Source organism: Streptomyces canus 299MFChir4.1 (assembly GCF_000383615.1).
GTDB lineage: Bacteria > Actinomycetota > Actinomycetes > Streptomycetales > Streptomycetaceae > Streptomyces > Streptomyces canus_C.
Window position 1 is genome coordinate 78,309 of record NZ_KB911604.1, and the last position, 45,421, is coordinate 123,729.

Below are 45,421 nucleotides of genomic sequence, written 5' to 3' on the forward strand. Positions count from 1 at the left end.
GGCCTTCGAACACTTCGGCGCCCCGCACTGCGCGGCCCAGGCCCGAGCCGAACTCCGCGCCCTCGGCGCCCCGGCGGCACCGACCCACGCCGTGGAACCCACCGCACGCCTCACCGCCCAGCAGTTGCTGGTCGCCCGGATGGTCGCCGAAGGAGCCACCAACCGGGAGATCGCCGCCCGGCTGGCCCTCAGCCCGCGCACGATCGACCACCATCTGCGGGGCGTCTTCACCCGGCTGGGCATCCGCTCCCGCATCGAACTGGTGCGGCTCATCGCGGAGAGCGAGGGCCCCTGGGCGCGGTGAGCGGCTGTGCGTGGCGTCAGCGTGCGAACTTCTCGATGGCCTCCGGGGTGACGGGCGTGAAGAAGTTGACGAGGTTGCCGTCGGGGTCGCGGAACAGCAGCGACCGGTTGCCCCAGGGCATCGTGGTGGGCTTGGTGACGAAGTCGGTGACGAAGCCGGTCAGGTTGTTGTAAACGCTGTCCACGTCGTCGACGAGGAACTCGGTGATCACACTGTGGTTGTCCGCCGGGCGGGCGGAGCCCGGGGCGAACAGCGGGACGGTGCGGGTGCTGCCGATCGCGAGGGTGGCGCCCGCGGTCTTGAGTTCGGCGAAGTCTTCGTTGGCCCACGTCGCCTGCGCCCCTGTGGCTCGCTCGTAGAACTCGACGAGGCGCGTGACGTCGCTGGTGATGATGCGGATCGAGACGAAGTCCATGGGATTCTCCTTGGCTGTGCTGAACGCGTGCTCGTCGCAGGCTAGGAGAAATAGGGGACAGAATCGGTCCTGTATTCGCGTTAGGCTGCGAACATGCCCCGACCCACCGGCCGCGTGCTGACACTTCTGGAGCTGCTGCAGTCGGGCGGCACCCGGACCGTGGCCGAGCTGGCCGACCGTCTCGGTGTCGAAGGGCGCACCGTGCGGCGGTATGTGAACCAGCTGATCGACCTGGACGTGCCCGTGGAGTCGGTGCGCGGCCGCTACGGCGGGTACCGGCTGGGGCCCGGGTACCGCCTGCCTCCGCTCATGCTCAGCGACGACGAGGCGCTGGCCGTACTGCTCGGCCTGGTCGCAGGCCGCCGGGCGGGGCTGACGACGGCGGAGCGCACGGCGAACGAGACGGCGTCGGCGAAGATCCGGCGGGTGCTGCCCCAGCACATCGCCCGTCGGCTCGACGCGCTCCTGGAGGCTCTCGACTTCACGGACCAGCCCGGCGAGTTGGACCACCCGGACGCCGGGCTCCTGCTGACCGTCGCCGACGCGGTGCGCCACCGCCGGCCGGTCTCGATCCGCTACACCGACCGCGACGGACGGCGCAGCGAGCGCACACTGCACGCGTACGGGATCGTCGCCCATGCGGGCCGGTGGTACGTCACGGGCAAGGACGCCCAGGTCGGCGAGGACCGAACCTTCCGGCTCGATCGCATCGCGGACGCCAGGGCCCTGCCCGGCTCGTTCGAAGCGCCCGTGGGTCCCGCTCCGGCACAGCGTGTGCTGTCGGGATTCGCGACGGCCGAGTACCGGCATGAGGTGATCCTGCGAGTCGACGGGACCGTCGAGCAGATCCGCGCCCACCTCCCGGCCGCCGTCGCGACCCTGGAGGAGCACGAGTCCCCGGACGGCGAGGACCGGGCGACCGAGCGCTGGATGCGCGTCAAGCTGCGGGCGGAGCGGCTCGACTGGTTGCCCGGGGTCCTCGCCTCACTCGACCGGCCGTTCGTCATCGAGCGCCCCGCCGAACTGCGCGACCTCGTCATCGCGCTCGCCGACCGCCTCGCGTCCTGCGCCCGCCGAGCCTGACAACGAGGACGGACGTGATCGGACGGCACACCTGGAGGTTCCCCGAGGCCCGCTCAGGGAGCCTCGCGCACCCCGAACGCCGCCGCGTCCCACGTCCCGTCCAGCCGCGGTGCCAGCCAACTCGGCGCCACGGCGCGGAAGTCGGCCGGAGCGAGCCGTCCCGCACCGGCCGGCAGAGCGCCGAGCAGCGGAGCCCCGGACACATCCGGCAGATCCGCGAGGTTGCAACGCGACGCGAGGTCCGGGGAGTCGGGCCAGCTGCCGATCACCACACCCGCCAAGTCGAGCTTGCGGCGTCGCAGTTCACGGGCCGTCAGCTCCGTCGTGTTGAGCGTGCCCAGCCCCGCCGACGCCACGACCAGGACCGGCGCCCGCAGCAGCTCCGCCGCGTCGGCCAGCGTCCCGCCCCTGTCGTCGAAGCGGACGAGCAGCCCGCCCGCCCCCTCCACCAGCACCAGATCGTGCTCGACGGCCAGCTTGGCGGCGGCCTCGGCGACCTCCCGCGGCCGCACCGGCCGCAGAGCGGCCCGCCGCGCGGCCGTCGCCGGGGCCAACGGCTCGGGAAAGCGGGCGAGTTCGGCCCTCGTCACGGCACCCGCGAGCCGGGCCACCTCGTCGGCGTCCCCGGGCTCGTCCGGCCGCACACCGGTCTGCGCGGCCTTCAGGACGGCGACCGTCCGTCCGGCGGCGAGCGCGGCGGCGGCGACGGCGGCCGTGGTGACGGTCTTGCCGACCTCCGTGCCCGTCCCCGTGATCACCAGAACCGGCATGTCATCCCTCCTGAGCGGCGGCACACACCGCACGCGCGATCCGTGCCACGTCCTCGTCACCCGTGACGTACGGCGGCATCGTGTAGACGAGGTCGCGGAACGGCCGCAGCCACACGCCCTCGCGGACGGCGGCCTCCGTCGCGGCCCGCATGTCGACGTCGTGGTCCAGCTGTACGACCCCGATGGCGCCGAGCACCCGCACGTCCTTCACACCCGGGAGCCCACGGGCCGGCGCCAGCCCCTCGCGCAGCCCCGCCTCGATCCGCTTGACCTCGGAGAGCCAGTCCTGCCCGAGCAGCAGGTCGATCGACGCGCAGGCCACCGACGCGGCCAACGGGTTGCCCATGAAGGTGGGGCCGTGGGCGAGCACCGGCACCTCGCCCCGCGAGATGCCGTCCGCCACCCGGGACGTGCACAGGGTCGCCGCCATCGTCAGGTAGCCGCCGGTCAGCGCCTTGCCCACGCACATCACGTCCGGCGTCACCGCCGCGTGCTCCGCCGCGAAAAGGGCGCCCGTGCGGCCGAAACCGGTCGCGATCTCGTCGAACACCAGCAGCACGTCGTGCGCGTCGCACGCCTCGCGCAGCACCCGCAGATAGGCGGGGGAGTGGAACCGCATCCCGCCCGCACCCTGCACCACCGGCTCCACGATCACCGCGGCCAGTTCGTCGGCGTGCCGCTCGATCGCCGCGCGCAGCCGGTCGGCGTACGACTCCTCGTACTCGGCCGGGGGCGCGTCCACGAACACCTGGCGGGGCAGGACCCCGGACCACAGTTCGTGCATCCCGCCCTCGGGGTCGCACACCGACATCGGCTGCCAGGTGTCGCCGTGGTAGCCGCCGCGCCAGGTCAGCAGACGCTGCTTGCCCGTGCGGCCCAGCGAACGCCAGTACTGCAGGCACATCTTCACCGCGACCTCGACCGACACCGATCCCGAGTCGGCCAGGAAGACATGCTCCAGGCCCTCGGGAGACATGTCGACAAGGAGCTTTGCGAGCCGGACGGCGGGCTCATGGGTGAGCCCGCCGAACATCACATGGCTCATCCGCCCGAGCTGCTCCCGCGCGGCCTCGTTCAGCACCGGGTGGTTGTAGCCGTGGATCGCCGACCACCAGGAGGACATGCCGTCCACCAGCTCGGGGCCCCCGGCGAGCCGCAGCCGCACCCCGCTCGCCGACTCCACGACGAGCGGATCGACCCGGCCGGGCATCGGACCGTACGGATGCCACACGTGCCGCCGGTCGAGTGCCAGCAGCTCCGGCACGGGCAGGCCGGGCAGATCAGGCATTGGGCGCGAGATCCGTTCCGGCACCTCGACGGCGTACGGCGACGAGATCGGTCCGCGCCTCGTTGGCGGGAGCGGCGGCCGGGACCGTCGTACCGCAGACCCCGCCGCCCTGGTGGGACCCGCAGCCCGCGCCCTCGTGGGACCCGCAGCCCGCGGACTCGTGCGAGCCGCAGCCGCCACCGGCCGTCGTCCGGTGTTCGGGGAGGGTCACCTCGCCCGCGCCCTCCACCTCGAAGCCGGCGTCCGCGATCATCTCCAGGTCGGCCTTGCCGGCCTGGCCCTCGGTGGTGAGGTAGTCGCCGAGGAAGATCGAGTTGGCGAGGTTGAGGGCGAGGGGCTGCATGGTGCGCAGATGGACCTCGCGGCCGCCCGCGATGCGGACCTCGACGTCCGGGCAGACGAAGCGGACCATCGCCAGGATGCGCAGGCAGCGCTGCGGGGTGAGGTTCCACTCCTTGGCGAGCGGGGTGCCCTCGACCGGGATCAGGAAGTTGACCGGAACCGAGTCGGGGTCCAGCTCGCGCAGCGAGTAGACGACGTCGACCAGGTCCTCGTCGCTCTCGCCCATGCCGGCGATCAGACCCGAGCAGGCGGACAGACCGGCGGCGTGCGCCTTGGTCACGGTGTCGACGCGGTCGGCGTAGGTGTGGGTGGTCGTGATGTCGCCGTAGGTCGACTCGGACGTGTTGAGGTTGTGGTTGTAGGCGTCCGCGCCCGCCTCGCGCAGCCGCTCGGCCTGGCCGTCGGAGAGCAGACCGAGACAGGCGCACACCTCGACGCCCTCGTTCTCTTCCTTGATCGCCTTGATGGTGCCCGCGACCCGGTCCACGTCACGGTCGGTCGGACCGCGCCCGGACGCCACCAGGCAGACCCGCTTGGCGCCGCCCGCGAGGCCGGCGGCCGCGGCCTGGGAAGCCTGCTCGGGCTTGAGCCAGGTGTACTTCAGGATGCCCGTCGAGGAGCCCAGCCGCTGGGAGCAGTAGGAGCAGTCCTCGGGGCACAGCCCGGACTTCAGGTTGACGAGATAGTTGAGTTTCACCCGCCGTCCGAACCAGTGCCGGCGCACCTTTCCGGCCGCGGCCACCACGTCGAGCAGGTCGTCGTCGGAGGTGGCCAGCACGGCCAGCGCCTCCTCGCGGGTCGGCAGCTCGCGCCGAAGCCCCTTGTCCACCAGCGTGTTCAGCAGGTCCATGAGAGCCGATCCTGTCCTACGGACCCGCTCCGGGCCAAGGTAGGGATCGCACAACACACCCGCTTCGACGTGTGGGTATTGCCACACCGTAGGTAGCGTTTGCTGCCGCTAGGGTCTGTCCGTTGTCTACAAAAGCCCCGGAGGACCCATGGCGTTCGGCTGGATCGACGAGCAGGCGGCGGCGCGCCGGCGGGCCGGACTCGTGCGGACCCTGCGGCCACGCCCGGCCGACTCGCCGCTGCTCGATCTCGCGAGCAACGACTACTTGGGCCTCGCCCGCCATCCCGAGGTCGTGGCGGGCGCCGCGGCCGCCGCGCGGACCTGGGGCGCCGGTGCCACCGGCTCCCGGCTCGTCACCGGCACCACCGAGCTGCACACCCGGCTCGAAAGTGAACTGGCCGAGTTCTGCGGCTTCGAGGCGGCGCTCGTCTTCTCCTCGGGCTACGCGGCGAACCTGGCCGCCGTCACCGCGCTCGCGCCGCACGGCTCCCTGATCGTCTCCGACGCTGGCAACCACGCCTCCCTCATCGACGGCTGCAGGCTGGCCCGCGGTACGACCCAGGTCGTCGCGCATGCCGACCCGGACGCGGTGCGCAAGGCGCTCGGCACCCACGAGGGGCCCGCCGTCGCCGTGTCCGACACGGTCTTCTCGGTCGACGGCGACGCGGCACCCCTGGCCGGCCTCGCCGAGGCATGCCGGGAGCACGGCGCGGGCCTGGTCGTCGACGACGCCCACGGCCTGGGCGTGCTCGGCGCCGGCGGCCGCGGCGCCCCGCAGGCGGCGGGACTCGCGGGCGCCGACGACGTGGTCGTCACGGTCACGCTGTCCAAGTCGCTCGGCAGCCAGGGCGGCGCCGTCCTCGGCCCCGCACGGGTCGTCGAACATCTGGTCAACGCGGCACGGACGTTCATCTTCGACACCGGTCTGGCCCCCGCCTCGGCGGGAGCCGCCCTCGCGGCCCTGCGGCTGCTCGGCCGTGAGCCCGAGCGGGCCGCCCGCGCGCGCGAGGTGGCGACCGGACTGCACGCACGCCTGACCGCCGCGGGTCTGGAAGCGGTACGTCCGGACGCCGCGGTGGTCTCGGTGCGCGCGCCCTCCCCGGAGGAGGCCGTTCAGTGGGCGGCCGACTGCCGTGCCGCCGGGCTCTTCGTGGGCTGTTTCCGGCCCCCGTCCGTGCCCGACGGCATCTCACGGCTCAGGCTGACCGCCCGCGCGGACCTCTCCGAGGAGCAGATCGAACGCGCTGTTCAGGTGATCGGCGGGACACGACCATGAGTCGGCGTGACACGGCCGTGCGCCGAACGGACTGAAACGGTCAGAACGCGCGCACGAAGCCCGCCCAGCTCTCGGGGGAGAAGAGCAGCGCGGGTCCGTCCGGGTTCTTGGAGTCGCGTACGGCGAGCAGCCCGGCACACGGCCCGGCCGACGGCCTCGCTGTCTCGACGCAGTTGTTCGCTCCAGTGCTGTAGCTGCTGCGCAGCCAGCGCACTTCGGGCAATCGTGTACTGGAGATGACGTTCCGAGGCAATGCGGACATGGTGCCTCCTTACGCGCCGTCACCCATCTCGGCGAGGTAATCCAACGAGTCCTCGGGCGAAAGGGCGTGGATCCGAAGGGTGTTGAAGGCCTCGGTGTAGGCCTGGAGGTCTTCTTTCCGCTCGAGATAGAGGCTACTCGTCAAGTGGTCGAGAACAACCACATCCAGATCAGAAGTGCGCGAAAATGAGAAGATTACGAAAGGCCCGGTGATACCCACATGCGCCCCGGCAGTGAACGGCAGTACCTGCAGCCGCACTTGAGGCAGCCGGGCCGCCTCCAGGAGTCTCTTGCGCTGACGGGCCATCACCTCGGGGCCGCCGACCTCCCGTCGCAGCACCGCCTCGTCCAGGACCGCGCTCAACTCCAGGGGCGGCTGCGCACGGAGGATGTCCTGCCGGGCCAGCCGGACCTCGACCAGCGCGTCGAGACGTGCGTCGTCCAGGCCGTCCACGGCGGCCCGGGTCACCGCGCGGGCGTACTCGGGCGTCTGGAGCAGCCCGGGCACGACCGAGGTCTCCAGCGTGCGCATCGCGCTCGCCTGGGACTCCAGACTGATGAAGTCCCGGTATGTCGGCGGCAGGACACCCCGGTACGCGTGCCACCAGTGGTGCCGGCCGCCGCTCTCGTCGGAGCCCGCCAATACCAGCAGCAGCTCCCGCAGATTCGCGTCCCCCACGCGGTAGGCGTCGAGGAGTAACCGCACATCGGCCGGTTTCACCCCGCTGGCACCGGTCTCGATGCGGCTCACCTTCGACTGGTGCCAGCCCACGAGCCGGGCCGCCTCACCGCTGGTGAGCCCCGCACTCGCGCGCAACGCACGCAGTTCGGCGCCCAGTTTCCGCCGGCGCACCGCGGGGCCGTGCTGCATGCGCTCCTCCTTACTCCTGACGAGCCGCCCAAATACGGTCTCGCGTCGCAGAGTTCACCGCTTCGAGCGACAGATATATGCACATCTTGGTGGATCGGCACCCGTCACGGCCTCCGTGGTGGCACTCTGACGATGAACCACCAGTCCGGGACCGTACTCGAACCATCCGCACCGTGTCGGACTCCGGTCCCGTGGGAAAGGGACGACGTCGCCATGGCAGACCACCTGGAAGCATCCGTCACTCTGCCGAGCGAACCCGCCTCGGTCTCCGCGGCCCGCACCTATGTCCTGAGCACCCTGGCGGAGTGGGGGCTGCCGCCGACCACGGACGCCGCCGAGACCGTCCGGCTCATCGTCTCCGAACTCGCCACCAACGCCGTACAGCACACCTTCGGGCAGTCACCCACCTTCACGGTGGACATCGAGCTGGACCGTGACGAACAGCTGCGCATCGGGGTCACCGACAGCCACCCCCGCTTCCCCAAGCGGCTGCCCGCCGCGGTCCAGCAGGACAACGGTCGGGGGATGGTGATCATCCGCTGGCTCGCCGCCGAGAGCGGCGGCAGGCTGAGAGTCAGGCCCACCCGCGAAGGCGGCAAGACCGTCCAGATCGAACTCCCGTGGACGGTACCGGCGGAGCCGGTCACCGCCGCGGGGCAGCAGGAGCCGTAGAAGACATCAGTTCGGCAGGGCCATGTGTCCCGGGGTCATCGCAGACGCGGTGACGGCTCTCGCGGTGATGCTCCGGGCCGAACCGTCGCTCGCGGCCTGATCACCTCGCGCTCCGTCGGCCCGGGGGCCGGCTGCGACTGCGCCCGCGCCGCCGTGTGCTCCTCGGCGCGTCCCGCCCGCAGGACCAGGCGGGGGAGCAGGCCCCACAGGCCCAGACACACCAGCAGGGTCGCCGAGCCCGCGGCCAGTCCGCCGGCCCGGCCCGTCGTCACGTCCACCACGAGCAGCACCGAGCCGGTGAACGCGAGCACCAGAACGCCCATGCCGACCGTGGCGAGCCGGGAGGAGACTTGCACGATGCGGGCCTTGGCGCCGCGCTGGAAGAGCGAGCGGTGCAGGGCGGCCGGCGCGGTGAAGAGGGCCGCCGCGAGCACCGCGAACAGCAGTGTGGTGACGTACGTGGCGCGCTGGAAGGTGTCGAGGGACGGGAAGCGCTGGGTGAAGGCCAGGGTCAGCAGAAAGGCGAAGAGGATCTGCACCCCGGTCTGGGTGACGCGCAGTTCCTGGAGCAGCTCGCCGAAGTTGCGGTCGGCGCGCTCCAGCGGGGTCTCGTTGCGGGCGGTGCACGGGCGGTGGTCGGCCATGCGGGCACGAGTAACCGCCTGAAGCCGTGTCACGCGTCCCGGGAGACCCGAGGGGACGGCGGGAGGTCAGGTCGCCGCCGCCCCCTCGGGGGCGTCACTTGACCCGGCCGTACCAGACGCTCTTCGTCCAGATCTTCTGCAGCCTCACCACGTCCCCGGTCTTCGGGGCGTGCCAGATCTTTCCCTTCCCGGCGTAGATGCCGACGTGGTAGACGTTCGAACCCGAGTGGAAGAACACCAGGTCGCCGGCCTTGCGGCTGCCCGAGCCGATGTGGCGGGTCTTGTTGTACTGCTGGGCCGCCGTGCGCGGGAGCTTCTTGCCCGCCTTCTTGAACGAGTACAGCGTGAGCCCTGAGCAGTCGAAGCGGCGAGGCCCGGTGGCGCCGTACTTGTACGGCGAGCCCTTCTTGGAGGCCGCTACCTTGAGCGCCTTCGTCGCCGGTGTCGCGGCGGCGGCGTCGGCTGCGACGCCCGGAACCACGACGGAGCCGCCCACGGCGGCGATGGCGAAGGCCGAGGCCGTACCGGCCCGGACCATCAGCGACGGGACACGATTGAGCGCAGTCATGCGCAACCCTTCGTCAGCCGCCTGTGAAGGATGACCTGTCGGATTCGGGCTGGCGAAGTTGCCCGGCCGCTGACGCGGCTTCACCCCAAGGGCTGCTCGACCCGGTCATGGCGTGACCGTTCCGGCGACCCGTCGTTGCTTGGGTCCTCCACTCCTGCCGATCCACTCCTGTCGACCGGTCATCCGGGCGGCGGCAGGACTCGGCGTCCGCCCGGATCGCCCCGCCGCTGCGGCGGGGGCTTGTCGTCAGACAGGGATCTTGGCGCACGGATGTCCCAAAAACCCAATGGAACCGGGGGTTTGTGTTGTTACTCACCACTCACCCGTTCGGGTGGACACCTGAGCTAGCGAAGGCGCGTCGAGGGGTCCACGGGCCGCGCGACCAGCACAGAAACTCCTTATTCCCTCCCTGAACCACGCGCGTTGTGCAACCTCGGCGGTCCCGAAAAAGGAGCCACGTCTCCTGCAAATGGCGGTACGCCTTTTGGTCCGTTTCAACCGCGCCCCGGACGCTCCGTCAGACCATGGGGCGTACGCAATCGCTGCCGGTGCGTCAGTTGTCGGATTCGGGTGGCACGGTGACCCGGGCCGTACGCCGTTCGCCGTCCAGAACCCGCAGGGCCCGCGCCAGTGTCTCGGCGTGCAGTTCTCGCTCGCCCCGGCCGTGCATCAGTGCCAACGCGTCACGCAGCTCGGCCGCCCTGCTCACCAGCGCCTGGGCCGCGCGCAGTCCGCCGTAGGTGTCCTCCCGCCGGGCCGGGTTGATCCGGCCCAGCAGGTCGACCACGTCAAGATAACGGTCGATCAGCTCGCCCTCGGCGCGCGTGAGCGCGGGCAGCGGGGGAAGATCCGGCACCATCGAGGGCTCACCTCTCGCCCGGTGCGGTGGGCGAGGACTTACGGCTCGGGACGATCGCGTCCGCCAGGCCGTAGCCCAGAGCGCCCTGCGCGTCGAGGATCTTGTCCCGCTCGATGTCCGCGCTCACCTGCTCGCGGCTGCGCCCGGTGTGCCGGGCGAGCATCTCCTCAAGGCGGGCCCGCACCCGGAGCAATTCGTCTGCCTGGATGGCCAGATCACTGGCCTGCCCCTGCACGGGCTCGCTCAGCGCGGGCTGGTGGATCACCACCCGGGCGCCCGGCAGCACGGACCGTTTGCCCGGGGTGCCCGCCGCGAGCAGCACCGCCGCGGAGGAGCCGGCCTGGCCGAGGCAGGTCGTCTCCACGTCGCAACTGACGTACTGCATCGTGTCGTAGATCGCCGACATCGCGCTGAACGAGCCGCCGGGGGAGTTGATGTACAGGGCGATGTCCCGGTCCGGGGCCTGGTGTTCGAGGTACATGAACTGCGCCATCACATCGTTCGCCGAGATGTCGTCGATCTGCGTCCCGAGGAAGACGATCCGCTCCTCCAGCAGCTTCGAGTACGGATCCATCGACTTCTGCCCGAAGCTCGTGCGCTCATGGAACTCGGGCAGGACGTAACGGGCGGTCGGTCGGGCCATGGGTAACCCCTCCTTCGGCGTCTGTAAAAAATGTACAGGACGTACGTGACGTTATGATGGGTCCCGGTTCTAGTGATCAAGTAAAGTTCCCAGGTCAGAGGTGTTTTTCGGCACCTTGTGGGGGCTCCTGTCTCACGTTCCTGTCACCGTTTGCCGGGGGCGTCGTCGCCCTAACCTCCGGGACTTCGCCGGTTGTTCTCCCGATTGCTGGCCAGCTTGATCGGCGAGCGTGTCGCGGCTCGCCGCGGTCTGAGCGTCCGTCAACGGGTGCGGGAGGCTCGGCTCTTCACCGTCGTACGTCGGTTGACCGACTGGATCCTCAAGGAATGCCTCAGAAGGCCCATTGGAGTGCCTGAGGAGCCATCCGCATTCCGTGCGATCGCTGGGTTCCTGCAGGTACAGGCATGAACTCCGGCTGCTGGCGGGAGAGTGCGGGCATTCGTCCGCTCGCGTCACGTTCGTGGAGATGGCTGATGCCGTCCATGCTGGGTCTGCTGGACGCCTGGGAGAAGAAGGTCCGTGAAGAAGTGGCCCGGCTGTGCGAGGAAGCCGAGCCGATCACGGCGGCGCTGCGTGCGGCGGAAGCGCCCCCGGAGCCGCGGCCACGAGGCGCTCGACGCGCCGGCCGCTGAGCTATGCCCCCGATCAGCGCCGAGCCGCCCCTGCGGTCGTCGTTGGGTTATCCGTAGACGCCGGATGTACTCGGCGGTGATCGTGCCGTCACCGCCGCCACACTGCAGACACCCGGCACGGAGAACTCCATCGAGTTTTGAATCGGCCCCGAACACAGCCCTGCCGAAGCAGAACGTCGCTCCCACCGCTTCGCCGCAATGGTGCTCCCCGCACTCCTCACAACCCTGCTCCATGCGAGCACGCCCCAGTCCGCACTCGCCGTGCTCACCGAACTCGTGACATCACCGCCCGACACCGCCACGGCCTCGCAGGCCGAATCTCATACGACGGAGACCACGTCCTCATCACCGTCGGCTCAATGGACAGGCCGCTACCGGCCCCTGAGGACGAACCCGGCGGCCTATACCGAGCGCGCATGTGCGCCGACGACCTCGGACAGCACTGCAGCAACGACGGCGACTACGACACCTGGGCAGCCGTCTCAACCCGACCGCCCACCCGCGACGCCTACCCGGGACGGGCGCACCAGACACTCCGCGGTGGCCATGATCAGGCGACTCCGTGGTAGGGGTCGCGGATGGTGTGCCGGGCGGCAGCAGTGGCCAAAACTTCCTGCGGATAGCGATCACCAGGTACGTAATAGCGGCCCTTAGTATTGCCAACGGGCGTCAGCAACCCCCGACGCATCAGATGCTGCATATCGCGCTGCGCCTGCTGCTCGCTGATCCCTTCTGCCTTTTCGTACCGCGAACGACGCACCCGTCCAGTCATCGCGACTTCATGCAGAGCGGTGACCTGACGCTCGGAAACATCAAGGGCGTCTCGCTGCTCGTCGAGCTGGATCCAGCACATGTTGGATCGGTTCACGCGATGCTGCACACTCTGGGTCTGCTCGTGATACGCGCGAAGATTGAACTGTATCCATGGAGCGGTGTCTCGCTGCGGGCTGTAGACAGGCCCGCCGACCTCGCGCAGCACCTTGTAGTAGTCCCACGTGTGACCGGGCATGCCCAGCCATGCCTCGATGGAGGAAAACTCGGGCGCGAGAACACCTTCTCTAGAGATCAGGAGAGTTTGCAGGGAGCGGGACATGCGGCCATTGCCATCAACCCACGGGTGAATCTTGACGAGATTGAAGTGCGCCATCGCAGCGCGCACCAGCGGGTCGGAATCCATGTCGCCGGTGTTGAGCCAGTCGACCAGCTCACCCATTAGGTGAGCCACATCGTCTTCGTGGGGCCCCTCGTATTCCGTCGCGTGCGGGTCGCCGACTGCGGTGATGAAGATTGGACCCTGCCGCCACTGCCCGGCGAGCTTGCGAGGGTGGTGGTGGCCCTGCAGCATCCAGTGCAGGGCGTTGAGCAGGCCCTTGCTGTACTCGAAATCGGGGGCGCCGTGCAAAGACTGGATGTAGGTCATCGCCTGCTGATAGGCGACAGTCTCCGCGCGGTTCGTCTCGGTGACATCCACCTTCTCCTGGGCGTCGTCCATGAGGTCGGCGACGTCCCGGGCGTCGACCTCGTAACCCTCGATCGTATTGGAGGCGGCAATGGCTGATGCAGTCAGATGGCGCCTCAGGTCAAGGGTCCATTTGGTGGGTGCTTGCTGCACGGCATGGCGCAAGTCACGACGCATCTTGGCGATCTCGTCCAAGACGTGATGGTCGGCAACAGTGAGGTGGGGCGTCTCGTACAGCATGATGAAATGATACCAACAGGGTGTCATTCTGTCGATGACGCTAGAGTGGGGCCGGTGTCGTGATCGCAGGCAGTGTGGGCCGCGAGAGCTGTGCCCTTGCCGGAAACCTCATCCGGCCTGGCCACTCAGCATGCTGGTACTCGTGGAGGAGGCCGCCGAGTCGGTCGGTTCGATGTATGTCGAGGCGGGCGATTTCGTCCGGATCGGTGATCGGTTCGGGGAGCGGGTGCAGCGGGCGGGCGTTGGCGATGCCCTGATGGGGTCGGTAGGAGTTGTAGAACTCTTCGAATTCCCGTAGTGCGTGAAGCAGGTGGCGGTGGTTCCAGATCAGGGTGCGGTCCAGCAGCTCGGGCCGGCAGGTCTGCACCCACCCGTTCATGATGAGTTCATGCGCGGCATGAGGATCCCGCTGAGCACGACCTTGTTGCCCCGCGTCCTTCAGGACACTGTCGAACAACTCGGGGAACAGTGGCAGTTGCTGGCACCGGTCGTGGTCGCTGACGCCGTAGCCGGCGTCGGCCACGATGACCGGCGCCTGCAACTGCCATTGGGCGAGTGTGTCCAGCAGGCCGAGCGCGAGACGCCACTTCTCCTGGTGCACCACGCCGTCGGGGACGCCTGCCCTGCGGCAGCGGTCGGGCTCGTCCGTCCACTCCCGCGGCAGAAACTGCCACGCCAAGGGGCACGAGGCGGTGTCGGTGGCAGCATGGACACTCACGGCGACCTGGCAGTTCGCCCGTTTGCCGACCGCTCCGCAGTACTGGCGGGCCACCCCGACCGACGCCCCGCCGCACTTGGGGAACGACACGTCGTCGATCACCCACACCTCCGGCCTGACCACTTCGGACAGCCGCTCGGCGATCCGCTGCCTGATCGGCAGCGGATCCCACCGACTGGTTCACGAACTGCTGCAGGGCCTGCATGTTCCCGTCCGGCAGACGCGCGGCCATCGGCTGGATCGACTTACGTCGGCCGTCCAGCATCAGCCCCCGCAGATCGCACTCGCCATTTGACCCGCTGATCCTTGCGCGGCACCGAGGCGAACACATCCGCCACGACCTGCATGGGTGCGGGAACTGCTGGGGATGCCGGGCAGCCTGCTGAGGCTCGTCTGACGAGCCGTGCGCAGGGCGGGGTCGGGGTGGTGTGCGTGTGTCGTCAGGTTGCCTCGGGCTGGGAGTCGGCGAGGTCGTTGAGAACCGCGTTGACCACGGGCCAGCACATGTCCAGGGTGTCGCGGTCCGGGGAGTGAGCCTCGCGGACCTCGGTTTGCAGCGAAGATAACGGCCATCTGCGAGCCCTGCTCATCCTTCGCCCGGACGAAAGGAAGCAGCACCGCTTCCACGGGAGTGTGCGACCGATGCCGCCGCGTCGGCCTGCCGCTCGCCGACGGACACTGTCGTGGATGCCGATGGCACGTAGGCATCCACGGCCCAGGGGACATCACCCGGTGCGGAACGCAGCTGTGGCTCGGTTCACCGGTCCCAGCACCTCCAAGCCTGCCGCGCTCGGAGGTGCTCCCGCCTACTTCGCGTCGCCCTGTCTCCGAGCACCTGATGGGCCCTGGGCAGGAGAGGCTGTTCGAGCTCCGGCGAGACTGGAGCTCGGTGGTCAAGCTGGAACGGCAGGATCTGCCAACGCCCACGGACTCGGCCCAGCTGCTGCTCGCTGACCTCGACAGCGTGATGAAGCGGGAGATGTGGTCGAAGTTCGTTGCCACCAAGACTCGGCGCACCCTGGCCGTCTTGGTGTCCTGGCTCGGGGCCGATGCCCCGCTGCTGGAGTCCGACATCCGGACCCTGGTCGACAACCGCCCCCTGCAGTTCAGCGGGCGGCGGGTCACCCAGTTCCTGGAATCACGCGGCCTGCTGATCCCGGATACCGAGTTTCGCCGGGATGCACAGCAGAAGCGCTTGGAGGCCGAGCTCGCCGCACTGCCCGCGACGATCGCATGGGAACTCTCGGTCTGGATCAAGGCCGTGCGCGGAGAGGGAAAGTGGGAACACACCGGCCGCACCTACCGGAGCATCGCCCGCTACTGGCATGTGCTCAGCCCGATCCTCGAGGGGTGGCTCGCGAACGGTATCGAGAGCCTGCGCGAGATCACTGAGGACGACATCAAGCGGGCCATCGCCACCCGCAAGGGGACGCCGGCTCGCTCGATCCACATCGTCCTTCGGAACGTGTTCCGGGCCCTTCGGCAATAAGGCGTGATCTTCCGCGATCCCACCCGTGGCCTCGTCTTCGCAGGGATCAACAAGCCCCCGCCTTCCGTGCCCTCGGACCGGCTGGCCGACGTCCTCAGCCACGCGCAGAACGACTTCCAACGCTTCGTGATGGTGCTGGTCTGCATTCACGCGCTCAGTGGCACCGACATGCGCCACTTGCTACTCACCGACCTCGACCTGTCCCGTGAGCGCCTCATCGTCCGGCGCCCCGGGAAACGCCACATCATCTATCTGGACGAACTTACCTACCGTTGCGCCTCCGTGTGGCTCCGTGAACGTCATCGCCGCTGGCCGGTGACCACCAACCCGCATCTGCTGATCAACCGATGGACTGCGGTAGACACCACTCACTCGCCCATCGGCATCACGTTCACCAACATCTTCCGGCCCACCGGCCTCACTATGCCGACGCTGCGGCAGGACCGAATCCGTGACGAGGCATTTGAGGTCGACGACCCGCTCCACCTGATGCGCCTGTTCGGCATCTCCTCGCAGACCGCCATGCGGTACATCACCGCGGCTCACCCCGAACGAACTGCGAAGCTCCCGCGATGAAGCGAACGACGGCGAGGAGGCTCAGATCCACTCTTCGGGGTCGAGCTTTTCGAGTTCTCACGCCCTGGCCACTGCGATGGCGATCGCCGACGGAGGCGATACCGTTATCGCCCGCGCTGTCCTCAGCCCTCCCTGCATACCGAGACGGGAGGTGAACGAGACCGTGACCTCTCCGCTCAACACCTTTTGCCTCTCGGGAAGGAACTCCAACGGCACCCGGCCTCACACGGGTTCGCGAGCCGGATCCTGGGCCGCCTCATCAAGCCCGTCACCCGGCCCAGCTAGATCTACCTGATCTGCTTTCTCTTCGGCCTTGGCTTCGACACGTCGACCGAGGTCGCGTTGATGATGATGGCGGGCGGTGGTGCCGCAGCCGGACTGCCCGTAACAGCATGCGCGGCGTGAGTGCGTCCCCGGCGGTACGGAGCCTGCGCGCGGCGGTGTTCGCCGCGCTGTGCGTGCTGCTCGCCGCCGGAGGTCACGCGCTGGCGACCGGTACGGCATTGCCCGTGTGGGTGCAGGCCGCCGGGTTCGTGCCGGTCTTCGGCGCCGGCTACCTGCTGGGCCGCCGGGAGCGGTCGCTGGCGGCCATCGGCATCGGCACTCTCACCGCCCAGGGCGCACTGCACCTCGCGTACGGTGCCGCCCGGCCGCACGCCACGATGGGCATGCAGGGCATGCGCATGTCCCACGCGCATGCCCTGACCCCGCACGCCACCGCCGCTCATGTCGTGGTGGCCCTGGTACTGACCTGGTGGCTGGTGAGCGGCGGGGTACGGCTGGTGCCGGATGTGCGGGACGTCGTAGGACCGCGTCGGTGGGCCGACGGACCGCGCCTGCTCAGAGGCCTCCTGCTGCGGCACGCGGTGCAGCGGCGCGGGCCGCCCGGGAGCGCGTTCCCGATCTGACCCCGACACGCCCTTCCCGTACGGAGATCGACCCACCCATGTCCCGAGTACGCATCACGCTGCGCCGCGCCGGGGCCGTCACCGCTCTCGCCGCGGCCGGAGTCCTGGCCGCCGCGGGCATCGCCTCCGCGCACGTCACCGTCCACCCCGACAGCTACGCCAAGGGCGCCACCGACGGCGTCCTGACCTTCCGCGTCCCCAACGAGGAGGGCACCGCCTCCACCACCAAGGTCCAGGTCTTCCTGCCCACCGACCACCCCGTCCTCGGCGTCCTCGTCTCCCCGCGCGACGGCTGGAGCGCCAAGGTCACGAACACGAAGCTCAAGACGCCGGTCAAGACCGACGACGGCACCATCTCCGACGCCGTCTCCGAGGTCACCTGGACCGGCGGCAAGATCGACCCCGGGCACTACGAGGACTTCGACGTCGCCTTCGGGCAGCTGCCTGAGGACACCGGCCACGGCCCCGGTGGGCAACTGCCGGGCAGGGCCAGACCTGCTGGGCCATGCTGGAGGCCGCCGCTGAAGGCCTTCTCAGCTCACTCCACCACCCACTGCCCCTCAACCAACAAGATCAGCAGTTGACAGGGCAACCCTTCGTTCACCGAGCCTTGTCAGAAGCGGGGCTGTTGACGTCGCTGACGGCGTCGAGGCCGGATTTGCGGTTGAAGCTGGCGCTGATGCGTACCACCCGCTTACGGGTCAGGAACCGTGACGCGAGCGCATTCGCGCGATCGTTGAGGCCCCCGGGGAAGGATGCCGTCCGTCCGCGCTCGAAGTCGAGAAGAGACTTGGCCGCAATGCGCTCCGGAGTGACGGCCTTCGGGTTCAACTTCGCTGTGGTGCCGTCGAAAAAGCCCGTGTCAACCGGGCCGGGGTGAACGGCCATCACGCGCAGGCGTGTGCCGCGGAGTTCTTCGGCGAGGGCCTCGGTGAAGGAGAGGACGAACGCTTTCGTCGCACCATAGCTGGCCTGGAACGGCATCGGCTGGAAGCCCGCGACTGAAGAGACGTTGATGATTCCGCCGCGGTTTCGCTCAAGCATCCTGGCGCCGATGATGTGCACCAGGCCCATCAACGTGGTGATGTTCAGGTCGACCGAGTCGATGTTGGGCTGGAGCGGCCGTGTGAGGAATGGCCCCACGGCGCTGAGGCCGGCGTTGTTGATCAGCAGGTCCACCTCGATGCCTCGTTCGGTCAGGGCATCCACGACGGTGCGCGGCGCATCGCGGTCGAACAGGTCGGCGGCGATGACGTCCACCTGAACGTTATGGGCCGACCTCAGCTGTGACGCAAGCTCTTCCAGGGCGCTCTCGGAGCGGGCGACCAGGACAAGGTTGGCGCCGCGCGCTGCGAGCTGTCGGGCGTAGCAGGCTCCGATTCCTTTGGAGGCTCCGGTAACCAAGGCCGTAATTCCATCATAAGTTGTCATGATTCAATTCCTTGTATGAAGCAGTGACGCCCCCGAATCATTTCGGGGTTCGAAACATATATCACTTCGAACTTCGAAGCGATGTCGTTAAGCCAAGACCATGACCCGACACCCCCTCGAGATTCTGTAGTCGCTAAGGGAGCGGAATGGGCGGCGCGCTGGAAGGCCGCGACGGCGGCTCGGTGAGCCAGAAGATGCCGCTCATCGCCTCACCCACCGGTCACGATCCGCACCGTCCCGATCAGTCCCATCGGACAGAGCTGTCCCGGGCCGTGGCTACCTCTGACCGCGGATTGATGAACGGGTAGACGATGCCAGTCCACCATTCACTCCGCTCATTGTCGAGAAAGCCGTTCTCACGATTTTGCACAGTCTGGTACTCTTCCGAGCCGAAGTAGGTTTCGCAGTCACCCATGTTCCGGAAATACGTCACCGAGATCGCGTCGACCCGCTTTCCCCGGTCGTTGAAGAACGGTCCGTCCGGACTCTTGTTGATGTTTAAGAGGTACGCGAATCGCTGTATGAGCGTCTGTGCGAGGCTGCCGCTTCGAATGACAACACTGTGTCGATGGAGCAAGTGTTCTTGCAGTTCGCGTTGCCCGCCGGCCCTTCGGTAGTGGACATGCACAGTGCATATCGGAGGGAAAGACGGTGCATCGTTAGGAATGATCACGTACTCGGCAGACAATGATCCTGTCCAGCTCCGATTGAAAAGCGCTCCTTCATGGTTGATCTTTTCCACGGCCTGGCTGCTGTAGCCGAAAGGAACGAGTTCCTTGACAGTCGGGGCCGCCACATAGGCGAGACCGTCGTAGGCGGGCCGGTTGTACGCCGGGACCTTGTCCCAGATGTACGGATACAGGAATCCGTCGCCGTCCACCAGCGGTCTATAGGGGGGTGGGAATGCCGAAGAAGGCGCACCCGCGAGACGATGAATCTGATGGTAGTTCGAGACTCCGTCGATCATGTTGCCTTCCGCCGCATCACGGTGGATCACTCTCGGCCCGTGCACCTTGCGCCAGAACTCGCCCCAGTGCTCGAACATGAGGTTCGGGTTGCTTTCCAGGGCGTTGAGCGACGGCGTGAGGTCAGGTCGCTCGATCGGCTGGCCCTGACGGTCGATGATGTTTCCCTCGTTGCGCTCCCGCCTGTCTCCGGGCGAAGAGTCGTCAGACCGCGCAATCAACATGGGGAACGCGGCGTTCGGGATCGTCACAGTCGATACTCGCTCTCTTGCAAGCGTGCCCTTGCCTCCGTCATCAGACGGTGACGAAGGGGCGGGTCAGCTCCTCGACGGCCGTCCAGAGTCGTTGTTCGCGTTCGGGGTCGTAGGACTCCGCTGAAGAGCGGGCTTCGCGGGTGCGGTCCACGTAGGAGCCGGAGGGCGCAGGTGTGAGACCGAGAACGACGTCGGCGAGGGCGCGACCGGCTTCCTCTTGGGTTGATGCCAGGGGGGTCCGGGCCGTCAACGGCATGATCGTTCGCATGACGAATCGCACAGCCGCCCCGGCGTCGCGGTTGAGTCCGGTGCCGGGCACGAAGCCAGGGTTGTAGCCGACGACATCGACTCCGCGCGGCAGGCGCCGGGCGTATTCGTGGATGAGGTAGATGGCGGCCAGTTTGCTGGTGGCGTACGCGGTTCCTCCCGCAGCCACTGTGTCCGGCTTCGGGAAAGCCGAGATCCGGGCCAGCAGGGCTGGATCCTGCCACGACGGGCCGGGCATCATGCCCATGTTGTGCCGGAAGTCGCCGAAGTGGGCATCGCTGACGGTGATCACGATCCGCGACGCTTCGTCGAACCTGTCTTGAAGGCGGCGGATGAGCACGTGGTTGGCCAGCACGTTGACGGCGAACGTTGCCTCGAATCCGTCCGGGCTCTCCGTGACGGCATTGGTGAACAGCAAGCCGGCGTTGCTGACCAGTCCGCGCAGCGGCGGCAGTTCTCCGTCGTCGAGCCTGCGAGCCACCTCGTCGGCGGCTGCGCGGACGCTGTCCAGCGACAACAGATCCGTCGAAATCGACGTCACGGTGTGCCCTCGCAGACTGAGGTCGTCGGCGAGCTCCGCTCCCGCGGTTCCGCGGGTCAACAGCACGAGGTGGGCGTCGGTGCTGCCGGCGAGGATGTGCTCAACCGCTGCACGGCCAAGCCCTCGCGTGGCGCCGGTCATGATGATGGTGTGGGACATGTTTCCGCCTAGGAGCGAGTGTGCGGCTCGGGCCGAGCAGTGCTCCGCGCCGAGCATGATGTGGGGAACGTTCGAGTCGGCACCACAGCAGGGACTGACGCACCGACCGACGTATGTGTCGCACCGGCGGGACCGGTGCGATGCCCAGTGAGGATTCGCTGCCCCATGAACCTATGAATCTGGGCCCGTTGTGCACCACCGTCGCGGTGCATCACGTCGACGGCGATGGATGGTGTCAAACTCCGTGTAATGCAGGAACATTGAGTGGTCCGGCTGGAAGCCGGACGTCAGAAGGTGCCGTGCAGCTCTGCGCCGAGCCGGACGCCGGCCGCGTAGGCGTCACCGATCCGCGAGGCATCCAGGAGCCCCTGGCCATCGGCGCTGAGGACTCGGAATTCCTCATCCGGTTCAATGGCCTCGACACGACTTCCCGCAGCCCGGAGCTCGGCGAGGACCGGTGCGACGTTGGCCTGCTGGGCACGTGTGGTCGGGTGGACCCTTTCCGAATCGAGGTCGAGGTAAGGCAAGCAGGAGACCGCGATGACCAGATCATGGCCTCGGGCGAATTGGGCGTTGAGCGGGTCGTGCATGCCGCCGTCCATGTAGCGCCGACCGTCGATCCCGATTACGGGCAGGACCAGAGGGAGAGCGCAACTCGCCGCGACAGCGCGAGCCAGGGATACTCCCGAGCTGCTGTCAAAGGTGTGGATGTCACCCGACTCGGCATCCGTGGCCGTACACGCGAAGGTGTCCGGCCAGTCGCTTCCGACCAAGCTGTGGAAGAGCGTGACCACCTCCTCGGCGGACGCGGTGTCGGCCTCGGCCGCGAGAGCGCCCAGGGCCCGGCTGGGCTCGCGTGGGTCCGCGGCGCTGGCCGTAGCCGCCAGCGCCTCTAGAACAGCTAATCCGATTCCCGAACCAGGCGGCGGCATGAGCATGTGGGCAAGCCTGCTCAGCGTCCCGACCACGTCGTCCGCTCCCCCGGAGGCGTACCACGCGCCGGCGATCGAGCCCGAGGCGGTGCCGAGCACCAGCTCGCAACGAGGAAGATCCAGACCGGAGAGGAGGCCGAGTTCCCAGGCCACACCGACCGGTCCGCCACCACCAAGAACCAATGCCGTGCTCATGCGTACACCTGCGCTGTCTAGTCGGTCGCGTAACGAGGGCGAAGAAGAAGTGCGAGGACTCTGTCGAGGAGCCGGTCCGGCAGCACTTGCGGCAGACGGCCGGGTATGGCAGCGTCTCACTCATGTGACGATGTCATATGGTCGAGGTTAGAGTCTTCATGTGACAGTGTCAACCCGACGGTATGACGCTGTCATCTGTAATATGCGGTTATGGTCAGTCGCGCAGAATCCGCAGCCGCCACCCGTCGCGCCCTCCTGGACTCGGCCGCCGAGCTGCTCGACGAGGGAGGCCCTGAAGCGGTGACCCTGCGGGATGTCGCCGCACGGGCAGGCGTAAGCCGTGGTGCCCCTTACGGGCACTTCGCCGACAAAGAGAGCTTGCTCGCCGCTGTCGCCGCGGAAGGCTGGGAACGTCTGGGCGACGAAATCGCAGCGCAGCAGGGCAGCCCGTCGGACAGGCTCCGAGGCGCCCTCGCCGTGCTGGTCACGATCGGCCGCCGCTGTCCCCATCGCTACCGACAGATGTTCGGCGCACCGGCCGGCGAAGAAACCGGGATGCTGATCAACGCCTCCTGCCGTGCTCAAGAAAAATTTTTGGCGATCGTCTCCGAACTCGTCGACGAACGTGACGTCCACCGATACGGGGGCCTGCTCTTCACCGGCGTCAGTGGCATCATCGCCGCGGAACTGAGCGGCTACTTCGCCACCGGAACGTGGCACACCTCCGCCGACGAACTGGTCGACACCCTCGTGACGACCATCGCCGACGGACGAGCTCAACGGCCGGTGCACCCTCGATGACGGGCCAACCCCCTCCGACGGGGGCCGTCGATTCGTCGAGGCTTGCTATGCCGTCATCCTGGACGTCTACGACGGCAAACCACACCTGCGGCGCACTCCGGCCTGGGCCGTCAGACGTTCGACGTCGTCGTTGAGGCGGGCCGCAGGCTGGGATGTCTGTCCGGGCCATTACCAGCCGACCGCCCCGGGGGCGGTCGGCTCAGGACGCGTCTTTCTCCTGATATGTCTAGGCGTCAGTACCTGTAGAAGCCTTCGCCGGTCGACATGCCCAGTTTGCCTTTGTCGAGGTACCGCTCCTTCAGGGCGGCGGCAAAGGCGCGGGCATCCGGGTCTGGGGACATCACAGAGACGTTGTAGGCCGTCACCAGTCCGATCATATCGAGCACCTGGAACGGGCCGAGGGGCGCCGGGCCGTTGGTGCGCCAGGCCAGATCGATGGTCTCCGGATCGGCCACATCGTTGACCCACAGCTTCCCGGCGGCGACGAGTTGCGGGATGAGCAGCGCGTTCAGCACATACCCCGGGTACTCCTTACGCAGCCGGATGGGCAGGAGGGCGGTCGCCTCCATGAAGGCGACGACCACCTCGACCACCGCGGGATCGGTGAGCGGACTGCCCATGATCTCGACGATGCGCGCCGACCACATCCGGTTCGAGTAGTGCGTCCCCAGGAAACGGTCAGGCCTGCCTGTGTACGCGGCGAACTCGCTCGGGAGGAGACTCGACGCGGTCGTCGTGATAATGGTCCTCGGAGGTGCGATCTGTGCGAGCTTGCCGTAGACGTCGCGTTTGAGGTCCGGTACCTCCGGAACGGCCTCGATGACGAGGTCGGCATCGGCCACGGCAAGCGCGAGGTCGGTGGTGAACTGAACACGGCCGAGGGCCGCTTGGACCTGGTCCGCCGCCACGCCGGCTTCGCGGTAGTGACCGCCGAGCTCGTCCATGCGGGTGCGGGCGGCGAGCAAAGCCTCTTCGGTGATGTCGTGCAAGACGGCGGGGAACCCGTAAAGGGCACTGTGGTAGGCGATCTGGGCACCGAGGGTTCCGGCGCCCACGACGGTGATGTTGTTGATGCTTGGCATTTGAGCTCCTGGGTATGTCAACTGCGAGATATGGACCTTGCGTTCCCCACGTAGGGGTGGTCGGCGGGAACAGACACACGAACAGGTTCGGGACCGAGCCGTTCCGCCTGAGACCAAGAGAACTGTGAGCGTTCCGACGAGGTCAGCCGCGGGAGCGCACATGTCGCGGCAATCGCACCAGTCAGGTTCGCCGGCGGCTGGGCAGCGGTCCGCCGTACCCCAGCACGTAGACCGAAACCGCTCAGTGCAGGGTCGAGGTCGCCATGCCGAACTCGCGGCCCACCGAGGACAACGCGACGCCGACCATCGTGGTGTCTGGTCCGTCGGTGAACAGAGCCCCGCCGAGAACGACGAGGATGGTCCCGGTCCGGGCGGACCATCCTCGTTCGTGCCGAGGGAGCGGCGTTGAGCATGCCCCGGGGCCTACCCGTCAGAGTCGTCGCATGCGTCAGGGGCCCGGCCGTGAACAGACCGTCGTGGGAGGGGTGCCCTTGACGACTGGACCATCGTTTCATCGGATCGACTTGATGAACAATATGGTCACGCCGGAGATCAGGGACGCGATGACTCCGAAGGCGTAGAGCGCCGCATAGCCACCGAAGTAGGTGATCAGGGCCGCCGCGAGTGCTCCCGACATGGTGAGCGGCAGGCCCGTCGCGACCGACAGGATGCCGAAATCGCGCCCTACGGTCTCTTTGTTCGGCAGTACCAGAGACATGACCGCGAGGTCGACCGCGAAGTACGTACCGATGCTGATGCCGAGGAAGACCGAATAAATGACCATACCGGTCCAGGTCGGTACGAAGATCGGAATGAGCATGCTGCAGGCCAGCCCGATGGCGGAGATGCCCACGAAGAGTTTGCGGCGATCCAGCCTGTCCGCAAGCCAGCCGAACAGTGTGGCGACGAGGATCCACGCGACGACGCTGATGGTCGACAGAGTGCTGACCGCGACGGCGACGTTCTCGCCCGGCAGGTTTTCCATCCCGATGTAGTCACTCATCGTGTAGTACAAGTAGCCACTGACGGTGTAGTACGACAGAAACAGCGCGAAGCGGCTGGTGAACGCGAGAGTGTAGTCGCGGGATCGGAACGCTTCGAAGAATGACCAGACGCTGGGGCGCTGGATTCGTACGTTCCGTTCGCGAACGATGTCGAGTGTGGACGTCTCGCGAACGCTGAGTACCAGAACCAGGCTGGAGACGAACAGCACGATGGCGAGGACGGCGTAGCCCCAGAATGCTCCGGCGCGGCTGGCGATCTGGACACCGACGAAGACACCCAGTGGCGTGCCGAGCGCGACAATGGATGAGGCGAGGCCCCGGCGGTCCTCGGGGACCCGGTCGGGCAGGATCGCGAACAGCGGGCCGAGGTACATGTTCAGCACCAGCCACAGCACGGAGTAGACGATGCCCAGCACCAGCAGGTTGGGGCTGACAGCCATGGCGATCATGAGCACGCCCGAGATGCCGGAGAGGACGACGATCCACGGCGCACGCCGGCCATAGCGTGATCGTGTCCGGTCCGACAGGGCGCCGCCGAATGGGATGCCGACGAGCGTGCCGATGGCGGCGAAGGTCGTGAGAAGTGCGAGGCTGCCCACTTTGTCCGCCGCATCGATGGCTTCGACCTGGGCGGGAACGAGCACCTGCTGGATGCCGTTGACCATCGCGTACATCGCCGTCGTGGGGATGATGAGCGAGATGAGCACGCGACGCAACGTCACATGAGTTGAATGGGGCGTCTTCCGTTCGGCGACTTCAGCGTTCGACATGACTTCCTCCAGTGAAGAGAGAGCAGCAGCTGCGCCGTGCCCCCGCAGCGCAGCGTCAGACCCCTCAGGGAAACCGATTGCGGAAGTGGGCCAGACGCCGGTCTACGCCGAGCCCACGCTCTAGTGGAGTTCGCGCTTGAGGATCTTCCCCGTCGCCGTCATGGGCAGCGCGCCCACGATCTCGACCAGACGCGGGTACTTGTATGAGGCCATGTGCGCCTTGGCCCAGTCGATGAGTTCTGACGCCTTCAGCTCAGCGCCGGGCTCGGCCACGACGAACGCTTTGATCTCTTCACCGTGGGAGTCGTGCGGAACGCCGACGACCGCGGCCAGGGAGACGTCCGGGTGGGTCATGAGGGACTCCTCGACCTCGCGCGGGTAGACGTTGAACCCGCCTCTGATGATCAAGTCCTTGGCTCGATCGACGATGTAGTACCAACCGTCCTCGTCACGGCGGGCCAGGTCGCCGGTGCGCAACCATCCGTCGCGCAGGACCTCGGCGGTCGCGTCGGGCCGACCACGGTAGCCCCTGAAAACGTTGTGTCCGCGGACGGCGATCTCACCGACGGCGTCGGGGGTCCACTGCGTCTCGTGCCACGAGCCAGGCTTCAGCAGCGTCATCTCGACACCGGGAAGGGGTATGCCGATGGACCCAGGCCGGACCGGCTCGCCGAGCCGCGAAAATGATGTGACGGGCGACGTTTCGGAGAGGCCGTACCCTTCCGCGATGGTGACGCCGAGCCGTGCCTCGAACTCGCGATGGATCTCGATCGGGAGCGCTGATCCGCCGGCGACCGCCACCCGCAGACGGGCCGCGAGGCCTGCGCCGTCGACCGTCTCGTCCAGTGCGTGGAGCATGGCCCAGTACATGGTCGGGACGCCGGCGAAGAAGGTGACGGACTCGCGCAGCATCGAAGCCAATGCCGACGCGGCCTCGAAGCGCGGGAGCATCACGACCGTGCCTCCGTTGGCCACCGCGGCGTTCTGGACCACGCTCTGTCCGAAGGAGTGGAACAGGGGCAGGACGCCCAGGTAGGTGTCGGGGCGAGACGGGTCGATGTCGAACAGTGCCCTGGCCGCGAGCGCGTTGTCACGCATGTTGCGGTGACGCAGCTCCGCACCCTTGGGTCGGCCCGACGTGCCTGACGTGAAGAGTACGACTGCGATGTCGTCCTCGTCGGTGCTCACTGTGTCGAACTCCGGGGAGTGCCCCGCGGCGGCGGCTGCGAGAGTCTCGATGCCCTCGAATCCACTCGCGGCCGCGGGGTCTGCTGTGACGATGAGGACGTCGGGAGATGTCTCGCATGCTTCGGCGGCAGCGACCGCCTCGGCCCCGACGGGCAGCTCGGGGGTCCCCTCGAATGCGAGCAGAGCCTTGGCGCCGGCCTCTTCGAGGTGATATCTGACCTCACCTCTTTTGAGCAGAACGTTCAACGGGACGACTGTCGCGCCCACTTTGAGGATGGCGAAGTACGCGATCGTGAACTGGGGCAGGTTTGGGCACATCAGGGCGATCGAGTCCCCCGGCTTGATGCCACGAGCGACCAAGAGGTTGGCCACCCTGTTGGTGGACGCACCGAGGTCGGCATAGTTCAGGCGGTGTGGTCCGAGCACCAGCGCGGTGCGCTCGGCGTACCGCTTGACGGAGTCGTCGAGGAGGGAGGCGAGATTGAACTGGGGCATGTGATGTCCTAGGTACTCGGCAAGGAGACGCCGGTGGGCAGGTTCGGTCGAGACGAGATGGCCGACCGCAACGGCCTGGCATCATTGCCGATTTCGTCGGAGCTCCTTCGCGGAGTGGAGCCGCTCTTCCACGCTGCTGATGTGTGCGTCGATTTCGACTGCGACAAGCGCGACCAGGTCGTCGTGGATGTGGTGGCCCATCCCGGGCACGACCACATGGCGAGCGTTGGTGATGGCCGTGGCGGTTGCCCGCCCCCCGCTCGGATCAACGAACTGATCACGGTCCCCGTTGAGAACGAGGGTCGGCGCGTCGATGTGGTGCAGTTCCGACGTCCTGTCGCCCGACGCCTGGATGCACTGGATCTGACGGGCCGTGCCTCGGTTGTTCGGGCCGCCGGCGCGGTCCCATAGGATACCGGCGGCGACCGCCTCTGCCGCCTCGTTGAGTGGGTATGCCGTCCCACTGGCCTGATGGGTCAACTTGAGGTGCCTCTTGATGGCTCGTTCCCTCGTCTTTGCAGGCGGGGACGCGATCAGCATCAGTCTCGTCTTGAGCGTCGGTTGCCCGACGGTGAGTGCCCCCGTTGTCGAGTAGATCGAGGTCAGGGAGGCCGTGCGGTCGCCGTGGTGGGCTGCCAGCGACTGCGCGATCATGCCGCCCATCGAGCGTCCGACTATGTGGGCGCGGTCGATACCGAGGTGGTCGAGAAGGCTGACGCTGTCGCGTGCCATCTGCGCCAGCGTGTACGCGTCGCGCTGTGGTTTCGCGGACAGCAGGCGCCATGGGGCGGGCGGTCGTCGGTCGATGCGCGAGGAGCGTCCGGCATCGCGGTTGTCGTGGCGGACGACGCGGTAGCCGCGCGAGACCATCGCGCTGACGAAGGCATCGGACCACGAGCTCATGTCCTCTCCGAGCCCTCCGAGGAGCAGCAGCGCCGGGCCGTCGGCAGGACCGTCGACGCAGTAGCAGAGCCGCACACCGGTCGCGACCGAAGCGAAACGTTCCTGTGTCAGTGTCATGCGCTGACCTCCTTGCGTGTCGCACGGCGAGGGGCAACCTCAAGGGGGTCGGCCATGTAACGCAGGGCCGGGTCGTACACCGAGTTCGACTCGAGTAGCTCCTTGTCCTCCCACCAGGTACTAGCCATGATCCACGGCGCCTTGAGACCACGACGGGGCACGTCCTCGAGCGAACGCTGAACGTACCCGGCCGAGAAGTCCAGCAGCGGGCGGGTCTCGACGGTCGAGTCGGCGATGGGAGTGACGGACCCGTAGCCGTTGGCGTCGAGGTGATGCAGCAGCTTGTCGATCTGCTTCCAGATGAGGTCGATCTTCATCGTCCATGTCGACAGCACATAACCGACGACCATGACCATGTTGGGTACGCCGCTGAGCATCATGCCGCGATAGGCGAGCGTATCGGGCAGGTGGACGGGCTTGTCGTCGACGGTCATGGGCGTTCCGCCGAAGAACCGCAGGTTGAGGCCGGTGGCCTTGACGATGAGGTCTGCGGGAAGCTCACGGCCGGACTCGAGCAGAATGCCGTTCGCGGTGAACCGGACGATGCGGTCGGTGATCACCGTGGCCCGTCCCTCGGTCAACGCGTGGAAGTAGTCGCCGTCGGGGACGAGCGCGATGCGCTGGTCCCACGGGTTGTACGGGGGCGTGAAGTGGGTGCCGATGTCATAGCCCTCAGGCAGGTTCTTCCTGACATGGGAGGTCAGATAGCGTTTGGCCCAGCCGGGATAGCGACGGAAGGCGCTGACGAAGAGACGGTCCTGCCAGGCGTTCTTCATACGGACGATCGGGTAGGCACGGTCCTCCCCCAGCACACGGGTGATGAAGCCGGCGATCGGGTCCTGCCGGGGCTGGGCGACGACGTACGTCGGCGTCCGCTGGAGCTGCGTCACATGAGCGGCTGCGCCAGCGCCGGAGGTCATCGCGGGAACCAAGGTGAACGTGGTCGCGCCGCTGCCGATCACGACCACCTGCTTGCCGGAGTAGTCGTAGCCCTCCGGCCAGTGCTGAGCGTGGATGATGTCGCCGGTGAAGGTGTCCTCCCCGACGAAGCTCGGGTTGTAGCCCTCGTCGTAGTTGTAGTAGCCGGTCGCGTTGATGTACCAGCGGGTCTCGATCTTGATGTTGTCGAGGGCGCCGGTGGTCGGGTCGGTCCGTTCGATGTCGAGCGTCCATGTGGCGGTCTCGGACGACCAGCCGGCGTGTACGACCTTGTGACCGAAGCGCAGATTCCGTTTCAGACCGGACTCCGCGACCGCCTCATTCAGGTAAGTACGGATCTTCGGCGCGTCGGCGATGGAGTCCTTGTCACGCCACGGCTTGAACGAGTAGCCGAACGTGTAGAGGTCCGAGTCCGACCGGATGCCCGGGTAGCGGAAGAGGTCCCAGGTCCCGCCGACCGCGGTACGCGCCTCCAGCATCAGTAGTGACTTGTCGGGGTGCCCCGCACGCAGCTGGACGCCGAGGCCGATGCCGGAGATGCCGGCGCCGACGACGACGATGTCGACACGCTCTGTGTCGAGCGTCTGCTTGACCATGGTGAGTCTCCGTCCGTGACGTGATTGAAGGCACGGTCTCAGGCCGCGATAGAGCCTGAGAAGGTGACAGACGCCTCGAAGTCGATCCGCTCATGGTGCACACTGCACTCATGACGGGAGAGCGGAAGCAGGTGCCCTCTGCGCGCACCAGGACCCTGATGCGCGCCGCTGCAGAGCGAATGCTGGCCGAGGAACAGGAGCTGGTCGCGGAGTCTTTCGCTGCCCTGCAAAGCAAGCTGCCGCCGATCATGCGCGAGGATCCTGTTCTGCGGGAAGGCGGACGCAGAGCGAACGAGACCAATACGCTTCAGTGGTTGACCGCCACGGTGAACGCGCCCGGCGAGCCGGTTGCTCCTTATCTCGGTGGCGACGCGCTGAACTTCGCCCGCGACCTGGCCAGGCGCGGGATCGACAGCTACGACCTCATCAGCTGGCGCGAGTCGGTCAACGTTGCCTGGGGGCGCTGGACGGCCATCTGCCTGGACCTGACGTCGGAGCCCACCGAACTCGTCGAGTTGCTGAGCTTCAGCCATGCCTCCATGAACACCTTCGCCGACGACACGATGCGAGCCGTGCGAGAGGCTGTAGCGAAAGAGCGCGACGAATTGACGAGCGAACGCACCAGGCAGAGATTCGACTTGGCGGCGCTGCTGATCTCGGGAGCGCCTGTCTCCCTCGAACGCGCCGAACGCGAACTGGGTCAGGCGCTCAGTGGCCGGCTGGTAGGCCTGGTCGTGTGGGCGCGCTCCCACGAAACCACGGATCAGATCGAACCCGCGATCGACCGGCTGATGCGCGCGGCACGATGCCACACCAGGACGACGGTGGCCGCCGACTCCTCGACATCGTGGACCTGGCTACCGACCGCCGTGGCGCCCGAGCCGGCACAAGTCGTGGACATCCTGGACGAGCAACCCGACGTGAATGTCGCCATCGGGCGGCCGCACGCCGGTCTCGTCGGCTTCCGCCAGACCCATCTCGAGGCCCTGGCGACACAACGAGTCCTCGCCGCCCTGAACTCACCCAGGCGTATCAGCAAGTTCGATGACGTCCGGCTCGCCTCGGTCCTCGTCGTCGGCACGCCCCAACTCGACACCTTCATCCACGACACACTTGGTGACCTTGAGCACGCCGATCCGGTGATACGCCAGACGGTGCTGGCCTTCGTCCGTGAACGCTTCAATTCGGCGCGCACCGCAGAGCGACTGTTCACCCACCGCAACACGATCGACCGCCGGCTCCGCCGTGCCGACGAACTGCTCCCAAGTCCCCTCGCGGACTACCCAGTTGAGATCGCCGCCGCTCTCACCGTGGTACAGCTGAGGTCGGATCCGATCTAACGGACCCAAAACGAGCGCAGCGTCGAGATGATCACTACAGCGAGCACAAGGTGCGCCCGCGAGGATCTGGACCGCGAAGCGGCCATTGTCGCGTTGATGGGTCCGTTTCCTAAGACCGGGCTGACAGGTCTGGGGTTCGAGCGGCAGCGGGTGCCTCTGCCGGTGGGTCAGCCGGTGCCCGCGCCACCGTCGACGCGCAGGATCTGGCCAGTGAAGTGTGCGGCTTCCGGGGAGAGCAGGAAACACACGGCCGCGGCGATGTCGTCCGGACGGCCGAGCCGCCCGGAGGGTGTGCCGGCGAGGTAACGCTGCTCCGAGGCGGACCCGGCAGGATTGTTGGCACGGAACAGTTCCGTCTCGGTCGGTCCGGGGGCAACGGCGTTGACGGTCACTCCCGTCGTGGCGAGCTCTCCCGCCCAGGCGCGGGTGCAGAAGTCCAGCGCCGCTTTGGCCGCTCCGTAAGCCGTACGTTCCGGTTTGCCCACGGTGACCAGGCTGGTGATGTTCACGATGCGGCCCCGACCGTGCGCGGTCATGGCCGGCAGGGCGGCCTGGACGACCTGGACGGCGACCCGCACCGTCATGTCGTAGACCGCGTGCAGATCCGTCCAGCTCGCCTTCGTGTACGGATGCGGGTCGAACCAGACCGGCATTGTTGACCACGGCGTCGACGGGCCCCTGGGCGAGGACAGCCCGAAGGGCCGCGTCTGTGGCTGCCCGATCGGACAAGTCGACCTCGTGGAAGTCCCCGGGGAAGGCGTCGGTCGAGGTCCGTGCGAGACCGATGGGCCGATGTCCCTGACGGGCCAGGCGTTCGGCCACCGCCAGGCCGATGCCGCGTGAGGCTCCCGTGATGAGCACGCGTCGAGAGGCCATGCTGGAGGGGGTCCTTTCTCGTCCCCGCATCGCAGGGGCGGGTGCATCCGCGGTGCGGGCAGGCGCGAAGGGCACGGGCGCCGATGCCGTGGGGGGTATCGGCACCCGTGGCCCGGGAAGGTCAGAATCCGGGGGAGAGGGCCGTCATACCGTCATCCACAGCCACGCGCTGATGGTCCAGCCGAACCAGTCGCTCGGGTCCGTGAACGAGAAGGCCGTGGTCAGCACGGAGCCGATCCACACCACGAACATCACGGGTGACTTGTCGTGGCGCACGCCATAGGACCGCTCCAGGGGGCGGACCCTCGCCCGTCCGACCCTTGGACGGGCGAAACTCGATTCGCCGGAAGTGGAGGCGTACGCAGCGACTGCCCGGCCGAGCCGTGTGCACGCGGGTGCCTTCTGTGGGGCGACATCTGTGGGGCCGTCTGGCAGGAACTGACCGGCCCGGCGTCCGCGAACTGCTCACCGGCGTGCGAGCCTGCCTCGACGTTCTCGGTCAGGCGGGTACAACACCGGTTACCCATGTGACGCAAGTCATGATTAGGTGCTGGAACTCGACGCTCTGTCGACTCGACTACTGGAGTGCTACGGCTACAACCGCCGTCTCTCGCAGGACGGTTCGATGCGACCAGGAAGGTCGGGCATGGCCGATATTCCCTTGTCACCCCGCTCCGCCGCCGGGGCCGCCCGCAGACTGCTGCCGCCTCCCGCGCTCTGCGGGTTCCTGCTTCTGCTGGCACTGGTGTTCACGGTGTCCTACGCGGTCGGGTCGGCGGCCGGGCCGGTGGCGCCGGGTATGCACGGCAGCGGGAGAACCGGTAGCGGTGGAGGGGGCGGCGGGAGCGACGGCGACGGCACGGGCGACATGCCCGGGATGGACGACATGCCCGGGATGGGTCATGGGAGCGGTGAGTGATGGCGGCCGAACAGACGGCGAGCCTGGTGGTCACGGACGTCACCGTGGGCGGGATGACTTGCGCTGCCTGTGTCCGGCGGGTGGAGAAGAAGCTCGCCAAGCTGGAGGGCGTCACGGCCACGGTCAACCTGGCCACGGGGCTCGCGCGAGTCAGCCACCCGGCAGACGTCGCGCCCGAGGATCTCGTCACCGCGGTTGAGCAGGCCGGATACCAGGCCGCCCTGCCCGCGCGTGAGGACGAGGAGGCGGCCTTGGCAGCGGATGAGGCCGGCACCGACGAGGCCCGTCGCGAGCGGGAACGGCTCGTGGTCACCGCTCTGCTCGCGGTGCCGGTCCTGGTGCTGTCGATGGTGCCGGCGTGGCAGTTCCGCAACTGGCAGTGGCTTTGTTTCATGCTGGCCGCCCCGGTGGCGGTATGGAGCGCCTGGCCCTTTTACATCAGGGCGCTGCGGGGGCTGCGGCACTCCACGGCCACCATGGACACCCTCGTCTCGCTCGGCGTGGTGGCGTCGTTCTCCTGGTCGGTGTACGCGCTGTTCCTCGGGGGAGCGGGCGAGCCCGGGATGCGGATGTCGTTCAGTCTGGTGCCGTCCGCGTCGGAGGGCATGGCGCACCTGTATCTCGAAGCCGCCGTCAGTGTCCCGCTGTTCGTGCTGACCGGCCGGTTCCTGGAGGCGCGGGCGCGGCGGGGGACCGGGGCGGCGCTGCGGTCGCTGGCAGAACTGGCCGCCAAGAAGGTGTCCGTCCGTGACGAGCACGGTGAGCGGTCCGTCCCCATCGAGCAGTTGCGGGTGGGGCAGGTCTTCGTGGTGCGTCCCGGTGAGCGGGTCGCGACCGACGGGCGGGTGACGGAGGGCAGTTCGGCGGTGGACCTGTCGCTGGTCACCGGCGAGAGCGAACCCGTGGAGGTGTCTCCCGGCTCGGCGCTGGTCGGCGGGGCCGTCAATGCCGGCGGGCTGCTGCTCGTCGAGGCCACGGCGGTCGGTGCGGACACCCAGCTGGCCCGCATCACCCGCCTCGTGACGGAGGCCCAGGCCGGCAAGGCGCGGGCGCAGCGGCTGGCCGACGCGGTCGCCGGAGTCTTCGTTCCCGTGGTCCTGGCCATCGCCGTGACCATCCTCGGGTTCTGGCTGGGAGCCGGAGCCGACCCGCAGGCGGCGCTCACCGCCTGTGTGGCCGTCCTGGTCGTGGCCTGCCCGTGCGCGCTGGGGCTGGCGACGCCGACCGCCCTGATGGCCGCCACCGGACGTGGGGCCCAGCTGGGCGTACTGGTGAGCGGGCCGCAGACACTGGAGGCTCTGCAGCACGTGGACACGGTCGTGGTGGACAAGACCGGCACGCTGACCACCGGCCACATGACGGTGGCCAAGGTCACCGCGCTGCCGGGCGCGCTCGGGCAGGACGCGGTGATGCGGCTGGCCGGGGCGGTGGAGCGGGGCTCCGAGCATCCGATCGGGCGGGCGGTCACCGCGTACGCGGACCGCACACAGGCGTCCGGACCCCTGCCGGACGTGACGGACTTCGCCGCGGTGCCGGGACACGGCGTGAGCGGCCGGGTGGACGGCCTCACGGTGGAGGTGGGCGCGCCGGACGGCAAGCTGCCGCGCGCGCTGGCCAAAGCGCTGGCCGAGGCCGAGGAGGCCGCGCACACTCCGGTTCTGGTGCGGGTCGACGGCCGGGCCAAGGCGCTCATCGCGGTCGGGGACCTTGTACGGTCCGGCAGCTACCGGGCCGTGGAGCGGCTGCGCCGACTCGGTATCCGCCCCGTGCTCGCCACCGGCGACCGCACGGCGCCCGCCGAAGCGGTCGCCGCCGCCCTGAACATCGACGAGGTGCGTGCCCGCTGCACCCCCGAGGACAAAGCCGCCCTCGTACGGCAGTTGAAGGAGGAGGGCGCCCGGGTCGCGGTGGTCGGCGACGGCGTGAACGACGCCGCCGCACTCGCCGAAGCCGACCTGGGCATCGCCATGGGCAGCGGCACCGACGTGGCCATTGGCGCCGCCGACCTGACCCTGGCGCGCGGGGACATCGAGGCGCTCGTCGACGCGGTCCTGCTGGCCCGGCGCACGCTGGGAACGATCCGAGCGAACCTGGTGTGGGCGTTCGGCTACAACGTCGTCACCGTGCCGCTGGCCATGGTCGGCCTGCTCGATCCGATGTTCGCCGCCGCGGCGATGTCGGTGAGTTCGGTGCTGGTGGTCGCCAACAGCCTGCGGCTACGCGGCTGGCAGCCCTCTGCCGCCCGCGGCCGGAGCCGTCCTGGGACGCGGGGCGCGAAGGCCGGTGTCCGATGAAGCCGATCACGGACCCGCTGTCCATGCTGAAGCGCCTGGACCGGCGGCGGCTTCGGGACGGGGCACTCACCGCTCTCGTGCCCGTCGCGGCGTGCAGTGTGGCCCTGGCCGGCCTGACGGCCTGGGTCGGCACGGGCCGGGCCGGCAGCCCGGCGGTCGTCCGGGTCACCGAGGGGAAAGTGCTGCTGCCATCTGACGGAGTCCCGGAGACGGCGGCGTTCTTCCACATCGCCAACGAGGGCGGCTCGGCCGACACCCTGGTCCGGATCACGGCACGTGACGTCCCCGGTGAGATAACACTCTCCCGACACCGCATGCGGCAGGGCAACGCGGCCTACCGGTCCACAATCGACTCCGTCTCCGTCGCGGCGGGCGACAGCCTCGCCATGTCGCCGAGCGGGGTGGACCTGACCGTGCCCGTGCCCTCGGACCAGTGGCGTTCAGGTGACCTCGTGCCGTTCACCCTGGAGTTCCGGCGCAGCGGCCGGGTGAAAGTCCTGGCCGTCGTGGTGCGGCCGGATTCAGCATCGCTCACGTAGTCGTTCCCCGCCGTCCCCGAGTTCCCGCGCTCCTGATGTGAGGTGTGTCACCTCGTTGCCGGTGAGTCGAGGAGCGGAAGTTCGTACGTACCCTCTGACGACGATCAGACGCCGGGTGCGAGGATGAGCGGGCTATGACTGTCCGAGGGTGGTGCCGCGTGCTGCGGGCCGGCGTGTTCGCCGCCGCCTGCGTGCTGCTCGCCGCCCTCGGGCACGTGACCATGTCGGGGACCCCCGTTCCCTGGTGGGCCATGGCCGCCGGTGCGGCCGCGACCGGCGTAGCCGGATGGCTGCTGGCCGGCCGGGAGCGTGGCCGCACGTCGATCGTCGTGGTCGTGACCGCCGCGCAGGCGGTGCTCCACGAGACGTTCACCCAGGCGCAGGAGCTCACGTCGGCGTCGGCCGTCATGCCCGGCGCCGGCGGCCCGACGGGCACGAGCACCGTCGACATGGGCTCGATGGGGTCGATGGACATGGGCTCCATGAGCGGCATGGACATGGGGTCGACGGCACACGCGGTGCACGGCATGTCCGGCGGCGGACACATGCACGGCATGGCCGGCATGAGCGGCGCTGCCTCGGTCGGCATGTTCGCAGCGCACCTGCTGGCCGCGGTCCTGTGCGGGCTGTGGCTGGCCCACGGCGAACGGGCCGTGTTCCGCGTTCTCAGGGCCGCGGCGGCCTGGCTGGCGGCGCCGCTGCGTCTGCTGCTGGCGGCCCTGCCCGCGCCGCTGGGCCGCCCGTCCGTGCGCAGGCTCTGTGACTTCGATTGCGCGGCTCCGGTGCGGCTGTTGCTGTGTTGCTCTCTCACCTTCCGCGGGCCGCCCGCGGGTGCCGCTGTCATCTGAGACAGCCGGATCCACCCAGGGCCCAGCACTGCGCCTCCCGCCGTCCTGCGGCGCACTCGCGCACAGGTCTGCCGACGGTCTCCCCGCCGCGACCCGCTCACCGCGTCTGCACGGGCGGGCAGTCCCTCACGGGCCCCGGGCATCGCCGTACCTCTCGCGTACGGACGCACCCCATGTGCCGGTGAGCCGTGCCCTCGTGCGGGCCCGGCCCCGGAAGACCTGAGAAGGACCTCACGTGATGATCTCTGTCCTGCCCGCTGCCCGCTGCCCGCTGCCCGCGCGGATCGCGCCTCCGCGGACGCGTCGGCGACCGCCTGGGCACTGGCCGCCCGCGGCGGCGACCCCGACGCGGCCGACCACTTCGTCCGCGCCCTGCACGGTGACGTGCTGCGCTACGTCGCTCACCTCAGCGGCGATCCCCAGACCGCCCACGACCTGACCCAGGACACCTTCGCGCGCGCCTTCGGCAGCCTGCACCGCTACGAAGGCCGCGCCTCGGCCCGGACCTGGCTGCTGGCCATCGCCCGGCGCGCGGTCGTCGACAGCCTGCGCCGTGCCGCGGTCCGACCCCGGATCGCGGACGCCGTCGACTGGCAGACGGCGGTGGAACGCTCCCAGCCGAGCGGCCTGCCGGGCTTCGACGAGGGGGGCGCCGTCCCCGAGGAGCCCATCGCCGACACCATCCATGCCATGGCCCCCACCATCACGACGTGCGGAAGAGCGGCGATCACCACCCGGCCCCGGGACCCGCCACGCGCGCGGAACGGAGCGGCGGCCACGAACCACAGAGCGCCCACGCTGAAGAGCACAACCTGGGGAACGACCGGCAGGTCCGTTCCCCACGGCCAGGCCATCGCGATCATCAGCACCCCCATGGCCGCGTGCAGCGCGTGATCCACGCGTTCCCCGGCGCTGGTTCCGGGAAGCACCAGCCTCCACACGCCGTACGCGACAGGCACGGCGAACAGCAGACTCAGAACCCAGCGCAGCCCGCTCGCGGCAACCACCGCACCACCCCCACTCCAAGGGCGCCGCACGGCGCGGCCGACCAGTGTTCCAGGGCCGGACGCACGGGCAGGGGGCACGAACGAACGGGAGAGGTACTACGACAGACGTCCTCCACAAGCCGCCACGGCGGCACGGGATTTCGGGCGCCTGATCGCCTCCCGGTCAGGACGCGGACCTGGCGAACGGCCACAACAGGAGTCGGTGAGTGGCCTGAGTGAGTTCCAGGCATTGCGTATGAGCGCCGTCACATCGACGGGGAGGCGGAGACCCCTCATACGTAGGACGCACCCGCACCCGCACCCGTGCACCGGAAACGGTGTCCTCGCTGTCACCCGAGAGGAAGGCCGGAACCATGACTGCGACCTCATCGTCATCGGCCAACCCGTACACGAAGCCCTGATATTCGGAAACTCGCGAGCAGGTTCCGGCGGCGTGGCGCACAGGATTCCTGGAACTCGCGCGCTTCGGCGCGCGGATGGACGAAGTTGCGGTACTTGCGCAGTTCGTGGCAGAAGCGCTGTACGTCGGCGCCGATCCAGCCGGCGTCGTAGCAGATTTTGATGAGGGTATCCAGGTTCACGTGGTCCCGGGACTTGTTGCCGAGCAGTGACGCGTTGCGTTCCTGGACGACATGGACCATGACGCCTTCGAGGAGGCTGCCGAGCATGATGATGGCCGCCACGTGGGCGCCGTTGGCGTAGCAGGTGCGTGCCTCGTCCAGGCGGTGCTGGAGGAGGCCGGCCATCTGATGATCACTGATGAGATCGGTCATGGCTGCTCTGAGTTCGACCGGGCCCTGGCTGCCCGGGTGGGCGAGTGAGGGGTCGCAGGCGATGAGGCGGGGGCGGCCGCCGGGGTTCGCCAGGCGTACGCCCTCGTGGACGAGAAAGGCGTTGACCGCGGTGATGACCGCGGGGAGCTGCTCGGGTTCGTCGAGGTATTCGCGCGGGTCGGCGAGCCGGAGCAGGATTTTGATGCGCACCCTTGCTTCCGGTGCAAAGATCGCCTGGCGATGGGGCTCGACCCCTGTGTACTTGAGGCCAGACATGTGGTCATGGCTCAGTGGCGAAGCCGAGCGGCGCCGGGCCTACCATGGCTCCTCACCTGCTCCGCCAGTCCCGTGACTTGGCCTCGGTCCCGACGGGTATGGGGGTGATCGCATCTGGGTCTACAAGCCGGAAGGGAACGCGAGGGGGGAGGCGGATTGAGCTTCAGGACGCTACGTGCCTGGAACGGCGCGCAGAGTCGGGCATTCGAAGAGCTGTCGTATCAGCTGCTCAAGAACCGCGTGCCAAGAGGCACTCAGGCCATCCGAACCGGCAACCCTGACGGCGGCGGTGAGTGGTAGGCCACGCTGCAGGACGGCACGGAGTGGGGCTGGCAGGCCAAGCATGTTGAGGGCATCGATCCGCTGCTGACCGCCATGACGGATTCGGTGAAGCGCGTAGCCAAGGAGCGACCAGAACTCCGCAACCTGACGTTCGCGATCTCCTGGAACCTTGCCATCGGAACGCGGCACGTGGTGGCGGCTGAGTGGTGTCGTCTCATCCCTGATGGTTCGTTTCCTTGGCGTTTGGAGACGAAGCCGAACGGGAGGCGATATCTACTGAAAGGATGGTCAGGGACGTGGAGGTGAAGGGCAGTTGGTGGGTAGGGAGCCGCGTGTGACTGGCATGATCAACGGGCGGTTTCATCTGCTGCCGCAGGCGGAGAAGCGCCAGGGCGGCATGTCTGAGGTGCGCAAGGCAGTGGATGTCCTGAGCCCGGAGGGCGCGTACGCGGCGGTGAAACTGCTCAAGCGGCGCGACGACGAGGAGAGCACGCGGATCTTCCTCGACCGCGAGACCGCCTCGTTGCGGGCGCTGAGCCATCCGAACATCGTACGGATGCTGGACTCGGGCTGGGACGATGGGCTGGAGCAGTACTTCATCGTCCTGGAGTGGGTCGATAGGAGCCTGAAGGACGAGATGAGCGGGGGTCGGCCGCTGGACTGGCCGTCCTACTTCGCCCGCATCGGGCGGCCGTTGGCATCTGCTCTCGCCTACGCTCACGAGCAGCGGGTGGAACACCGGGACATCAAGCCCGGAAATGTCCTCCTGACCAGTGACGGCACGGTCAAACTCGCCGACTTCGGGATCGCCAAGGTCGTGGAGACTGCGGCGGTGCTCGCGACGGACCACACGGTCGCTGACTACGGTTCCAGCCTGTACAAGCCGTTGGAGAAGAGCAGCGTCGGCTGGGTCAGGGATGTCTATGCGTACGCCGTCCTGGCCATCCAGGTTCTGTCCAACAGCAAGGCCCGCGACTACCCCGGACTGCTGTCTGCTCTGGACGAGCTGGAGATGGACACCGATGTCCGCGCGATTCTGAAGTCCTGCATCGACATCGAACCGCAGAAGAGGCCGGCCAACGCCATCGTGTTGGAGCACCAGCTGCTGGAGGCGGAGCGACGGTGCGGCAACCGTGACGCGCGGCAGCGCAATTCGGTGTGGCTGAAGATGACCAAGAGCGCCGCAGAGAAGCTCGTCACCGTGCCCGAGGGGAAAGAGCTGAGCCTCGACCAGGTCATGTCGCAGGCCAAGTCGGAGGTCATGTCCGATATCTCGGGCACCGTGCACGTCGACTACGGTTGGAACCCGGCGACGAAAGAGGTCGACACCGAGACCGTGCGGGTCTTCGGCCGGAAGCTGTTCCTGCGCATGGTCGGCGACGACAACAACTCCGACCGGTGCGTCATCGTGTCCGCGGAAGAGCGGCCGGAGGAGTGGCTGGCGAGGCGCCGAGAGTCTGCGCTCAAGCTTGATCCGATTCTGAGCTGGACCTTCTACGATCCCGGCGAGGACCCGGCCAACCGCGGGCTGAACGTGCTGCTGGCGGGGCTCAACACGCATGTGGAGGCCCGCGAGGAGAAAAACAGCGAGGACCGACGGAAGAACCTCGGGGACCTCTTCGACGGCTGGCGGCACGTCCTTGAAGCCCGCGAGGAGATCGCGGCGAACGGGCGGCAACCCGTCGCCTACGACAGGACGGACGGCACCTCGTACACGCGGTCCTTCCGCCTGGGCGCCACCGAAACGGTGCTGGAGATCGGCGACGAGTGGTCGGTCGTGGAGTACCCCTACAGCCGGCCTATCGACCGGGGTGTCGTCACCGGTCGGACCGAGGACACCGTCCAGCTCCGTATGACTCGTGCCAAGACGGCGCTGCCACGTCGCGGTTACCTGCTGCCCTATCTCGGCCCCAGCCAGAGCGCCATCAATCGGCAGCGCGACGCGCTGTCCACGGTTGCCGCCCAGCAGAGCAGCAACCCCCTTCTGGGTAAGATCATCGAGAATCCGCAGGGGATGCCGGTCCTGCCTCCGGTCGAGGTCACCTCCTGGGTCCGCGCCGACCTTGACCAGAGCAAACGGGATGTCGTCGTGCGAGCGTTGGGGACGCAGGACCTTGTGCTGGTCGAGGGCCCGCCTGGCACCGGCAAGACCACGGTGATCGCGGAGATCGTCGAGCAGACACTCAGCCGCAAGCCGGACGCACGAATCCTCATCGTCAGCCAGACCCACATCGCCATCGACAACGCGTTGCGCCGTCTGGAAGAGGCGGGTATCGACGGCCTGGTGCGCCTGGGCCGCCCCGACGATCCGCGCATCGATCCCGCCGCGCAAGCGCTACTGCTGGACCGGCAGGTCAAGAGGTGGACGCAGAGCGTTCGAGCCCGGGCGGAGAGGCACCTGGAAGCGGTCGCGACCCGGCAGAAGCTGGAGTCACGGCACCTGAAGGCGGCACTCCTGCTCGAAGAGGCGGCAGCCGTCGCCACCGACCTCGCGCACGTTGAGGCCCGGCTCGCGGAACTGACCGCTCAGCCTCTACCCGACCGCACCACCTCCGCGCGGGAACTGGGAGAGGAAGCGGTCACAGCCAGTGCCCGTCGGGAGACGCTCCTCGAACAGCGCGCGGCCCTCGTCGCCGAGATCCAGAGCGCCCTGGACGGTGACCTCACCCTGCGCGAGGCCATGACCGCGCGGGAGTGTCGGGACGCCGTCGAGGCCCTGTTTCCGGCAGCAGGCCCGGGACAGGACCTCATGCGGCTGCTGCGTCTGCAGGGCGAATGGCTCAAGCGGGCCGGCAGTGACCCGCACCTGATCGCCAGTTTCCTGCGGACCCGGAACGTGGTAGGCGGCACAGCCCTGGGCTTCTTGGGGCATCCAGCAGCTCGTGCCCTGGACTTCGACCTGTGCATCTTCGACGAGGCGTCGAAAGCGACCGCAACCGAGGCACTGGTCCCGCTGGCCCGTGCGAAACGGTGGGTGCTGGTCGGGGACACCAGGCAGCTCCCGCCGATCGACGAGGACCTGCTGCGCAACACCAAGGCCATGGAAGACCACCAGCTGACCCCGGAGATCGTGCAGACGACGCTGTTCCAGCACCTGGCGGACAATACCCAGCCGCCGGTCAAGCACCTGCTGCGCGAGCAGTACCGGATGACGCCCGCCATCGGCAACATGATCAGCAGCTGCTTCTACAACGACGAGCTGCTCTCTCCCAACCCGCACGAGCTGGAGGGGTACAGAGGCCTCAACCGGCCTGTGCTTTGGATGGACACGAGCTTTCATCCCGGGCGGCGTGAGACGGAACGGTCCGGCACCGAGACCAGCGTCTCCAACCGACTCGAGGCGCAGATCGCGCAGAAACGTCTGGAGGTCATCGACTACGCGATCGGGAAGGGGGCGGTCCAGCCGCCCGGTGGCAAGCCCCTGGAGGTTCTGGTCATCGCGCCCTACGGCCGTCAGGTTGAGACGCTCAAGAAGCAGCTGGCCAAGAAGAAACTCAGGCACTTCACACCCGAGGTGCTCTCCGTCGATGCCGTGCAGGGCCGCGAGTGCGACCTCGCCGTCTTCTGCGTGACCCGCAGCAACTCCGACGGCCGGTTCGGATTCCTGGGGCAGCCCTACTGGCGGCGCATCAACGTCGCCCTCTCCCGCGCTCGGTTCGGGCTGATCATCGTCGGGGACGCCGGCTTCTGCCGCAGCAAACCCGGTGCCCTGCGCAACGTCCTCCACTACATGAGCAGCCACCCGGAAGACTGCGAGATCCGCGATGCCAACGTTCAGTGAGGACAGCCTGCTGGCCGTCCGCTTCGGAAATGCCCGCACCGGCTTTGACCTCGTCGACATCGTCGACGCGGCCCTGCCCGTCGCCCGCATCACCGCCGAGGTCCTCGCCCAGGACAGCAAGGACATCCCCCTGCTGGAGGAGTACGTCCTGCGGCTCGTCGACCAAGGGGTGCGGACACCGGAATCCATCGCCGGGTTCCTCGGCCTGGACGTCGCCATGGTCAACCAGACCGTGGCGGTCCTCTTCGGCTCCGACGACCTGCGCTGGACTGCTCCCGTGCCCGGCACAGCGCCCGTTCCGCGGCTGCGCCTGACCGAGAAGGGCCGCTTCACCGCGACGAAGGCGGCCGCCATCGTCCCGGTCCGGGTCAGCCAGTCCCTCGTCTTCGACCAGATGCTGTGGCGGGCCTCCCCCTACAGCCGCCGCAGCACCATCGCCCGGGACGTGGCCACCGAAGGCGGAATGATCATGCTGCCTGCCGCGCGGTCCGGTCCCGTCGAGGACGGAGCGGTGACCGCCGAGGAAATCACTACCCTCCTTCAGGAGAACGGCACCACCACCCGCGAAGTCCTGCAGGTCAAAGGCATCGTCCAGACCCGGACCCGTCACGTCCTGCCCGTCAAGCTCCTCGTCTACGCGGACGCCGAACGCGTTGACATCGAACTCGGTGTCGTCATCGACGGTGAACTGAGCGACCGCCACGAGATCGAACTGATCGGCCTCGGCGGCGCCAAAGGACTCGGCATCAACGTAGAGCCCGAGTCTGAGCGCCCTTCGCTGGAACCCGACCTCGAAAAGGCCCGGATCCCCCTGCAGGAGGTCACCCAGAAACGCGCAGAGCAGGCAGCCCTCCAGCTCAACTCCCCGGCGCCCCTCCCCTCAGAGCCGAAGGCTCAAGAGCAGCAGGCAGAGGAGATCCGCGCAATCGGAGTCTTCGAGCACCCCGAACTCCTCGATGAAGCCCTCACCAGCGCCCGGAAACGCATCCTGATCATCTCGCCGTGGATCACCGGCGCGATCGTCACCACGGCGTTCATCGGCAGACTGGAACGACGACTGCAGCGGGGCGTGAAGGTCGACATCGCCTACGGCTACGACGACAGCGAGAACAGGACCGACCCGAATGCCATCAGAAGGCTCAACAACCTCGCTGCTCGATATCCTGAGAAGCTGCACGTGGCACGCCTCAAGAGCAACCACGCCAAGATCCTCTTCTTCGACGACGCCTGGGTGACTACCTCCTTCAACTGGCTGTCCTTCAAGGGCGACCCAGACCGCACCTACCGCGTGGAGGAGGGCACCCTGATCCGGAACCGGAGAAAATCCGACATCTATTACAGTCGCTACCTCGAACTCATCGACGACAACCGCCGATAGGCGCGCACTGCGGAGCCCTGCCTGCTCCGAGCAGGCTCCCTGGGCCCTTGGGCCGGCAGTGGCTGTCCGGCTGACAACATGACCAGGTGGAGACGCCGTCGCGAAGACAGAGCTGGCCTGGATTGACGGCGAGCCCTGGATCACCGGCGCGTACGGGTAGCTGATCAGAGCGGATTGGTGCCATGGCTTTCCTGCCCGGACCCTGTGCCTGCCGAAAACCTCATCCGCCCAGTTCAGGCGGCATGATGGTACTCGTGGAGGATGCCGCCGAGTCGTTGGCGTCGTCGTATGTCGTGGTGGGTGATCTGCTCCGGATCGCTGATCGGTATCGGCAAGGGGCGTAGCGGGCGGGCGTTGACGATGCCTTGATGGGGCCGGTGGGAGTTGTAGAAGTCTTCGAACTCGCGTAGCGCGTGGCGCAGGTGTCTTCGCGGCCAACTTGTCGAACACGGCCCGCAGTTTCGGCTCGCTGTTGGGCAGGGGCTTGTCGAAGACCTTCTTCCCGGCCGGGGTCAGCCCGTGCCCGTGATGCGCACTCTTGCCGACGTCCAGGCCGAGGAACACGCCCACGTCTTCGGTGTCGAACATCGCACCCTTCCAGGGGGTCGAACGTGCCGGCCTCGGCTTCGGTGTCGTACGCGCGCATCCACGTTATGCAGACCTGCCGCCCGCGAGCTGTCCGGCATTGCGCCGGACCGAGGCGGCGGCCGGACCTCTGACTTGTTGAATCGGACCCAGACGCACGGTCTGCAGCCGTAGCGTCCAGGGTGCCGGTCAGCATGGGCTCGCGTGACCTCATGCCGCCCCAACTCGGGCTGGCTCATGATGAGTTTGCCGCCGTTGACCGGCACCCGCGCGGTGTGGCTCGACAGAGGCGTGACCAATGGACGCTGAGACTTCAAGTCAGAGTGCCCGCCGCACCCGTCCCATCCCGTTGAGACCTGGTCAGGGTGCCCGTGATCACCATCGGTATCGATCCCCACAAGTCCTCTCACACCGCCGTCGCCGTCGATGCCGCCGGGCATCAACTGGCCCAGCGGCGCTTCGTCGTCAACGCCGGGACCGTCCGGCAGCTCATGCGCTGGTGCGAGAAGTGGCCCGAGCGCCGCTTCGCTGTGGAAGGCGCCCGCGGCCTGGGCCGCAGCCTCGCCCAGCAGCTGGCCGCCGCCGGCGAGAAGGTGGTGGACGTCCCATCCACCCTCTCCGCCCGGGCCCGGCTGCTGGCCACCGGCGGGGACCGCAAGACCGACGCCGCCGACGCCCTCCATGTCGCTCAGGTCGCACTCTTCCGGCAGGACTTGCGCACGGTCGAACCGGAGGACCAGTCGACGATCCTTCGGCTGCTGACCGAGCGGCACGACGACCTGGTCAACGAGCGCACTCGGATCATCAACCGGCTCCACGCCGTCCTGCGGGACCTGCTGCCGGGCGGGGCTCCCACCCGCCTGTCTGCCGAGAAAGCCGCAGTCCTCATGAAGGGCGTCCGTCCCGCCACGGCCACCGACTCCTGCCGTCGCGATCTCGCCCGGGATCTTCTCGCGGATCTTCGACGCGTCGACCGTCAGGTCCGTGACAACGAGGCCCAGATGCGTGACGCTCTG

Annotated in this window: 42 protein-coding genes, 7 pseudogenes and 1 riboswitch (1 of these 50 running past the window's edge); of the genes and pseudogenes, 20 read left to right on the top strand and 29 right to left on the bottom strand. The window is 68.0% G+C overall.

All coding sequences use genetic code 11. The features are described from left to right. Positions 1–304 carry the end of a LuxR C-terminal-related transcriptional regulator gene (locus H293_RS0134460; protein WP_020122371.1) on the top strand. Its footprint begins 1,928 nt before the window's first position, so only the last 304 of its 2,232 coding nucleotides appear in the window; its start codon lies beyond the left edge, outside the window; its stop codon occupies positions 302–304. 16 nt (positions 305–320) lie between these two features. Here the strand turns inward: H293_RS0134460 and H293_RS0134465 are convergent, their stop codons facing one another. Beyond that, positions 321–719: a VOC family protein gene (locus tag H293_RS0134465; protein ID WP_020122372.1), complete on the bottom strand. Its 399-nt coding sequence runs from the start codon at positions 717–719 to the stop codon at positions 321–323. A 93-nt stretch (positions 720–812) separates the two neighbouring features. On the opposite strand from H293_RS0134465, the gene H293_RS0134470 reads away from it, so the two are divergent. Further along, complete coding sequence (locus H293_RS0134470; protein WP_020122373.1) at positions 813–1,802, top strand: helix-turn-helix transcriptional regulator; 990 nt, start codon at positions 813–815, stop codon at positions 1,800–1,802. A gap of 53 nt (positions 1,803–1,855) precedes the next feature. Here the strand turns inward: H293_RS0134470 and bioD are convergent, their stop codons facing one another. Genes bioD through bioB form a run of 3 tightly spaced genes read right to left on the bottom strand, consistent with a single transcriptional unit; the run spans position 1,856 to position 5,052 of the window. After that, positions 1,856–2,572, bottom strand: coding sequence for a dethiobiotin synthase (gene bioD, locus H293_RS0134475; RefSeq protein ID WP_020122374.1), 717 nt, complete (start codon positions 2,570–2,572; stop codon positions 1,856–1,858). Between the two features lies 1 nt (position 2,573). Next, positions 2,574–3,860: an adenosylmethionine--8-amino-7-oxononanoate transaminase gene (locus tag H293_RS0134480; protein ID WP_020122375.1), complete on the bottom strand. Its 1,287-nt coding sequence runs from the start codon at positions 3,858–3,860 to the stop codon at positions 2,574–2,576. Beyond that, the gene (bioB, locus tag H293_RS0134485) at positions 3,853–5,052 is read right to left on the bottom strand and encodes a biotin synthase BioB (protein WP_020122376.1); all 1,200 of its coding nucleotides are present in this window, start codon (positions 5,050–5,052) and stop codon (positions 3,853–3,855) included. Before bioB ends, H293_RS0134480 begins: the two co-directional genes overlap by 8 nt. 148 nt (positions 5,053–5,200) lie before the next feature. Between bioB and H293_RS0134490 the strand changes: the two genes are divergently transcribed. Beyond that, positions 5,201–6,328: an 8-amino-7-oxononanoate synthase gene (locus H293_RS0134490; RefSeq protein WP_020122377.1), complete on the top strand. Its 1,128-nt coding sequence runs from the start codon at positions 5,201–5,203 to the stop codon at positions 6,326–6,328. Between the two features lie 40 nt (positions 6,329–6,368). Here H293_RS0134490 and H293_RS55505 read toward each other — a convergent pair whose 3' ends face one another. Both H293_RS55505 and H293_RS0134500 read right to left on the bottom strand, forming a co-directional pair. Further along, on the bottom strand, positions 6,369–6,590 hold the full coding sequence (locus H293_RS55505) for a DUF397 domain-containing protein (RefSeq protein WP_078612751.1): 222 nt from the start codon (positions 6,588–6,590) through the stop codon (positions 6,369–6,371). A gap of 9 nt (positions 6,591–6,599) precedes the next feature. Beyond that, positions 6,600–7,460: a helix-turn-helix domain-containing protein gene (locus H293_RS0134500; protein ID WP_020122379.1), complete on the bottom strand. Its 861-nt coding sequence runs from the start codon at positions 7,458–7,460 to the stop codon at positions 6,600–6,602. Positions 7,461–7,673: 213 nt separating this feature from the next. On the opposite strand from H293_RS0134500, the gene H293_RS0134505 reads away from it, so the two are divergent. Continuing rightward, entirely contained in the window at positions 7,674–8,132 is a 459-nt protein-coding gene (locus H293_RS0134505; RefSeq protein WP_020122380.1) for an ATP-binding protein, read from the top strand. A 35-nt stretch (positions 8,133–8,167) separates the two neighbouring features. On the opposite strand, the gene H293_RS0134510 is transcribed toward H293_RS0134505, so the two are convergent. The 4 genes from H293_RS0134510 to H293_RS0134525 all read right to left on the bottom strand — a co-directional run bounded on the left by H293_RS0134510 (position 8,168) and on the right by H293_RS0134525 (position 10,846). Next, positions 8,168–8,776, bottom strand: coding sequence for a DUF6328 family protein (locus tag H293_RS0134510; RefSeq protein WP_020122381.1), 609 nt, complete (start codon positions 8,774–8,776; stop codon positions 8,168–8,170). A gap of 94 nt (positions 8,777–8,870) precedes the next feature. Further along, positions 8,871–9,344 (bottom strand): C40 family peptidase, encoded by a 474-nt coding sequence (locus H293_RS0134515; RefSeq protein WP_020122382.1) that lies wholly within the window; start codon positions 9,342–9,344, stop codon positions 8,871–8,873. Positions 9,345–9,347: 3 nt separating this feature from the next. Further along, positions 9,348–9,481: riboswitch (cyclic di-AMP (ydaO/yuaA leader) on the bottom strand. A gap of 416 nt (positions 9,482–9,897) precedes the next feature. Continuing rightward, positions 9,898–10,203, bottom strand: coding sequence for a hypothetical protein (locus H293_RS0134520; protein WP_020122383.1), 306 nt, complete (start codon positions 10,201–10,203; stop codon positions 9,898–9,900). A 7-nt stretch (positions 10,204–10,210) separates the two neighbouring features. After that, positions 10,211–10,846, bottom strand: coding sequence for an ATP-dependent Clp protease proteolytic subunit (locus tag H293_RS0134525; protein WP_020122384.1), 636 nt, complete (start codon positions 10,844–10,846; stop codon positions 10,211–10,213). A 473-nt stretch (positions 10,847–11,319) separates the two neighbouring features. Here H293_RS0134525 and H293_RS58605 point away from each other — a divergent pair, with 473 nt between their 5' ends. Continuing rightward, positions 11,320–11,478 (top strand): hypothetical protein, encoded by a 159-nt coding sequence (locus tag H293_RS58605; protein WP_020122385.1) that lies wholly within the window; start codon positions 11,320–11,322, stop codon positions 11,476–11,478. Between the two features lie 550 nt (positions 11,479–12,028). Here H293_RS58605 and H293_RS0134535 read toward each other — a convergent pair. Together H293_RS0134535 and H293_RS61745 are read right to left on the bottom strand one after the other, a co-directional pair. Beyond that, on the bottom strand, positions 12,029–13,177 hold the full coding sequence (locus tag H293_RS0134535) for a Fic family protein (RefSeq protein ID WP_020122386.1): 1,149 nt from the start codon (positions 13,175–13,177) through the stop codon (positions 12,029–12,031). A gap of 40 nt (positions 13,178–13,217) precedes the next feature. Next, positions 13,218–14,226 (bottom strand): annotated as a pseudogene (locus H293_RS61745) (IS701 family transposase). A gap of 558 nt (positions 14,227–14,784) precedes the next feature. Here H293_RS61745 and H293_RS53885 point away from each other — a divergent pair. The 5 genes and pseudogenes from H293_RS53885 to H293_RS50555 all read left to right on the top strand — a co-directional run. Beyond that, positions 14,785–15,384, top strand: coding sequence for a hypothetical protein (locus H293_RS53885; RefSeq protein WP_020122387.1), 600 nt, complete (start codon positions 14,785–14,787; stop codon positions 15,382–15,384). Positions 15,385–15,450: 66 nt separating this feature from the next. Continuing rightward, positions 15,451–15,960, top strand: coding sequence for a hypothetical protein (locus H293_RS60515; RefSeq protein ID WP_259294586.1), 510 nt, complete (start codon positions 15,451–15,453; stop codon positions 15,958–15,960). 198 nt (positions 15,961–16,158) lie between these two features. After that, positions 16,159–16,344: pseudogene (locus tag H293_RS60520) on the top strand (HoxN/HupN/NixA family nickel/cobalt transporter); the annotation flags it as partial. Between the two features lie 8 nt (positions 16,345–16,352). Next, complete coding sequence (locus H293_RS0134565; protein ID WP_259294587.1) at positions 16,353–16,868, top strand: hypothetical protein; 516 nt, start codon at positions 16,353–16,355, stop codon at positions 16,866–16,868. Positions 16,869–16,906: 38 nt separating this feature from the next. Further along, positions 16,907–17,323, top strand: a pseudogene (locus H293_RS50555) (YcnI family protein); the annotation flags it as partial. Positions 17,324–17,468: 145 nt separating this feature from the next. Here the strand turns inward: H293_RS50555 and H293_RS0134575 are convergent. The 4 genes from H293_RS0134575 to H293_RS0134590 all read right to left on the bottom strand — a co-directional run bounded on the left by H293_RS0134575 (position 17,469) and on the right by H293_RS0134590 (position 21,612). After that, the gene (locus tag H293_RS0134575) at positions 17,469–18,299 is read right to left on the bottom strand and encodes an SDR family NAD(P)-dependent oxidoreductase (RefSeq protein ID WP_028808451.1); all 831 of its coding nucleotides are present in this window, start codon (positions 18,297–18,299) and stop codon (positions 17,469–17,471) included. Between the two features lie 241 nt (positions 18,300–18,540). Further along, the gene (locus H293_RS0134580) at positions 18,541–19,515 is read right to left on the bottom strand and encodes a hypothetical protein (protein WP_020122392.1); all 975 of its coding nucleotides are present in this window, start codon (positions 19,513–19,515) and stop codon (positions 18,541–18,543) included. Positions 19,516–19,558: 43 nt separating this feature from the next. Further along, on the bottom strand, positions 19,559–20,485 hold the full coding sequence (locus H293_RS0134585; protein ID WP_020122393.1) for an SDR family NAD(P)-dependent oxidoreductase: 927 nt from the start codon (positions 20,483–20,485) through the stop codon (positions 19,559–19,561). Positions 20,486–20,772: 287 nt separating this feature from the next. After that, positions 20,773–21,612, bottom strand: coding sequence for a patatin-like phospholipase family protein (locus H293_RS0134590; RefSeq protein ID WP_078612752.1), 840 nt, complete (start codon positions 21,610–21,612; stop codon positions 20,773–20,775). Between the two features lie 210 nt (positions 21,613–21,822). On the opposite strand from H293_RS0134590, the gene H293_RS0134595 reads away from it, so the two are divergent. Further along, positions 21,823–22,413, top strand: a complete 591-nt coding sequence (locus H293_RS0134595; RefSeq protein WP_020122395.1) for a TetR/AcrR family transcriptional regulator — start codon at positions 21,823–21,825, stop codon at positions 22,411–22,413. 233 nt (positions 22,414–22,646) lie between these two features. Here the strand turns inward: H293_RS0134595 and H293_RS0134600 are convergent, their stop codons facing one another. The 5 genes from H293_RS0134600 to H293_RS0134620 form a co-directional block, all read right to left on the bottom strand. Beyond that, a complete protein-coding gene (locus tag H293_RS0134600; RefSeq protein WP_020122396.1) occupies positions 22,647–23,495 on the bottom strand; it encodes a 3-hydroxyacyl-CoA dehydrogenase in 849 nt (282 codons plus the stop codon). Between the two features lie 511 nt (positions 23,496–24,006). After that, the gene (locus tag H293_RS0134605) at positions 24,007–25,269 is read right to left on the bottom strand and encodes an MFS transporter (protein WP_033415974.1); all 1,263 of its coding nucleotides are present in this window, start codon (positions 25,267–25,269) and stop codon (positions 24,007–24,009) included. A gap of 120 nt (positions 25,270–25,389) precedes the next feature. Next, positions 25,390–26,952 (bottom strand): long-chain-fatty-acid--CoA ligase, encoded by a 1,563-nt coding sequence (locus tag H293_RS0134610; RefSeq protein ID WP_020122398.1) that lies wholly within the window; start codon positions 26,950–26,952, stop codon positions 25,390–25,392. A gap of 81 nt (positions 26,953–27,033) precedes the next feature. Continuing rightward, positions 27,034–27,972, bottom strand: a complete 939-nt coding sequence (locus H293_RS0134615) for an alpha/beta fold hydrolase (protein ID WP_020122399.1) — start codon at positions 27,970–27,972, stop codon at positions 27,034–27,036. Beyond that, positions 27,969–29,507, bottom strand: a complete 1,539-nt coding sequence (locus H293_RS0134620) for a flavin-containing monooxygenase (protein ID WP_020122400.1) — start codon at positions 29,505–29,507, stop codon at positions 27,969–27,971. Before H293_RS0134620 ends, H293_RS0134615 begins: the two co-directional genes overlap by 4 nt. 110 nt (positions 29,508–29,617) lie before the next feature. Between H293_RS0134620 and H293_RS0134625 the strand changes: the two genes are divergently transcribed. Then, positions 29,618–30,847 carry a PucR family transcriptional regulator gene (locus H293_RS0134625; RefSeq protein WP_158694475.1) on the top strand — a complete coding sequence of 410 codons (1,230 nt, stop codon included), beginning with the start codon at positions 29,618–29,620 and terminating at the stop codon, positions 30,845–30,847. A gap of 167 nt (positions 30,848–31,014) precedes the next feature. On the opposite strand, the gene H293_RS53015 is transcribed toward H293_RS0134625, so the two are convergent. From H293_RS53015 to H293_RS60525, 3 genes and pseudogenes are all read right to left on the bottom strand, one after another. Next, a complete protein-coding gene (locus H293_RS53015; RefSeq protein WP_310591942.1) occupies positions 31,015–31,500 on the bottom strand; it encodes an SDR family oxidoreductase in 486 nt (161 codons plus the stop codon). Positions 31,501–31,525: 25 nt separating this feature from the next. After that, positions 31,526–31,753 (bottom strand): annotated as a pseudogene (locus H293_RS61510) (SDR family NAD(P)-dependent oxidoreductase); the annotation flags it as partial. Positions 31,754–31,867: 114 nt separating this feature from the next. Then, entirely contained in the window at positions 31,868–31,999 is a 132-nt protein-coding gene (locus H293_RS60525) for a hypothetical protein (protein ID WP_020122402.1), read from the bottom strand. Positions 32,000–32,369: 370 nt separating this feature from the next. Between H293_RS60525 and H293_RS0134640 the strand changes: the two genes are divergently transcribed. The 4 genes from H293_RS0134640 (at position 32,370) to H293_RS0134655 (ending at position 36,323) form a co-directional block, all read left to right on the top strand. Then, positions 32,370–32,642, top strand: a complete 273-nt coding sequence (locus H293_RS0134640) for a hypothetical protein (protein WP_020122403.1) — start codon at positions 32,370–32,372, stop codon at positions 32,640–32,642. Then, positions 32,642–34,936: a heavy metal translocating P-type ATPase gene (locus tag H293_RS0134645; RefSeq protein ID WP_020122404.1), complete on the top strand. Its 2,295-nt coding sequence runs from the start codon at positions 32,642–32,644 to the stop codon at positions 34,934–34,936. Before H293_RS0134640 ends, H293_RS0134645 begins: the two co-directional genes overlap by 1 nt. Beyond that, positions 34,933–35,475 carry a copper chaperone PCu(A)C gene (locus H293_RS0134650; protein WP_020122405.1) on the top strand — a complete coding sequence of 181 codons (543 nt, stop codon included), beginning with the start codon at positions 34,933–34,935 and terminating at the stop codon, positions 35,473–35,475. The genes H293_RS0134645 and H293_RS0134650 overlap by 4 nt, the downstream gene beginning before the upstream one ends. Before the next feature lie 134 nt (positions 35,476–35,609). Further along, positions 35,610–36,323 (top strand): hypothetical protein, encoded by a 714-nt coding sequence (locus H293_RS0134655; RefSeq protein WP_028808454.1) that lies wholly within the window; start codon positions 35,610–35,612, stop codon positions 36,321–36,323. 231 nt (positions 36,324–36,554) lie between these two features. On the opposite strand, the gene H293_RS60530 is transcribed toward H293_RS0134655, so the two are convergent. After that, complete coding sequence (locus tag H293_RS60530) at positions 36,555–36,728, bottom strand: hypothetical protein (protein WP_259294588.1); 174 nt, start codon at positions 36,726–36,728, stop codon at positions 36,555–36,557. On the opposite strand from H293_RS60530, the pseudogene H293_RS61750 reads away from it, so the two are divergent. Beyond that, a pseudogene (locus tag H293_RS61750) lies at positions 36,708–36,824 on the top strand (sigma factor); the annotation flags it as partial. The gene H293_RS60530 and the pseudogene H293_RS61750 sit on opposite strands and share 21 nt — an antisense overlap. On the opposite strand, the gene H293_RS61755 reads toward H293_RS61750, so the two are convergent. Then, positions 36,803–37,198: a DUF5134 domain-containing protein gene (locus H293_RS61755; protein ID WP_397895792.1), complete on the bottom strand. Its 396-nt coding sequence runs from the start codon at positions 37,196–37,198 to the stop codon at positions 36,803–36,805. The pseudogene H293_RS61750 and the gene H293_RS61755 overlap by 22 nt on opposite strands. Before the next feature lie 503 nt (positions 37,199–37,701). After that, on the bottom strand, positions 37,702–38,313 hold the full coding sequence (locus tag H293_RS50570; RefSeq protein ID WP_020122408.1) for a DUF4145 domain-containing protein: 612 nt from the start codon (positions 38,311–38,313) through the stop codon (positions 37,702–37,704). Between the two features lie 691 nt (positions 38,314–39,004). Between H293_RS50570 and H293_RS0134670 the strand changes: the two genes are divergently transcribed. Continuing rightward, on the top strand, positions 39,005–42,442 hold the full coding sequence (locus H293_RS0134670; protein ID WP_020122409.1) for a serine/threonine-protein kinase: 3,438 nt from the start codon (positions 39,005–39,007) through the stop codon (positions 42,440–42,442). After that, the gene (locus H293_RS0134675) at positions 42,426–43,820 is read left to right on the top strand and encodes a phospholipase D-like domain-containing protein (protein ID WP_020122410.1); all 1,395 of its coding nucleotides are present in this window, start codon (positions 42,426–42,428) and stop codon (positions 43,818–43,820) included. Before H293_RS0134670 ends, H293_RS0134675 begins: the two co-directional genes overlap by 17 nt. A 233-nt stretch (positions 43,821–44,053) precedes the next feature. Here the strand turns inward: H293_RS0134675 and H293_RS60540 are convergent. Next, a pseudogene (locus H293_RS60540) lies at positions 44,054–44,257 on the bottom strand (integrase core domain-containing protein); the annotation flags it as partial. Then, positions 44,247–44,408, bottom strand: a pseudogene (locus H293_RS57620) (IS110 family transposase); the annotation flags it as partial. The pseudogenes H293_RS57620 and H293_RS60540, both read right to left, overlap by 11 nt. Positions 44,409–44,776: 368 nt before the next feature. On the opposite strand from H293_RS57620, the gene H293_RS0134680 reads away from it, so the two are divergent. Further along, a partial coding sequence (locus H293_RS0134680; RefSeq protein ID WP_028808456.1) for an IS110 family transposase occupies positions 44,777–45,421 on the top strand: 645 nt, incomplete at its 3' end.

Coding starts and splice junctions, on each gene's coding strand:
- H293_RS0134505 (WP_020122380.1), top strand. CDS start 7,674: ATGGCAGACCACCTGGAAGCATCCGTCACTCTGCCGAGCGAACCCGCC.
- H293_RS0134520 (WP_020122383.1), bottom strand. CDS start 10,203: ATGGTGCCGGATCTTCCCCCGCTGCCCGCGCTCACGCGCGCCGAGGGC.
- H293_RS0134610 (WP_020122398.1), bottom strand. CDS start 26,952: ATGCCCCAGTTCAATCTCGCCTCCCTCCTCGACGACTCCGTCAAGCGG.
- H293_RS0134595 (WP_020122395.1), top strand. CDS start 21,823: ATGGTCAGTCGCGCAGAATCCGCAGCCGCCACCCGTCGCGCCCTCCTG.
- H293_RS0134490 (WP_020122377.1), top strand. CDS start 5,201: ATGGCGTTCGGCTGGATCGACGAGCAGGCGGCGGCGCGCCGGCGGGCC.
- H293_RS0134585 (WP_020122393.1), bottom strand. CDS start 20,485: ATGTCCCACACCATCATCATGACCGGCGCCACGCGAGGGCTTGGCCGT.
- H293_RS0134600 (WP_020122396.1), bottom strand. CDS start 23,495: ATGCCAAGCATCAACAACATCACCGTCGTGGGCGCCGGAACCCTCGGT.
- H293_RS53015 (WP_310591942.1), bottom strand. CDS start 31,500: ATGCCGGTCTGGTTCGACCCGCATCCGTACACGAAGGCGAGCTGGACG.
- H293_RS61755 (WP_397895792.1), bottom strand. CDS start 37,198: ATGGGGGTGCTGATGATCGCGATGGCCTGGCCGTGGGGAACGGACCTG.
- H293_RS0134515 (WP_020122382.1), bottom strand. CDS start 9,344: ATGACTGCGCTCAATCGTGTCCCGTCGCTGATGGTCCGGGCCGGTACG.
- H293_RS0134470 (WP_020122373.1), top strand. CDS start 813: ATGCCCCGACCCACCGGCCGCGTGCTGACACTTCTGGAGCTGCTGCAG.
- H293_RS0134645 (WP_020122404.1), top strand. CDS start 32,642: ATGGCGGCCGAACAGACGGCGAGCCTGGTGGTCACGGACGTCACCGTG.
- H293_RS0134655 (WP_028808454.1), top strand. CDS start 35,610: ATGACTGTCCGAGGGTGGTGCCGCGTGCTGCGGGCCGGCGTGTTCGCC.
- H293_RS0134605 (WP_033415974.1), bottom strand. CDS start 25,269: ATGTCGAACGCTGAAGTCGCCGAACGGAAGACGCCCCATTCAACTCAT.
- bioB (WP_020122376.1), bottom strand. CDS start 5,052: ATGGACCTGCTGAACACGCTGGTGGACAAGGGGCTTCGGCGCGAGCTG.
- H293_RS0134615 (WP_020122399.1), bottom strand. CDS start 27,972: ATGACACTGACACAGGAACGTTTCGCTTCGGTCGCGACCGGTGTGCGG.
- H293_RS0134625 (WP_158694475.1), top strand. CDS start 29,618: ATGACGGGAGAGCGGAAGCAGGTGCCCTCTGCGCGCACCAGGACCCTG.
- H293_RS0134675 (WP_020122410.1), top strand. CDS start 42,426: ATGCCAACGTTCAGTGAGGACAGCCTGCTGGCCGTCCGCTTCGGAAAT.
- H293_RS0134670 (WP_020122409.1), top strand. CDS start 39,005: ATGATCAACGGGCGGTTTCATCTGCTGCCGCAGGCGGAGAAGCGCCAG.
- H293_RS0134535 (WP_020122386.1), bottom strand. CDS start 13,177: ATGCTGTACGAGACGCCCCACCTCACTGTTGCCGACCATCACGTCTTG.
- H293_RS0134590 (WP_078612752.1), bottom strand. CDS start 21,612: ATGAGCACGGCATTGGTTCTTGGTGGTGGCGGACCGGTCGGTGTGGCC.
- bioD (WP_020122374.1), bottom strand. CDS start 2,572: ATGCCGGTTCTGGTGATCACGGGGACGGGCACGGAGGTCGGCAAGACC.
- H293_RS0134525 (WP_020122384.1), bottom strand. CDS start 10,846: ATGGCCCGACCGACCGCCCGTTACGTCCTGCCCGAGTTCCATGAGCGC.
- H293_RS0134565 (WP_259294587.1), top strand. CDS start 16,353: ATGCGCGGCGTGAGTGCGTCCCCGGCGGTACGGAGCCTGCGCGCGGCG.
- H293_RS55505 (WP_078612751.1), bottom strand. CDS start 6,590: ATGTCCGCATTGCCTCGGAACGTCATCTCCAGTACACGATTGCCCGAA.
- H293_RS58605 (WP_020122385.1), top strand. CDS start 11,320: ATGCCGTCCATGCTGGGTCTGCTGGACGCCTGGGAGAAGAAGGTCCGT.
- H293_RS0134500 (WP_020122379.1), bottom strand. CDS start 7,460: ATGCAGCACGGCCCCGCGGTGCGCCGGCGGAAACTGGGCGCCGAACTG.
- H293_RS0134640 (WP_020122403.1), top strand. CDS start 32,370: ATGGCCGATATTCCCTTGTCACCCCGCTCCGCCGCCGGGGCCGCCCGC.
- H293_RS0134575 (WP_028808451.1), bottom strand. CDS start 18,299: ATGACAACTTATGATGGAATTACGGCCTTGGTTACCGGAGCCTCCAAA.
- H293_RS0134480 (WP_020122375.1), bottom strand. CDS start 3,860: ATGCCTGATCTGCCCGGCCTGCCCGTGCCGGAGCTGCTGGCACTCGAC.
- H293_RS0134620 (WP_020122400.1), bottom strand. CDS start 29,507: ATGGTCAAGCAGACGCTCGACACAGAGCGTGTCGACATCGTCGTCGTC.
- H293_RS0134510 (WP_020122381.1), bottom strand. CDS start 8,776: ATGGCCGACCACCGCCCGTGCACCGCCCGCAACGAGACCCCGCTGGAG.
- H293_RS0134650 (WP_020122405.1), top strand. CDS start 34,933: ATGAAGCCGATCACGGACCCGCTGTCCATGCTGAAGCGCCTGGACCGG.
- H293_RS0134465 (WP_020122372.1), bottom strand. CDS start 719: ATGGACTTCGTCTCGATCCGCATCATCACCAGCGACGTCACGCGCCTC.